The sequence below is a fragment of the Mucilaginibacter sp. P2_D11 genome (genome assembly GCF_056404435.1).
In genome coordinates this window covers 1-57,671 of the sequence record NZ_JBFUEA010000002.1, presented here as the reverse complement: position 1 = coordinate 57,671, position 57,671 = coordinate 1, and the positions used below count along the sequence as shown (strand labels likewise).

General features: G+C 48.1%; 53 protein-coding genes (1 of these 53 running past the window's edge). 13 read left to right on the top strand and 40 right to left on the bottom strand.

The window, feature by feature from the left end:
- The 9 genes from AC1DXC_RS03145 to gcvH all read right to left on the bottom strand — a co-directional run.
- Positions 1–404: the 5' portion of a TlpA family protein disulfide reductase gene (locus AC1DXC_RS03145; RefSeq protein ID WP_477457679.1), read on the bottom strand. The gene continues 742 nt to the left of window position 1, outside the view; only the first 404 of its 1,146 coding nucleotides appear in the window; it begins with the start codon at positions 402–404; its stop codon lies beyond the left edge, outside the window.
- Between the two features lie 328 nt (positions 405–732).
- A complete protein-coding gene (locus tag AC1DXC_RS03140; protein ID WP_477457678.1) occupies positions 733–4,647 on the bottom strand; it encodes a carboxypeptidase-like regulatory domain-containing protein in 3,915 nt (1,304 codons plus the stop codon).
- 196 nt (positions 4,648–4,843) lie between these two features.
- A complete protein-coding gene (locus AC1DXC_RS03135) occupies positions 4,844–5,467 on the bottom strand; it encodes a SprT-like domain-containing protein (RefSeq protein WP_477457677.1) in 624 nt (207 codons plus the stop codon).
- A 46-nt stretch (positions 5,468–5,513) separates the two neighbouring features.
- Positions 5,514–5,960, bottom strand: coding sequence for a hypothetical protein (locus AC1DXC_RS03130; RefSeq protein WP_477457676.1), 447 nt, complete (start codon positions 5,958–5,960; stop codon positions 5,514–5,516).
- 130 nt (positions 5,961–6,090) lie between these two features.
- Complete coding sequence (feoB, locus tag AC1DXC_RS03125) at positions 6,091–8,202, bottom strand: ferrous iron transport protein B (RefSeq protein WP_477457675.1); 2,112 nt, start codon at positions 8,200–8,202, stop codon at positions 6,091–6,093.
- Between the two features lie 13 nt (positions 8,203–8,215).
- Entirely contained in the window at positions 8,216–8,431 is a 216-nt protein-coding gene (locus AC1DXC_RS03120) for a FeoA family protein (protein ID WP_133226705.1), read from the bottom strand.
- A gap of 79 nt (positions 8,432–8,510) precedes the next feature.
- Positions 8,511–8,645, bottom strand: coding sequence for a hypothetical protein (locus tag AC1DXC_RS03115; RefSeq protein WP_477457674.1), 135 nt, complete (start codon positions 8,643–8,645; stop codon positions 8,511–8,513).
- A complete protein-coding gene (locus AC1DXC_RS03110; protein WP_477457673.1) occupies positions 8,632–9,027 on the bottom strand; it encodes a VanZ family protein in 396 nt (131 codons plus the stop codon). Before AC1DXC_RS03110 ends, AC1DXC_RS03115 begins: the two co-directional genes overlap by 14 nt.
- A complete protein-coding gene (gene gcvH / locus AC1DXC_RS03105; RefSeq protein ID WP_477457672.1) occupies positions 9,027–9,407 on the bottom strand; it encodes a glycine cleavage system protein GcvH in 381 nt (126 codons plus the stop codon). Before gcvH ends, AC1DXC_RS03110 begins: the two co-directional genes overlap by 1 nt.
- 145 nt (positions 9,408–9,552) lie before the next feature.
- On the opposite strand from gcvH, the gene AC1DXC_RS03100 reads away from it, so the two are divergent.
- The 4 genes from AC1DXC_RS03100 to AC1DXC_RS03085 all read left to right on the top strand — a co-directional run bounded on the left by AC1DXC_RS03100 (position 9,553) and on the right by AC1DXC_RS03085 (position 14,261).
- Positions 9,553–10,134 carry a DUF4142 domain-containing protein gene (locus AC1DXC_RS03100; protein WP_477457671.1) on the top strand — a complete coding sequence of 194 codons (582 nt, stop codon included), beginning with the start codon at positions 9,553–9,555 and terminating at the stop codon, positions 10,132–10,134.
- Positions 10,135–10,251: 117 nt separating this feature from the next.
- Positions 10,252–12,684, top strand: coding sequence for a zinc-dependent metalloprotease (locus AC1DXC_RS03095; protein WP_477457670.1), 2,433 nt, complete (start codon positions 10,252–10,254; stop codon positions 12,682–12,684).
- Positions 12,685–12,729: 45 nt separating this feature from the next.
- Positions 12,730–13,746 carry a Gfo/Idh/MocA family oxidoreductase gene (locus AC1DXC_RS03090; RefSeq protein WP_477457669.1) on the top strand — a complete coding sequence of 339 codons (1,017 nt, stop codon included), beginning with the start codon at positions 12,730–12,732 and terminating at the stop codon, positions 13,744–13,746.
- Positions 13,747–13,787: 41 nt separating this feature from the next.
- Positions 13,788–14,261 carry a TlpA family protein disulfide reductase gene (locus tag AC1DXC_RS03085; protein ID WP_477457668.1) on the top strand — a complete coding sequence of 158 codons (474 nt, stop codon included), beginning with the start codon at positions 13,788–13,790 and terminating at the stop codon, positions 14,259–14,261.
- Positions 14,262–14,495: 234 nt separating this feature from the next.
- Here the strand turns inward: AC1DXC_RS03085 and AC1DXC_RS03080 are convergent, their stop codons facing one another.
- The 7 genes from AC1DXC_RS03080 to AC1DXC_RS03050 form a co-directional block, all read right to left on the bottom strand.
- Complete coding sequence (locus tag AC1DXC_RS03080) at positions 14,496–15,284, bottom strand: succinate dehydrogenase/fumarate reductase iron-sulfur subunit (protein WP_477457667.1); 789 nt, start codon at positions 15,282–15,284, stop codon at positions 14,496–14,498.
- Positions 15,285–15,365: 81 nt separating this feature from the next.
- Positions 15,366–17,300, bottom strand: a complete 1,935-nt coding sequence (locus tag AC1DXC_RS03075) for a fumarate reductase/succinate dehydrogenase flavoprotein subunit (RefSeq protein ID WP_477457666.1) — start codon at positions 17,298–17,300, stop codon at positions 15,366–15,368.
- Between the two features lie 123 nt (positions 17,301–17,423).
- Positions 17,424–18,206: a succinate dehydrogenase cytochrome b subunit gene (locus AC1DXC_RS03070; protein ID WP_477457665.1), complete on the bottom strand. Its 783-nt coding sequence runs from the start codon at positions 18,204–18,206 to the stop codon at positions 17,424–17,426.
- 532 nt (positions 18,207–18,738) lie between these two features.
- A complete protein-coding gene (locus tag AC1DXC_RS03065; protein WP_477457664.1) occupies positions 18,739–18,954 on the bottom strand; it encodes a hypothetical protein in 216 nt (71 codons plus the stop codon).
- Positions 18,954–19,208, bottom strand: a complete 255-nt coding sequence (locus AC1DXC_RS03060) for a hypothetical protein (RefSeq protein WP_477457663.1) — start codon at positions 19,206–19,208, stop codon at positions 18,954–18,956. Before AC1DXC_RS03060 ends, AC1DXC_RS03065 begins: the two co-directional genes overlap by 1 nt.
- Positions 19,209–19,242: 34 nt before the next feature.
- Positions 19,243–19,551, bottom strand: a complete 309-nt coding sequence (locus AC1DXC_RS03055; protein WP_477458013.1) for a lysozyme inhibitor LprI family protein — start codon at positions 19,549–19,551, stop codon at positions 19,243–19,245.
- A gap of 83 nt (positions 19,552–19,634) precedes the next feature.
- Positions 19,635–21,611: an alpha-ketoacid dehydrogenase subunit alpha/beta gene (locus tag AC1DXC_RS03050; RefSeq protein ID WP_477457662.1), complete on the bottom strand. Its 1,977-nt coding sequence runs from the start codon at positions 21,609–21,611 to the stop codon at positions 19,635–19,637.
- 59 nt (positions 21,612–21,670) lie between these two features.
- Between AC1DXC_RS03050 and AC1DXC_RS03045 the strand changes: the two genes are divergently transcribed.
- The gene (locus tag AC1DXC_RS03045; RefSeq protein ID WP_477457661.1) at positions 21,671–22,525 is read left to right on the top strand and encodes a DUF4198 domain-containing protein; all 855 of its coding nucleotides are present in this window, start codon (positions 21,671–21,673) and stop codon (positions 22,523–22,525) included.
- Between the two features lie 226 nt (positions 22,526–22,751).
- Here the strand turns inward: AC1DXC_RS03045 and AC1DXC_RS03040 are convergent, their stop codons facing one another.
- Positions 22,752–23,297 (bottom strand): dihydrofolate reductase family protein, encoded by a 546-nt coding sequence (locus tag AC1DXC_RS03040; RefSeq protein WP_477457660.1) that lies wholly within the window; start codon positions 23,295–23,297, stop codon positions 22,752–22,754.
- Positions 23,297–24,694 (bottom strand): LutB/LldF family L-lactate oxidation iron-sulfur protein, encoded by a 1,398-nt coding sequence (locus AC1DXC_RS03035; RefSeq protein WP_477457659.1) that lies wholly within the window; start codon positions 24,692–24,694, stop codon positions 23,297–23,299. Before AC1DXC_RS03035 ends, AC1DXC_RS03040 begins: the two co-directional genes overlap by 1 nt.
- Positions 24,695–24,835: 141 nt before the next feature.
- On the opposite strand from AC1DXC_RS03035, the gene AC1DXC_RS03030 reads away from it, so the two are divergent.
- Complete coding sequence (locus AC1DXC_RS03030; protein WP_477457658.1) at positions 24,836–25,513, top strand: hypothetical protein; 678 nt, start codon at positions 24,836–24,838, stop codon at positions 25,511–25,513.
- Here the strand turns inward: AC1DXC_RS03030 and rimM are convergent, their stop codons facing one another.
- Together rimM and AC1DXC_RS03020 are read right to left on the bottom strand one after the other, a co-directional pair.
- On the bottom strand, positions 25,514–26,038 hold the full coding sequence (rimM, locus tag AC1DXC_RS03025; protein ID WP_477457657.1) for a ribosome maturation factor RimM: 525 nt from the start codon (positions 26,036–26,038) through the stop codon (positions 25,514–25,516).
- A 141-nt stretch (positions 26,039–26,179) separates the two neighbouring features.
- Entirely contained in the window at positions 26,180–26,701 is a 522-nt protein-coding gene (locus tag AC1DXC_RS03020) for a 30S ribosomal protein S16 (RefSeq protein WP_133226743.1), read from the bottom strand.
- Positions 26,702–26,892: 191 nt separating this feature from the next.
- Between AC1DXC_RS03020 and AC1DXC_RS03015 the strand changes: the two genes are divergently transcribed.
- Positions 26,893–28,641, top strand: a complete 1,749-nt coding sequence (locus AC1DXC_RS03015) for a PAS domain S-box protein (protein ID WP_477457656.1) — start codon at positions 26,893–26,895, stop codon at positions 28,639–28,641.
- A 32-nt stretch (positions 28,642–28,673) separates the two neighbouring features.
- Here AC1DXC_RS03015 and AC1DXC_RS03010 read toward each other — a convergent pair whose 3' ends face one another.
- Both AC1DXC_RS03010 and AC1DXC_RS03005 read right to left on the bottom strand, forming a co-directional pair.
- Positions 28,674–29,387: a LytR/AlgR family response regulator transcription factor gene (locus AC1DXC_RS03010; protein WP_477457655.1), complete on the bottom strand. Its 714-nt coding sequence runs from the start codon at positions 29,385–29,387 to the stop codon at positions 28,674–28,676.
- Between the two features lies 1 nt (position 29,388).
- On the bottom strand, positions 29,389–30,519 hold the full coding sequence (locus AC1DXC_RS03005) for a sensor histidine kinase (RefSeq protein WP_477457654.1): 1,131 nt from the start codon (positions 30,517–30,519) through the stop codon (positions 29,389–29,391).
- 219 nt (positions 30,520–30,738) lie between these two features.
- Here AC1DXC_RS03005 and AC1DXC_RS03000 point away from each other — a divergent pair, with 219 nt between their 5' ends.
- Positions 30,739–33,159, top strand: a complete 2,421-nt coding sequence (locus AC1DXC_RS03000) for a TonB-dependent receptor domain-containing protein (protein WP_477457653.1) — start codon at positions 30,739–30,741, stop codon at positions 33,157–33,159.
- Between the two features lie 207 nt (positions 33,160–33,366).
- On the opposite strand, the gene AC1DXC_RS02995 is transcribed toward AC1DXC_RS03000, so the two are convergent.
- The 6 genes from AC1DXC_RS02995 to AC1DXC_RS02970 form a co-directional block, all read right to left on the bottom strand.
- Positions 33,367–34,017, bottom strand: a complete 651-nt coding sequence (locus AC1DXC_RS02995; protein ID WP_477457652.1) for an MIP/aquaporin family protein — start codon at positions 34,015–34,017, stop codon at positions 33,367–33,369.
- A complete protein-coding gene (locus AC1DXC_RS02990; protein ID WP_477457651.1) occupies positions 34,014–34,430 on the bottom strand; it encodes an arsenate reductase ArsC in 417 nt (138 codons plus the stop codon). Before AC1DXC_RS02990 ends, AC1DXC_RS02995 begins: the two co-directional genes overlap by 4 nt.
- A 78-nt stretch (positions 34,431–34,508) precedes the next feature.
- On the bottom strand, positions 34,509–35,201 hold the full coding sequence (locus AC1DXC_RS02985; protein WP_477457650.1) for a metallophosphoesterase family protein: 693 nt from the start codon (positions 35,199–35,201) through the stop codon (positions 34,509–34,511).
- Between the two features lie 69 nt (positions 35,202–35,270).
- The gene (gene arsN2, locus AC1DXC_RS02980; RefSeq protein ID WP_477457649.1) at positions 35,271–35,696 is read right to left on the bottom strand and encodes an arsenic resistance N-acetyltransferase ArsN2; all 426 of its coding nucleotides are present in this window, start codon (positions 35,694–35,696) and stop codon (positions 35,271–35,273) included.
- Between the two features lie 10 nt (positions 35,697–35,706).
- Complete coding sequence (locus AC1DXC_RS02975; protein WP_477457648.1) at positions 35,707–36,273, bottom strand: DUF6428 family protein; 567 nt, start codon at positions 36,271–36,273, stop codon at positions 35,707–35,709.
- A 32-nt stretch (positions 36,274–36,305) separates the two neighbouring features.
- Entirely contained in the window at positions 36,306–36,635 is a 330-nt protein-coding gene (locus tag AC1DXC_RS02970; protein ID WP_477457647.1) for an ArsR/SmtB family transcription factor, read from the bottom strand.
- 183 nt (positions 36,636–36,818) lie between these two features.
- Between AC1DXC_RS02970 and AC1DXC_RS02965 the strand changes: the two genes are divergently transcribed.
- On the top strand, positions 36,819–38,711 hold the full coding sequence (locus AC1DXC_RS02965) for an SPFH domain-containing protein (protein ID WP_477457646.1): 1,893 nt from the start codon (positions 36,819–36,821) through the stop codon (positions 38,709–38,711).
- A gap of 385 nt (positions 38,712–39,096) precedes the next feature.
- On the opposite strand, the gene radA is transcribed toward AC1DXC_RS02965, so the two are convergent.
- The 6 genes from radA to AC1DXC_RS02935 all read right to left on the bottom strand — a co-directional run bounded on the left by radA (position 39,097) and on the right by AC1DXC_RS02935 (position 44,967).
- The gene (gene radA, locus AC1DXC_RS02960) at positions 39,097–40,539 is read right to left on the bottom strand and encodes a DNA repair protein RadA (protein WP_477457645.1); all 1,443 of its coding nucleotides are present in this window, start codon (positions 40,537–40,539) and stop codon (positions 39,097–39,099) included.
- Between the two features lie 108 nt (positions 40,540–40,647).
- Entirely contained in the window at positions 40,648–41,463 is an 816-nt protein-coding gene (locus AC1DXC_RS02955; protein ID WP_477457644.1) for a hypothetical protein, read from the bottom strand.
- Between the two features lie 120 nt (positions 41,464–41,583).
- On the bottom strand, positions 41,584–41,928 hold the full coding sequence (locus AC1DXC_RS02950) for a hypothetical protein (protein WP_477457643.1): 345 nt from the start codon (positions 41,926–41,928) through the stop codon (positions 41,584–41,586).
- 108 nt (positions 41,929–42,036) lie between these two features.
- Entirely contained in the window at positions 42,037–43,587 is a 1,551-nt protein-coding gene (locus AC1DXC_RS02945; protein WP_477457642.1) for an Rne/Rng family ribonuclease, read from the bottom strand.
- Between the two features lie 222 nt (positions 43,588–43,809).
- Complete coding sequence (locus AC1DXC_RS02940) at positions 43,810–44,655, bottom strand: tetratricopeptide repeat protein (protein ID WP_477457641.1); 846 nt, start codon at positions 44,653–44,655, stop codon at positions 43,810–43,812.
- A gap of 6 nt (positions 44,656–44,661) precedes the next feature.
- Positions 44,662–44,967 carry an HU family DNA-binding protein gene (locus AC1DXC_RS02935; protein ID WP_133226759.1) on the bottom strand — a complete coding sequence of 102 codons (306 nt, stop codon included), beginning with the start codon at positions 44,965–44,967 and terminating at the stop codon, positions 44,662–44,664.
- Positions 44,968–45,116: 149 nt separating this feature from the next.
- On the opposite strand from AC1DXC_RS02935, the gene mutY reads away from it, so the two are divergent.
- Both mutY and AC1DXC_RS02925 read left to right on the top strand, forming a co-directional pair.
- Positions 45,117–46,187 (top strand): A/G-specific adenine glycosylase, encoded by a 1,071-nt coding sequence (mutY, locus tag AC1DXC_RS02930; protein WP_477457640.1) that lies wholly within the window; start codon positions 45,117–45,119, stop codon positions 46,185–46,187.
- A gap of 23 nt (positions 46,188–46,210) precedes the next feature.
- Positions 46,211–46,642, top strand: coding sequence for a single-stranded DNA-binding protein (locus tag AC1DXC_RS02925; protein ID WP_477457639.1), 432 nt, complete (start codon positions 46,211–46,213; stop codon positions 46,640–46,642).
- Positions 46,643–46,798: 156 nt separating this feature from the next.
- On the opposite strand, the gene AC1DXC_RS02920 is transcribed toward AC1DXC_RS02925, so the two are convergent.
- Positions 46,799–49,015: a S9 family peptidase gene (locus tag AC1DXC_RS02920; protein WP_477457638.1), complete on the bottom strand. Its 2,217-nt coding sequence runs from the start codon at positions 49,013–49,015 to the stop codon at positions 46,799–46,801.
- Positions 49,016–49,294: 279 nt separating this feature from the next.
- Here AC1DXC_RS02920 and AC1DXC_RS02915 point away from each other — a divergent pair, with 279 nt between their 5' ends.
- On the top strand, positions 49,295–50,824 hold the full coding sequence (locus AC1DXC_RS02915) for a serine hydrolase (RefSeq protein ID WP_477457637.1): 1,530 nt from the start codon (positions 49,295–49,297) through the stop codon (positions 50,822–50,824).
- Positions 50,825–51,170: 346 nt separating this feature from the next.
- Here AC1DXC_RS02915 and AC1DXC_RS02910 read toward each other — a convergent pair whose 3' ends face one another.
- Positions 51,171–51,485 (bottom strand): low molecular weight protein tyrosine phosphatase family protein, encoded by a 315-nt coding sequence (locus tag AC1DXC_RS02910; RefSeq protein ID WP_477457636.1) that lies wholly within the window; start codon positions 51,483–51,485, stop codon positions 51,171–51,173.
- A gap of 6 nt (positions 51,486–51,491) precedes the next feature.
- The gene (locus AC1DXC_RS02905; RefSeq protein ID WP_477457635.1) at positions 51,492–52,364 is read right to left on the bottom strand and encodes a hypothetical protein; all 873 of its coding nucleotides are present in this window, start codon (positions 52,362–52,364) and stop codon (positions 51,492–51,494) included.
- Between the two features lie 173 nt (positions 52,365–52,537).
- Here AC1DXC_RS02905 and AC1DXC_RS02900 point away from each other — a divergent pair, with 173 nt between their 5' ends.
- Positions 52,538–53,077 (top strand): hypothetical protein, encoded by a 540-nt coding sequence (locus AC1DXC_RS02900; RefSeq protein ID WP_477457634.1) that lies wholly within the window; start codon positions 52,538–52,540, stop codon positions 53,075–53,077.
- 21 nt (positions 53,078–53,098) lie between these two features.
- Here the strand turns inward: AC1DXC_RS02900 and AC1DXC_RS02895 are convergent, their stop codons facing one another.
- The 3 genes from AC1DXC_RS02895 to AC1DXC_RS02885 all read right to left on the bottom strand — a co-directional run bounded on the left by AC1DXC_RS02895 (position 53,099) and on the right by AC1DXC_RS02885 (position 57,316).
- Complete coding sequence (locus AC1DXC_RS02895) at positions 53,099–53,740, bottom strand: hypothetical protein (RefSeq protein WP_477457633.1); 642 nt, start codon at positions 53,738–53,740, stop codon at positions 53,099–53,101.
- A gap of 169 nt (positions 53,741–53,909) precedes the next feature.
- The gene (locus AC1DXC_RS02890; protein ID WP_477457632.1) at positions 53,910–55,946 is read right to left on the bottom strand and encodes a Kelch repeat-containing protein; all 2,037 of its coding nucleotides are present in this window, start codon (positions 55,944–55,946) and stop codon (positions 53,910–53,912) included.
- A gap of 65 nt (positions 55,947–56,011) precedes the next feature.
- Positions 56,012–57,316 (bottom strand): amidohydrolase, encoded by a 1,305-nt coding sequence (locus AC1DXC_RS02885; protein ID WP_477457631.1) that lies wholly within the window; start codon positions 57,314–57,316, stop codon positions 56,012–56,014.
- Positions 57,317–57,671 lie beyond the last annotated feature (355 nt).

Sequence of the window (57,671 nt, the reverse complement as noted above, 5' to 3'; positions counted from 1 at the left end):
TCCAAGTCCCCGGCGTAGGTATAGGCGATTTTATAATAATCGGATAATTCTTTTTGTGTGGTCGATGTGGTGGTTACCGCCGGATATTCTGCCGGGTTGGCGGTATTGGCATTTACCACGTAATCACCGTTTTCCAGGTATATATCGTAAGCTATCTTAGAGGTAATGGGCTTGTCGCTATCTATAACCGTTAGGGTATAATAGCCCGGCGCCTGCAGGCCTTTGTTAATAATCAACTCGCCGTTTTTGAGCTGTTCGTTGAATGTTATTTCGTTAGCCTGTTTTAATATCACCACGCCGTTGTTTATGCCGTTGGCTTTTATGGTGAGGTTTAGTTTAGGGGTATCTTTGCAGGCAGAGAGTAAGAATATAAATGATGCAGTTGCTATGTATAATATTTTCATGTGTATGGTTTAGCGCTGCTAAATAAGCGAAAAAAATAAACGCCGCCAAAAAATGTTCACTTTACAGGTAAAACACCGCCCAAATATGAGATTCGTTCCAGATTTTCTGCGGAAGCAATTCAGAGGCGGTATCAAATCAAAACGCCTGTTGAACAACAAATTGAAATTTTGTCAGGAATACATCTTTGCGAACTTTGTGACCTTTGTGGTAAAATTTAACACAAAGGTCACAAAGAAAGAAACGCAAAGGACACAGAGGCAAATTTTATTCTGGGCCGTTTTTGTTTTTTGACCGGGTGATGTTGCCCCTCAACAGGCACGATTACACCTATTTAAAATCCAGGTCGCCGATGTAAACGCCGCCGTTATCGCCTTTTTTCATTTGCAATACAATGAGCTCTTTTTTCTCCTGCGGCGTACCGTAATGGGTATATAGTTCGGCCATTACCGTGGTTGGGCCGGCAATGGTGGCTTGCCTGTCGCCATAGTAATTGATTTCTATCTTATAGGTACCCTTTATAGCTTTTTTAAGCAGGAATTGCTCCGGGCCGAAGCCCTGCGTCATGTCATCGGATATGCGGCCTCCCAGTGCGGTGCGGTTATGGCTGTAGTAGCATTTCTCGCCGTTAGGGTCGGTTACCCAAAGGTCAATATCGGTATTGTTCATGTTCCAGTCCATCACGATGCGTATATCGGCGGGCAGGTTTTTGATCACGGTTTTGGGTATGCTTTTGAGGTTAAGCTTGTTTTTGTTCAGTGCGATGATGCGGTTTATCTCGGGCAGCATTATCTCTTCTATGCCGTCGTACAGGTCTTCGGCATCATCGGTGTACCTGCTTACCATGGCTTTATAAAGCACATCTAAAGCTTGTTGATGATAGCCGGCATCTTCCAGAGCCAGCCCGTAGTCGCGGAAGCTTTGCGGATCCAGCGGGCGCAGTTCCATCACTTTCTTAAAGGCAAATACTTCGCCCTCATAATCGCCCAGCTGCTTTAATTTATAGCCCAGCATTTTGTATAGCTCGTAATTGTCGAGGCCCATTTCGGCCAGGTTGCTCAGGATGCGGCTGCCTTGCTCTGTATTACCGGTTTTCAGGAAGTAATCGGCCACATCAAAGTAGTAGACCGGGTTGCCCACATTGGCCGCGCGCAGTTCCAGGTATTTTTGGTATTGGCCCGTTTTGCCCGCGTTGCGTATGGCTTTAAGGTAATCGGCATCCGGTGCTTTGTAGGTGATATTGATATCTTGCGCGAGTACCGGATCGCTGGCAACACTATCTGCCCTTTGCGCCAATGGCTTTGCGGCTGCGCCGGCTTTGGTTGTTACCACAACAACACCGTTACTGCCTGCTGAGCCATAAATTGCGGTTGCGCCCGCATCTTTCAGTACATTTATCGATTCGATTTCGGATGGGTTTAAGTTGGCTATGCTGCTTGTCTGCACGCCATCGACTATATATAGGGGCTGGCCGCCACTAATAGTAGATGCGCCCCTTACCACCACGCTGGTGCTGCCCGGCGCGCCTTCCACTGATACGGTAACACCGTTGGCCTGGCCCTGTAGCAAGCCATCTGTTTGCACAGCTAAGCCCGCAACTTTGGCGCTTAAGCCATTGGAAAACCCTGAAGTCGGGCTTTGGATTGGCGTACCTGCAACACGCCCCTGCAGATGTCCATCTGGTGCCTGAGCGTTACCTATTACGGCCGGTGCATCCATCCTTTCATAAGTCATAGGGCTTACTGTTGTCACCGAACCCGTAACATCTTTTCTCCGCTGTGCACCATAACCCACAACCACCACCTCGTTCAATGCGTTGTTGGATGCCTCTAATCGCAAATCAAAAACATGCCTGCTGCCAACGATTATTTCCTGTTTGTTATACCCGATATAAGATACTTGCAACACGCTGCCTGCGGGGGCGTTCAAACTAAAATTGCCCGCTACATCGCTTTGGGTGCCTGTGTTTGTTCCTTTTACCCTAACGGTTACACCCGGTAATACCTGCCCATCGGCTTTATCGGTTATACGGCCCTGTATGCGCGGGCCTGGTCCCGTAGCCCGTAATGGGGGCGACGTGCTGGTTTGGGCCCTTGCCGTGTCGGTCCGCGTGGTTTGCGCAGTATTGTTGCTTGCTTTAATGAGGCTAAAATTCAACACTTCATTATCGCCGATGTTCATTTCCTCGGCATTGTATCCTGCGCGGGATACTTTGATGATGTCGCCCGGCCTTACATCCATAATATAATTACCCGATTGCTGGGTGGTTGCTGTTGCGCCATTGCGACGCACAGTTACGGTTGCGCCAACCAGGGGCAGGCCCGTGCCCGAATCTGTAATCCGTCCCCTCACCGTGCCCCTTACTACGCGGGTGCTCCCGCTTGTGCTGTTGCCGGGACTAACAGGTTGCACAGCCACGGCTTGCTTGAGTTTTACCGGTTTAACGGGTTTTGGCTCTGGTTTCGGGGTAAAATCGGTATTCCACCATTGGGTAAGGGTTTTCAGCATCTCTTCTGCTGCGGGCAGTTTGGCGGTAGCCGGGTTCGCCCGGTCGTTATCGATGTCTTTGTTCCTGCGCTGTTTCATCACGGCGTCGTATTCGGCACGCAGTTCGGCAGGCGGCTCTATGCCGTAATGTATATAATCGGCAACGGTTTCCAGCACGATGAGTGATGTATTGCGCGTTACGATGCCGAAACGTTTGCCCAGGGATTCTATCTCCTGGCGGTTGTCGTCGTAATTGATGTCGAGCTCGCTTATTTTCTTTTGCGCCCAAAGTTTGGCTACATCCACATTATCTACCAGGTTCGCCTGCAAATCGAGCGTAACCTGTTTTTCGATGCTTACTTTATTGCCATAGCCATATTGCAGGGTAATGGTTTGGTTGGGGTTTTTGGTGATGCCTGCTATAGAGAAAGCACCATTTACGCTAACGGGCAGCGATGGGTAACTATCATCAACCGTGCTGCCTGCCTTTATGCCTAAAAAGCGCAGCGGCTGCACGATGAGGGCATTCATGGCTTTGGCATCATCGTCGCGGGTGAGGTCTATCAATCCCCCGCCGGTTTTAAGGGCTAGCTGTTTAAGGTTGCTGTAATCTGCAGCGGCAGAGGAGTTGATACAATACACCGGCTTGTGCACCAGGTTTATCTGCCCCTCGCCAAAGGTTTGGTGTCCGTCGCTTATCAGCAGGTATTCATCTGCGGGGATTTTAGCCAGGTCCAGCTTGCCAAAGTTGGTTGCACCATCGTAAACGGTTTGTTCCAGGTCGGCTTTCAGCGCGGCCCAATTGCCATTGGCGATAGTATAACTTTTGTTCTTGATGATGGCGTTACTGAAAGCGACGAGGCTCACCTGCACATTGCCGATTTTTTTGAAGTAAGCATCCAGCAGCGCAATTTCTTTTTTGATATCCCTGCCTGCGCCGCTGAGCGAGGCATCCCATAACAGGCCGATGCTATGCGGCAAGGGCTTGCTGATGGTATTGGCCGGGATGGCCGTATTAACAAACCAGTAATACTTATTGCCCTGCGCCTGTATCATCACTTCGGCAACATCTTTTGGTTTGGGGATGTAGAACGATAGCGTATGGCCCGGGGTGTAGTTGCTTTTTTCGATGGACGAGGTATAGGTGTTCTGATGCTTATCGAATTTGAGCGCATAACTGCTGGTATCATCGGTTATCGGCGCGGTTGCGCTTTGCACAACCGATGCCGTAAGCGCGAAGGTTTTAACGGTATCCTGCAAATTCAGCGGCAGGGTAAATTGAAGGCTGCCGTTGGCCGCCATGGGTATCTCTTCTTCGTACCCGATGATGATGGTGCGGGTGCTGTTGGGGTTGATGGGGTATATACGCGTGCGGAAGGTGTTACCGGCTACTTTTTCCAGCAATCCGGGGTCAACCCTGCGGCGTTCAATCGATTCGAACACTACCGTGCCCTTGCCGCGGTCTACCGGTACGGCTTCGCGCATCTTGCCGTTCATATCCAGCGCATAGCGGCTCACGCTTACACCATCTTTAAGCGGGAAGGTAAGCGTGCCCTCCAGCACCTGAGCCGTGGAGTTAAAAAAAGTCATTTGCCAGGTGGTGCGGCTGATGTTGCCGTAAATGGCCACATCTATCTTAAGGTTTTGCAGCTTAACGCCATTGTTGCTTTTGCCATCAACAGTAAGTTGCGGCGATTGCGCACGGGCGGCGGTAAAGAACAGTATCAGCAGGAGTGTGTGTAAGGAAAATCGTTTCATAATTGGCTGGTTTTGCAGGTAAGATGCAAGGCCGACCAGGATTCCATAAAAGGAATCAGAAAAAACAATGGAAACGCTATTTCACCTACTGAAAATATCGATACAGGTGTTGATTAGAACAAATTCCATTAGCCAATCAGCGAAATCATTTAATCATTAAAACGGCGAAGCCCTCTTGAGCGCCTCTTAAAGACAATCACCGCGAAAAATCAGCGGTCAGCAATTCCACCTCCGCCACCGGGCTGAATAAATAAACCCGGCGACTGCTTACTTCCACGCATTTATAGCGTTTGCGCAGTTTTTCTTCCTTGCGGAAGATGCGGCCATCTTTTAGCTTGAACAACGATTTAATGGGCAGTTTCTCTACCGTATGTACCGACTCTTTGGGTGCATCGTATTGACGTAAGGAGCGGTACAGGGTTAAATCCGAACAGCTGGATGCGGCGGGGTTATTCAGATAGCCGGTAATGGCTTTTTTGATATCCGGCGGGAAAACCTCTTTTTCGAAGAAAGGCTGCATCATTTTTTTGAAGTTCGCCTTCCATTCGGCACCATGGGGTTTTACTTTGTGTTTATGTTCGTTCCAGGTATGTAGGTGCGCAAACTCGTGTACCGTAGTCACCAGGAACGCGTAGGGATTCAAATCGAAATTTACGGAGATACGATGGCCCTTACCATCGAACGGGGCGCGGTAATCGCCAAACTTGGTGCCGCGGTTGCGCGATATCTTGAACTCGCATTTAAAGTAATCTATCCAGCGCCCAATTAATGGTGCCGCATCCGGCGGAAGATACTTTTCTAATATTTTTACTTTATCCAATGGTTACCTCTGTATCAAAGATAAGGGTTTGCAAGAACTTTTAAAGCTATTTATCTTTGTAGGCAACATCATTAAACTGGTATCCCCGGGAAATGATGTACTTCCCAACGAAGAGTTCATTTCCCAGGAAAGGGACTTTTTTTTCTATCAGTGCAGGTTCAATTTCAGAATAATTCAGATAGCAATATCGAGGCATATTTATATGTCGTTTACCCTCCAAATAAATTATCAAACATTTTATATCATTTTGATAGCCATAGTAGGATGAACTATACCCTTTCACCAGCCTCGTGATATTGCGCTCGCGCCAAAATAAATAGTCCTTAAGAATTATATCTGTTTCGGTTATAATAATACCGTAACGAAGTGTTATAACGATTTGATCAAACTGGGCCGCAACATAACCGAACATAAACATACCAAGTACACCGTACCAAAAATCTTCGGCGGAGAAGCCTTGATTTAATGCTGCATCGCGTATAATGATGTACAAGTAAATTACGAAAAATATAGAAGACAGCAAAGCTATTACCAACAATAGGAAATAGAGGGGGTAAATGAACCGGGTCTTAAAAACAACCATCACCCTAAAGATACAAAATACGTTGCTATGTAAGCCGCTGCTATTTCAGTAAATGATACACCAAAAACGCTGCCCCATAAGCCAGCGCGGTCATATAAGCAAACTGCGCTGCGGGCCAGCGCCAGTCTTTGGTTTCGCGGTACACTACGGCTATGGTGCTGGCGCACTGCATAGCAAAAGCGTAAAACATCATTAAGGAGAATGCTACACCCAGAGTAAACACCGGGCTGCCATCGGGCCTTTTCGCGTTCCGCATTTTTTGCTGTACCGAATCAATCCTGTCGGCATCGCCGTCTACGCTGTAAATGGTGGCCATGGTGCCCACAAATACCTCGCGTGCAGCAAAGGAGGTGATGAGGGCGATGCCTATCTTCCAGTCGAAGCCCAGGGGCCTTATCACGGGCTCTATGGTGTGGCCCAATACGCCGGCATAAGAGTTCTCCAGTTTTTCGGTAGAGATAACACGGGCAAGGCTATCGGGCTGCATGCTTTTGGTGTATTGCGGCTGGCTGTATTTCGTTTCGATATCCTTGAACTTATCACCCGGTCCATAGGATGATAGCACCCACAGGATAACCGATACGGCGATGATCACTTTGCCGGCTTCCAGCACGAAGGTTTTGGCCCGCTCATACATCGAGAATGCTACGTTGTTCCAACGGGGCATGCGGTACACGGGCAGCTCCATAATGAAGTAACCGCGTTCGCGCGATTTTAAAATAAACTTCATTACCCAGGCTACTATTACGGCCGATACCAGGCTCAGCACATACATACCTGTAAGCGCGAGGCCCTGCAGGTTAAAAATCCACCAAACGTTGCGGCTGGGTACTACCAGAGAAATTAGCAGCGTATAAACCGGCAACCGGGCCGAGCAGGCAACCAGGGGTGTTACCATGATGGTGATCATGCGGTCTTTCCAGCTTTCTATCGTACGTGTGCTCATAATAGATGGCACCGCGCAGGCAAAACCGCCGATGAGCGGCACTACCGATTTGCCGTTCAACCCTACCTTACGCATGATCTTATCCATCATGAAAGTAACGCGGGCCATGTAGCCGGTATCTTCCAAAACGGATATGAACGCGAAGAGTATGGCAATCTGCGGGATAAATACCAGTACGCCGCTTAAGCCGGCTACTACGCCATCTATCAGCAGGCTGGTTAAAGGGCCCGCAGGTAGTACGCCGCGTAAGGCTCCCTGCACCCAAACAAAGGCATCCTCTATAAGCCCCTGCGGATATTGCGACCACGCAAATATCGACTGGAACATAAAAAGCAGTATCCCCATAAAAATAACGAAGCCGAATATTTTATGGGTGAGTATCTTATCTATTTTGTTACTGTGGCTCTCGTCCTGCGCGGTTACGGGTGTTTTAACGGTGTCGTATAAAACATCGTTGATGTAATTGTAGCGGGCAATAGTTTCGGCCGCCTGCGCTTTCTGCGAATGGAAGCCATGCTCCTTTTCCAGCTCCTCTATTCGCTCGCTTTCGGCAGGACTCAGGAATTTCAGGGTTTCGTGCTGGTGGGCCAGCTGCAGGGCGAAGTAAGGGTTCTCGGTTTTTATTTCCCTGCTAATGGCGCTTATTAATTCGGGTGCAAGGGCGTTTATGTCTATGCTATCCTGCTGTAGTGCAAATTTATTGGCAAAGGATATGGCATCCTTCAATTCTTTTATCCCCTCCAGCTTACGTGCCGATACCTGCACCACGGGCACACCCAGTTTTTGGGCTAAAAGGTCGGTATTGATAATGATGCCGCCTTTGTTAGCAAGGTCAATCATGTTGAGTGCCACAATAACGGGTATCTTCAGGTCGGCAACCTGCGTATATAGCAGCAGATTCCTTTTGAGATTAGTAGCATCAAGGATAACTACAACCAGATCGGGCGTAAGTTCAGTATCTTTCTCGGCCAATACCGAGAACACGATAGATTCGTCTCTGCTTTTAGGATAAAGACTATAAGTTCCGGGAAGGTCTATGATTTCGGCACTGCGCCCATCTGGCAGTTGGGAATAGCCGACTTTTTTATCAACTGTAACACCCGGAAAATTTCCTATTTTTTGGTTGAGCCCGGTTAGGGCATTAAAAAGCGTGGATTTACCGGTGTTGGGGTTGCCTACAAGCGCTACTCTGATATCAGCTTTCAATGGCTACAACGTACTACTGCAAAATAATGGTGGATGCTTCAAACCTGCGAAGGCTCAATTGGTAGCCGGATACATGAATTGCGATTGGATCGCCAAGAGGAGCTATACGCGATATGCGCACTTCTTCGCCGGGGAGGCAACCCATTTCCATCAACTTAACAGACATCTCGAGATCAGTAAATTCTTTTACTATCCCGGTTTCTCCAATTTCAAGCTGTGAAAGTGTCATTTTGCATTTGTTTGAATGCAAATGTAGGGCTATTTATACTAAATCCAAATAAGATTAGCGGTTTTTTTTGAGAAAGCGTCTACGCCCTGTCAACTTTTGCCGGCAGCCCCTTCATCCCAAAATGCGGGCAACCGCAATCTTTTTTGAATAAGCCGCATGACGAAAGTACGGCTGCTGCAATAATGGCTATCAAACCAACTTTAAATGCTTTCATGTTCAATTGCGTAAGAAGTTACCAAAACACCAAATATCCCCATGCAGGCGCCTACTGTATCGCAAAACAAGTCGGCTGCTTCGCCGCTGCGCCAGGTAAAAACATACATTTGCAATACCTCTATAAGCGCACCATAGCTTATCAACACAATAGTGTTCTTCATGGCTATCTCTATGCGCAAGCCGCGGGTTTTATATTTGCGTATGCTACCGTAGCAATAAAGCACAGCCAGCACAAAAAACAGGCCGCAGTGGGTAAGCTTATCAAAGCCTACAAAAAACATGGGCGCTTTGCTAACACCGCCCATATCTACACTGCAAAGTACAAAAATAAATAAGGCCCACAAAATTGCAGGCCAGTATGGTTTTATGCGTGCGTTCATTAAGCGCCTATAAGGCTTGCATATTCCTCGGCAGATAATAAACCATCTACTTCGGTAGCATCGGCCAGGGTAACTTTTACCATCCAGCCATCGCCGTACGGGTCAGAGTTTACCAGCTCTGGCTGGCTATCCAGTAATGGGTTTATTTCGGTAACGGTACCCGCAACCGGCATAAATAAATCTGATACGGTTTTTACGGCCTCTACAGTGCCAAAAATAGCTTCTTTGGCAACTTCCTGCCCAACGGTGTTTATATCTATGTAAACAATGTCGCCCAGTTCGCCTTGTGCAAATTCGGTAATTCCGATGGTTGCGGTATCGCCCTCAACGCGTACCCATTCGTGGTCTTTGGTGTATTTCAGTTCGGCCGGAAAATTCATGATGCTTAAATTATTTACCCCAAAAATAACAAAACTTTAAGGTATAACAACACGCCATATTATTTTACAGAAACAATAAACCTCGTCTCCTAAAACTAAACCCGGTGCGTTTTGTTAACTATAAAAACAAAATATAACCTACAAGATGAAAAAGATTAGTTTAGTGACAATGATAGTGCTTGCAGCATTATCATTCCAGGCCTGTAATAACGCAGCCAAAGACAGTAAAGACACCGCCGACAGCCTGAACGCCGTTAAAGACAGTACCACCGATGGGAGCACCGGCATTGCAGTTGATAAGATGGATGCCGAGTTTGCAACCAAGCTGGCCAATGGCGGCCTGGCCGAAGTAGCCTTAGGCAAACTGGCCGAAAGCAAAACCACCAACCCGCAAATAAAAGAGTTTGCCGGCATGATGGTGATGGATCATGGCAAAGCCAACGAGGAACTGATTGCGATAGCAAAAACGAAAAACATTACCCTGCCCGTAGCACCGGATGAGGAGCACCAGAAAAAGCTGAACGACCTATCCACAAAAACCGGCAAGGATTTCGACACTGCTTATGTTGATGCCATGGTAGACGGGCACAAGAAAACCGTAGACCTGCTGGAAGATGCATCTAAAAACTGCAAGGATTCTGATTTGATGGCTTTGGCAACCAAATTATTGCCTACTGTAAAGGGCCACTTAGCTAAAATAGAAGCCATAAAGGCGAGCTTGAAATAATTATAGCGATAAATATTGCTGAAAAGGGAATGGCATACGCCGTTCCCTTTTTTTGTACGCGGAGGTTGCATACGCGTACTTTATTGAATAATTTAGGCAGATAAACTATGCTGCCCCATGAAAAAATACCTGCTGATATGTTTGTCCCTTTTATTTGCCGCCCCTGTCCTGAAAGCCCAGGAAATCCAGACCAAGACAAAAGGATTTACTAAATACACCGGCTACTTCAATTTTTATTGGGACGAGAAAGCCGGTAAGGTTTACTTAGAGATAGATAAGCTTAACCAGGAGTTTTTGTATGTGAATTCGCTCCCGGCCGGGGTTGGCTCTAACGATCTGGGACTGGATCGCGGGCAGATCGGCGATAGCCGTATCGTAAAATTCATTAAGATTGGCCCTAAAGTAATGCTGATACAGCCCAACTACAACTTTAGGGCGGTAAGCAACAACGCCGATGAGCGTAAATCGGTTGAAGAGGCCTTTGCCCAATCGGCCATATGGGGCACCACGGTTGTTGCCGAGGAAGGCGGTAAAGTACTCATAGACCTCACCCCATTTTTGCTTCGCGATAGCCACCGCCTGGCCGATCGCCTCAATGGCAGCAATCAGGGAAGCTACAGCGCGGATGATAGTCGCTCCGCAGTGTACCTGCCCAATACCAAAAGCTTCCCGGATAATACAGAGTTCGAGGCCATGATTACCCTCGCAGGTAAGGGCACCGGGGCAGAGATAAGCTCTGTTACGCCCGATGCCAATGCAGTCACCGTACGCATGCACCAATCCTTCATCAAACTACCTGATGCCGGTTACAAAACCCGCAAGTTCGACCCGCGCTCGGGGTATTTCGACGTGGAATACATGGATTTTGCCACGCCCATAGGCGACCCTATAGTACAACGCTTGCTAAGCAGGCACCGTTTGCAAAAGAAAGACCCAACGGCCGCCATGAGTGAGCCGGTAAAACCAATAGTTTACTACGTAGACAGAGGCGCACCCGAGCCTGTACGAAGCGCATTAATAGAGGGCGCCAGCTGGTGGAACCAGGCCTTTGAGGCGGCGGGCTACAAAAACGCCTTCATTGTAAAACTACTGCCCGAGGATGCCGACCCGATGGACATCCGCTACAACATCATCCAATGGGTGCACCGCTCAACAAGGGGCTGGTCTTACGGGGCATCCATTAACGACCCGCGCACGGGCGAAATAATCAAAGGACAAGTTTCCTTAGGCTCCCTGCGCGACAGGCAGGATTTCCTGATTGCCGAGGGATTGCTGCAACCCTATGAAGACGGCAAGCCCGTAAGCGATAAAATGCTGCAACTGGCTTTGGCAAGGCTGCGCCAGTTAGCCGCGCACGAAGTTGGGCATACGCTTGGCCTGCAGCATAATTTCACGGCCAGCGTAAACGACAGGGCATCGGTAATGGATTATCCGCCGCCGGTGGTGAGCCTCTTGAAGGCGGATGGCACCATAGATGTAAGCAAGGCATATAAAACAAGCATCGGCGATTATGATAAACGCGCCATACTGTATGGTTACCAGGATTTTACCCCGGGTACAAACGAAGACGAGGCACTGAAGGGGATTATAGGCGAAACCATCAAACAAGGTTTCCTCTTTATTACCGACGAAGATGCGCGGCCCGCTGGCAGTGCGCACCCGCAGGCGCACCTTTGGGATAGCGGCAACGATGCCGCCGATGAGCTTAACCGCCTGATGTTGCTCCGCAGGCAGGTGCTGGATAACTTTTCGGTTAAAGCGATAAGGCAAGGTGCCCCGCTGGCAACGCTGGAAGAGGTTTTGGTGCCCATGTACCTGATACACCGTTACCAAACCGAAGCCGCCGCCAAAATGCTGGGAGGTTTATATTATACCTATGCACTAAAAAATGATGGGCAAACCATTACCAGATTTATACCACCAGCCGGGCAATGGAAAGCATTCGAGGCGTTGATGGCTACCCTTAAGCCTGATGCCCTCGCCATGCCCGAAAAACTGATAGCCATGATACCGCCACGCCCGCCCGGCTACCCACGCACCAGGGAAACCTTCAAAGCCCGTACAGGCCTTACTTTCGACCCATTGGCAGCTGCAGAATCTGCCGCGGGTACCACCCTGGCTTTTATGCTGCAGCCCGACCGCGCCGCCCGGCTGGTAGAATATCAGTCGCGCGATGCCGCGCAGCCCGGCCTGTTGCCTGTTTTGAATAAACTAATCGCCCAAACCTGGAAAGCCCCCGAAGCCGCGGGCTACAAAGGCGAGCTGCAAAGGTTGGTAAATAACCTAACGCTTAAACAGCTGTTGCAACTGGCCGCCAATACCAATGCCGCCGAAAGCGTGCGTGGCATAGCCCTGCTGCAGGTAGACGATTTGAAGAAATGGATGCAAAGCGCTTTGCCAACGGCAATAGGCAACCGCAAAGCTAACCTGCTTTTTGGTCTGTCGCAGATAAGCCAGTTTGAGAAAACACCGGATAAATTCCAGCCGGCAAAACCGTTGAGTATGCCCGATGGCTCGCCGATTGGGGCAGACGAAGACCTTATTTATTAATAATTACGCAAAAGCCCTTATCTTGCATCGCTAAAACCAACAAACATGGCAGCACCAATCGTAACCGGCTTAATGGCCTACGGCATGTCGGGCCGTATATTCCACGCGCCGTTCATCCATAGCAACCCGGGCTTTACCCTAAAAGGCATAGTAGAGCGCAGCCAGAAAAAGGCCGAAGCTGTATATCCGGATATCATCAGCTACGATAGCGTGGACGAACTGCTTGCCGATGCGGAAGTGGAGCTTATCATCGTAAACACCCCCAACAACTTCCATCTGGAGCATGCCATTGCAGCCATGCGCGCAGGCAAACACGTGCTGGTAGAAAAACCTGCCGCCGCTACTGAAGCCCAGGTAAAAGAGCTTTTTGATGTTGGCCGCGAAACCGGCAAGCATGTAATGGTGTATCAAAACCGCAGGTACGACAGCGGTTTTATATCTACTAAAAAGATAATTGAAAGCGGCCGCCTGGGCACATTGCAGGAGGTTGTTTTTCGGTTGGATCGCTACAAAATGCAGATAAATGCAAAAGCATTTAAAGAAACGAAAGAAACCCCGGCCAATGGGCTGGTGTATGATTTGGGTGCGCATTTGGTTGATAATGCCATCGCGCTGTTCGGCAAACCATTATCTTTCAACAAAACCATCGGCATCTACCGAGAAGGTTCTGAAGTGCCCGATTATTTCCATTTCCACCTGCTGTATCCAAACCAGTTGAACGTATATTTAACCTCTGGCCTGCTGATAGCCGATGAGCAGCCGGGCTTTATCGTCAATGGTACTTTGGGCAGCTTCGTTAAAGCGCGTACCGATGTGCAGGAAGCGCAATTAGACAAAGGGATGATGCCTACCGACGACGGTTACGGACTGGAACCTGCCGGCTGCGAGGGTAAATTGGTGACGGTTGATGCCGATAACAAGAAAATTGTAGAGAAGGTAGCATCAGATAAAGGCGATTATATGCAAATATTTGACGCCGTTTATCATACAATACGCAATAACGCGTTATTCCCTGTAACAGAAGAACACATTGCCTGGCAGTTGGAACTACTGGAAGCTTAGATTAGAAATTAAAATTGTTGATTGCCCTCCAACATATAAAAATGAAGAAATTATTATTCGCCATAACCCTGCTGATAGCGGCAGGATGCTCAAAAGCCCAGCCACCGGTAATTGCACCTTACAAAATGCTGAAACTGGATAACACCTGGACCACCCCCGCCGACCTGAAAAAGGACAAGCCGGTGATGCTGATCTACTTCGCGCCGGATTGTAGCCATTGCCAAAAACTTATTTACGATATGAAGCCGGTGATGAAAAGTTTTAAGGATGTCCAGGTAGTGATGATAACATTTACCGATATTAAGATGGTGAAAGTTTTTAACGAAGATTTTGGTCTATCGGCCTACAAAAACTTTACCCTGGGCACCGAGGGCTATACATACGCGGTGCAGAAATACTACCAGTTGAAAACCACGCCCTATATAGCCATTTACGCCAAAGACGGCCATCTGGTGCAGGCCTTCGAAAAAGTGCCGCCTATACCAGAGTTGGTTGCCGCGGTGAAGAAAACGTAAGAAAGTTGGAGGCCCGCAGTCGGAAAGGCTGGAAGACGAACTTTGAATCAACCGCTGCCGCAAGCGTCCTCGCTTGTGGCCCGTTTGCAAAGTCCGCTATGCAAGGGCCGAAAACATGATGGCTACCTGTCCTGCCGGCCACAAGCGGGGACGCTTGCGGCAGCGAAAAAATCATAAAAAGAAAATCCCCGGGTGCATTGCAACCGGGGATTTTTGTTAAAGGTCTTTTCGAAATTATTCCCCGCCTACATGATCATGCACACCTTCTTCGCGGAATAGTTTCGCGCTGAAGTAGTCGTTGTTCATGCGGGCAATGTTGGTTAGCTTAATTTCTTTAGGGCATTCTGCTTCGCAGGCGCCGGTGTTGGTACAGTTACCAAAACCTTCTTCATCCATTTGGGCAACCATGGCTTGTACGCGGCTGTAACGCTCGGGCTGGCCTTGTGGAAGTAAGCCTAACTGGGTGATTTTTGCCGATACGAACAGCATGGCCGATGCATTTTTACAAGCTGCAACGCAAGCGCCGCAACCAATACAGGTAGCCGAGTTGAAAGCTTCGTCGGCAACAACCTTAGGAATCAGGATAGCGTTAGCATCCTGGGCACCGCCGGTATTTACCGAGATGAAGCCGCCGGCCTGTTGTATCCTGTCGAACGCGGAACGGTCTGTACCCAAGTCTTTAATAACCGGGAAAGCAGCCGAGCGCCATGGCTCTATGGTAATGGTTTCGCCATCATGGAAGGTACGCATATGCAGCTGGCAGGTAGTAATAGCCTGCTTTGGCCCGTGTGGGTGGCCGTTGATATACAGCGAGCACGACCCGCAGATACCTTCGCGGCAATCGTGGTCGAAATAAATTGGCTCTTCTTTCTTTTTGGTAAGGCTTTCGTTCACCACATCCAGCATCTCCAGGAACGACATATCCTCAGAAATGCTTTCTGCTTTGTAGGTTACGAATTTACCTGCTGTGTCTGAATTTTTTTGGCGCCATACTTTCAGCGTCAGATTCATGTTTCCGCTCATTGTTGTTAGATTATAGAATCAAGAGCCAAGAATCAAGACGAAAAATCTCTTGTGTCTTGATTCTTGCTTCCTGCTTCTTCTTTACTTATAACTACGTTGTGATAACTTAACATTTTCGAAGATCAGTTCTTCTTTGTGAAGCACCTCTTCCTCGTTTTCGCCTTTGAACTCCCATGCCGATACGAACGCGAAATTATCGTCATCCCTCAGCGCTTCGCCTTCCGGCGTTTGCGACTCTAAACGGAAGTGGCCACCGCATGATTCGCGACGCGCTAAAGCATCGGTAACCATCAGTTCGCCCAGCTCGATGAAATCAGCTACGCGGCCGGCTCTTTCAAGGGCAGCGTTTACTTCGTCATTCTCGCCGGTTACTATCGCATTCTTCCAGAAATCGGCTTTCAACGCTTTTATCAGGCCTTTGGCGTGGGTCAGTCCTTCTTCGGTACGTGCCATGCCGCAGTATTCCCACATAATGTGACCAAGCTCGCGGTGGTATTCAACAACTGTTTTGGTGCCTTTAAGGGCAAGCAGTTTGTTGTTATAGGCAATAACGTCCTGTTTGGTTTTTTCGAAAGCGGGGTGGCTGGTATCAACCTTTTTCGGGCCGATAGTGGCTAAGTAATCCCCTAAAGTGTACGGGATAACAAAGTAGCCGTCAGATAAACCCTGCATCAGTGCCGAAGCACCCAGGCGGTTTGCACCATGGTCGCTAAAGTTACATTCGCCCATGGCGTAAAGGCCAGGTACGTTTGTGCTTAAGTTATAATCAACCCAAAGGCCGCCCATGGTATAGTGTACCGCCGGGTAAATGCGCATCGGTTGTTTGTACGGGTTCTCGTCGGTAATTTGATAGTACATATCAAACAGGTTACCGTATTTGGCACGCACGGTATCTTCGCCAAGGCGTTGGATAGCTTCGGCAAAATCAAGGTAAACAGCTAAGCCTGTTGTACCCACACCGCGGCCCTCGTCGCTCATTTCTTTTGCATTACGTGAAGCCACATCGCGTGGAACAAGGTTACCGAATGATGGGTATTTACGTTCGAGGAAGTAATCTCTTTCCTCCTCTTTTACCTGCGAAGCTGTAATTTCTTTTGTTTGTAGTTTCTTAGCAACCTCAACCGTTTTAGGTGCCCAAACACGACCGTCGTTACGTAAGGACTCCGACATCAGCGTAAGCTTGCTCTGGTGGTCGCCGGTTACGGGGATACAGGTTGGGTGGATTTGCGTATAGCAAGGGTTGGCAAAGAAAGCGCCGCGTTTATGCGCGCGCCACGCTGCGGTTACGTTTGAGCCGATTGCGTTTGTAGACAGGTAGAATACGTTGCCGTAACCACCTGTGGCCAATAATACCGCATGGCCCGCATGTGTTTCAATCTCGCCGGTCTTTAGGTTACGGGTAACAATACCTTTAGCCTGGCCGTCAACCAAAACCACATCCAACATTTCGGTACGGGTGTACATTTTCACCTTGCCTAAATGAATCTGGCGGTTTAGGGCCGAATAAGCACCTAACAACAACTGCTGTCCTGTCTGGCCGCGTGCGTAAAAAGTACGTGATACCTGCGAACCACCGAACGAACGGTTATCCAGCAAGCCGCCGTATTCGCGGGCAAAGGGTACGCCCTGTGCCACGCACTGGTCGATAATATTTACCGATACCTCTGCCAGGCGGTACACGTTGCCTTCGCGGGCACGGTAGTCACCACCTTTAATGGTATCGTAAAACAAACGGTAAACGCTGTCGCCGTCGTTTTGGTAGTTTTTTGCTGCATTGATACCACCCTGGGCCGCAATAGAATGAGCACGGCGCGGGCTATCCTGGAAACAAAACGACTTAACGTTGTAACCAAGCTCGGCCAACGATGCCGCAGCCGACGCGCCTGCCAAACCTGTACCTACGATAATGATATCGTATTTACGCTTGTTGGCGGGATTAACCAGCTTTAAGTTAAATTTATGCTTGCTCCATTTTTCGGCCAGCGGCCCCTGCGGAATTTTAGCATCTAAACCCATATTCTTATTTGAGATTAAAGAGGCAAGAATCAAGAGCCAGGATAAATGGCTGCGATTCTTTTCTCTGTCTTGTGCGTTTATTGACGTTTTGAATCTTGATTCTTAACTCTTGATTCTGTTTTACTACTTTGACAAACTCTGGAAATAATACACCACCGGCATCAGCGCAAACCCTAAAGGGATAATAACACCAAAAAACCAGGTGCCGAAGAAATAAACTATCGGCTGGTACTTTTTATGCACCCATCCCAAGGTTTGGAAAGCACTTTGGAAACCATGTAACAGGTGGAACGCTACCGCGCCCATGGCTATTACGTAAAATGCTACGTACCATAGCTTGCTGAAGCTTTCCTGCACACGTGCGTGGATATCTTTCACCCTCACGATTTCTACATTGCCTTCGGTAGAGATAGACCTTTCGAAGCCCGGCTGGGCATCATATGGCGTAACGGTTGTAACGTTTGTAGCCAGGTCGGTTTTGTACTCTTTAAATTTAAGCACGTCCTGGTATTTGTAGCTGTACCAAAAATCGCTCATGTGTATTACGATGAACAGCAATAGGATGGAGCCCAGCAGCCCCATGTTTTTTGACGACCAGGAAGCTTTGCCCTTAGGCTGCACCGCATAACCCACCGGGCGTGCCTTACGGTTTTTTAGGGTGAGCACTAGTGCATATACGGCATGCACTACGATGCTGATGTACAAGATGTAGGCGATAACCTCTATCGGTGGAAAATGTGTTAAGAAATTTGCGTAGCTGTTAAATGCAAAGCCCTGGTCGTTTTTAAATAACAATAAGTTACCGCCAAGGTGAACAATTAAAAAAGTACACAAAAACAAGCCAGTTAAAGCCATAATCAGCTTCTTTCCCAGTGATGAGTTAAAGGTTTGTTTGAATTCGCTCATTATTGATTCAGATTTATTTAGGCAAAAGTATTTATTAAAAGCCAAAACATATAAATGGTTTCGGCTTTATAAAGCATAATCCATTATTTAGAAACAATCTAAAAGATTTCTGACGGAAGAGATTTTATAAAGTACTAGATAGCGCGGTAATTATTAGTGTCGGGCTTCGCTTTTGGCATTGCTGTCACTGAATAAATCTTTATAAAAGGGATGCTGTTTATGTTTCGGGTTGAGCCACAATAAGTTCGCGGATTCGAATATCGCTACACGTGAGCGTTCCGTTTCCGAATTGTCGAAAAGATAAACGCGGTCAAACAAGGAGATGTGTTTCAGGAGATTCAACTTGCTTTTGTCATATCGCCTTACTATGTCCTGAATGTCAACGGGATGCCCTAAATCAAATTCGCGTTCTTCAACTCTGTTTATATTATCCATCACGCTATTGAGCGTAACATAGTACAATATTGTTCGAAAGCCGGATGCCTTGGCAGCTATGCAGTGAATGATTTCCGATTTTCCTGAAAATGTAGTCTCAAGCAAAATCGAGTCGGGTGTTTAATGCCTGCTCGCGCCTTTCGAGCGCAACTTTTGCAGCTTTGATATGAAAATTATAGCTTCCAAACTCAAGTTTGGCAATATTGTCTGGATTGATAACGTGAGTTGTGATTCGCCCTCTTGAGATCAGATGGTTAGTCAAAGTTGTTTTTCCGGAACCGTTTGGGCCGCCAACAATAACTAAAGTAGGCATTACAATGAGTTTAAGGATTTAATTTTCTCTTCCAGTACACGAAAATCGCTTGTTAAATACCTGCGAACGATGAATTTTGCGCCGCTTGTGTATTCTTTAACAAACAACTCACCTTCTAAAGTTTCAGGGTATTGCTCGTCGCGATAGAAAATAGGGATACCAGCTTTAAGCATTTCTTGTGCACCCAGGCCCGCATCGTCATCAATGCCCTTTTCAATAGGGTCTGCCTGGTATATTTCTTCTAAAGTCAGCATAATGCTAATATAGTTAAAAAACGATAACGAATCTTTATAATCCCAGTTGGTTGTACAGCTCTTTTAACTCGGTTATCCTGGCTCGGGTTGTTGCTGTTTTACAATTAGATATCATCCCCGAAGCCATGGAACCGCCCTGGTACAGAGAAGCGTAAATTTTACAATAACCGTCGCGGTAATTTACCCAGCTACGTTGCGAAAGGATTAAAATTGTTTTTTGCGTCGGCGTTAATTTTGCAATAATGCTTTTATACAAGGTGTTCAGCTCCTTATCTGCGGCTTCATAACCTTTTAGTGCGCAAATATTCATTTCGGTTTGTGTGCTTGCGTTTGCGCAATCTATGGTTTGCGAGTAGCTTTTAATTGCAAAAGCGAAAAGAAAACAACTAATAACGCTTTAAATTTCATTTGAATATCTGTTTGGTGCTAAAATTTCAACAATGTATCCATGCATTCTTCCAGCCTTGCTTTGGCCATGAATTGATCTTCCAGGGCCTTGTTCATGGGTATGGCGGTATCCAGGCTGGCGCAGCGCATTACCGGCGCATCAAGGTATTTGAAGCAATGCTCGCCAATATAGGCTGCTACCTCCCCGCCGAAGCCGCTGGTGAGGGTGTCTTCGTGCAAGATCAGCACTTTGGAGGTTTTCTTTACGGTTTTTACTACAGCTTCCTTATCCCAGGGTTGCAGGCTGCGCAGGTCCAGTATCTCAATGGAGTGTTCGGGGTGGTTCTCGGCATATTCTATGGCCCAGTGTACGCCCATGCCGTAAGTGATGATGCTGGCCCGGGTACCCGGCCGCACAATGTTGGCCTTGCCTAGCTCTACGTAATAATCATCATCGGGTACGTTGCCGTTTATGCTGCGGTACAGGGCCTTATGCTCAAAGTACATCACCGGGTTAGGGTCGGCAATGGCGGCCATCAGCAGGCCCTTGGCATCGTCGGGGAAGGCGGGATAAACAACTTTTAGTCCGGGCGTTTTGGTGAACCAGGCCTCGTTGCTTTGCGAATGGAACGGCCCAGCGCCCGTGCCGCCGCCCGTAGGCATGCGTATCACAACATCTATGGGCTGCCCCCAGCGGTAATAGGTTTTGGCCAGGTTGTTTATCACCTGGTTAAATCCGCAGCTCACGAAATCGGCAAACTGCATCTCTACTATAGCCTTATAGCCATTGAGCGAAAGGCCCATGGCCGTACCTACAATGCCCGATTCGCATATAGGCGTGTTGCGCACGCGTTCCTTGCCAAATTCATCTACAAAACCTTGCGTAATCTTGAATGCGCCTCCATATTCGGCAATATCCTGCCCCATCAAAATAAGGTTGCTGTGGCGGCGCATGGCCTGTCGCATCCCATCGCTTATGGCATCTATGTAACGTTTGTTCGATAGCACCTCGTAGGGCGGGTGTTTGGGCATGCTGTACAGCCGGTACATACTATCCACCTCTGTTTGTACGTGGGGGATGATATCCGGCTCGTTGAATACTTTCTCTATCTCGGCATCAATCAGTTTGGTAAACTCATTGCGCAGGTAGGGCACCCAATCGGGCCGCAGCACCTGCTCCTGCAATAAGTATTTCTCGAAGGTTTCCAGCGGGTCCTTCTTTTGCCACTGTTCAAAAAGCTCTGGCGGTACGTATTTGGTACCCGATGCTTCCTCGTGGCCGCGCATACGGAAGGTAATGCATTCCAACAATACAGGGCGGGGCCTTTCGCGCATGCTTTTTGCAAGCTCGTTTACGGTATGGTAAACCTCCAGCACGTTATTGCCATCAATCTTGCGGCCCTCTATGCCGTAGCCAATGGCCCTGTCTGCAAGCGATTCACATTTGTATTGCTCGTTTACGGGGGTTGATAGGCCGTAGCCGTTGTTCTCTATCAAAAATATAACGGGCAGATCCCAAACGGCGGCTATGTTGAGCGCCTCGTGGAAATCGCCTTCGCTGGTGGCGCCTTCGCCGGTATAAACCAGGGTTACTTTTTTACGCGCGCTCAGCTTATCGGCCAAAGCAATGCCATCTGCCAGGGCCAGCTGCGGGCCAAGGTGCGATATCATGCCGATAATCTTATATTCCTGTGTGCCGAAGTGGAAAGAGCGGTCGCGACCGCGGGTAAAGCCGGATAGCTTGCCTTGCCATTGGGCCATCAGCCGCGAAACGGGGATGTTGCGTGCCGTAAATACGCCCAGGTTGCGGTGCATGGGCAAAATATACTCGTCGGCATCCATAGCCAGGGTACTGCCTACGGCAATAGCTTCCTGGCCAATGCCGGAGAACCATTTACCTATACGGCCCTGCCGCAGCAACACCAGCATTTTTTCCTCGACCAACCGCGGCAATAATAATTTCTTGTAGAACGTTATTAAACCGTCATTATCGATATTTTTACGATCGAAAATCATCCCCGTAAAGCTAAGAAGTTTTTAAAACTTTGTATGTTTACATCATCCATCTTTTTGCTATGAAGCACTTGTACGTTATTTTATTTGTTCTGTTTGTTGTTTTAGGGCTAAGTGCCTTTGCACCAGATGGCTTTTTATTGCCCGAAAGCTTTTACCTGCACAAAGGCGACAAGCTAAACGTGCACCTGCTCACCGGCGATAACCTGATGCAAGAGGGAGAAGAGCGGTTCAACGCGAAAAGGACAAGCAAATTCAGCATTTACGAAGGCTCTAAATTAACCGACCTGCTTAAGGTTGCTAAGGATAGTGCCGCCCCCGTGTTAAGTTACCCAATCAACAACGCCGGGCTGGTAATGGTGGAGCTGAATACCAAAGACGATATCATCGAATTACCGCACGAAGATTTTGTGGCCTACCTAACCAAGCAGGGCTACGATAACCTGGCTGATAAAATAAAAGACGATACCCGCCTTAACCTGGTAGAAAAATACAGGTACTATTTAAAAACCCTTGTAAGCGTAGATGGCGGCGGTGGCAGTGCCTACAGTAAGGTGCTGGGCAACGACCTCGAGATTGTGCTTAAACAGAACCCCTACAAAAAAAGTTATGGCGACGATATTACCGCCGTGGTTTATTTTATGGGTAAACCGCTTAAAAACAGCAATGTGCTGTTGTACATAAAAACAGCATCGGGCAATGTACACCCACAATTGCTAGCCTCGGATGCTAACGGACAAGTGTTTTTTAGCCCCAGCCGAGATGGCATTTACATGCTGCGCTGCGTACACATAGAACCATCTAAAAATAACGACGCCGATTTCGAAACCTGGTTTGCCACCTACTCTTTCGCCTTCAGCAACCAGGACGAACTGCCGAACACGTATAGAGAGTTCGGATTTGGGAATAAACACTAATCAGTTTGCAGTGGGTGGTTTGCGGCGCTATTAACCGCAAAGAACACAGAGAAAAAACGCAAAGAGCGCAAAGTGAAAACTTGCGCCCTTTGTTATATAAGGTGATATTATCCGATTCTTGAAGTTTCAGCCTTAGCTTCTTAATTGTCAAACAAAAGCTTTGTGCCTCTTTGCGAAAACTTTGCGCCCTTTGCGGTTAAAGAGATAACGCAAATCACAGCCAATGCTAAAGTATCTTCAGCATTTCCATATCAAATTTTGGGCTTAAAGCATAATGCAGTTGTATAAGGCCGCTGCTATAAACCTGTTGCCCAATAAACTGCAGATTTAACCTTTCGCTCAAATTTTGGAACAATGGCTTGCCTGCCCCTAAAACAATAGGATGTACGGATAGCTGCAGTTCGGTTACCCAGCGTTTGGCGATGAATGCCGAAAGAAGGCTTGCGCCCCCGAACAGCCAGATGCTTTTGCCGGTCTCGTTCAAAACACTTTCAACCCCATGTTCGAAGTTTGCCGTGTTGATAACGGTTATGTCTTCATCTTCCTCGGGCACCAGCGTATCCGAGAAAACATACAGCTTTTTTCCGGGGAACATGCCGGGGTTGGCACGTATCAATTCGTAGCTTTTGCGGCCGATAAATATGGCATCAATGCTCTCGAAGAACGCAGTAAGGCCGTAATCCTGGTCGTCCAGGCACCAATCGTATTCGCCGTTTGGGCCCTCTATAAGCCCATCGAGGCTTACCGCAACATTCAGTATAACTTTACGCATCAATCTTCTTCGTGTTGTTCGGGCTTTCCGCGTTCCGCCCATTGTTTGCTAAAGGATTTTTCTGCCACCTCGGGCATCTCCTTATACTTCCCCCACGATTTTTTGAAGAACAGCCTCAGCAGGTAATTCTTCATCTTGCCGCCAAAAAAGTCCATCGATTTGCGTTTAAGCATCCCTTTTTTCCAGGCGGCCCAGCCCCATTTTTCTTTTTTGGGTACCAGATTCTCGTTTACAGCATCGCGGCGGTTAAGCAGCAGCATCTTATGGATATCTATTTTTACAGGGCAAACGCTGGTGCATGCTCCGCAAAGACTGCTGGCGTAACTGAGGTGCTTGAAATCTTCCATGCCGCGCATGTGCGGGGTTATCACCGAGCCTATTGGGCCGGTGTAGGCAGTTTCGTAAGTGTGGCCGCCTATGTTTTTGTATATAGGGCAAACATTGAGGCAGGCTCCACAGCGTATGCAGTACAGGCCTTGCCGCTGTTCCTTTTGGGCGAGCAGGTTGGTTCGGCCGTTATCGAGTAGTATTACATACATCTCGTTCGGGCCATCGGTTTCGCCGGGTTGGCGCGGGCCGCTGAGCAATGTGTTGTAAACGGTCAGGTTTTGCCCCGTGCCGTGGGTGGCTAGCATGGGCAAGAACAGGTCGAGGTCGGCAATGGAGGGGATTATCTTCTCTATACCTACTATGCTGATATGTATTTTGGGGAAGGTAGTGGTTAAGCGTGCGTTCCCCTCGTTCTCGCTGATGGAGATGCTGCCGGTATCAGCAATCAGGAAATTAGCGCCGGTGATGCCCACATCTGCCCGCAGGTATTTTTCGCGAAGCAGCTCGCGCGCTTTTTGGGTAAGCTGCTCTGGCGTAGCATCTATGGGCGTGCCGAAACGATTATGGAACAGCCGGGCGATATCCTCCTTGGAAAGGTGCATGGCCGGAGTAACTATATGGTATGGCCGCTGGCCAAGCAGTTGTACGATGTATTCGCCCAGGTCGCTCTCTACCGATTCGATGTCGTTACTCTCCAGGAACTCGTTGAGGTGTATCTCTTCGGTGGCCATCGATTTTGATTTGATGACCGTTTTGGCGTTTGCCTTGGTAAGGATGTTGAGTATCTCGCGCTGGGCCTCTTCGGCATCGTTGGCCCAGATTACTTTGCCGCCGCGTTTCTGGAAATTGGCTTCGAACTCCGGCAGGAATTTGTCCAGGTTCTCCATCACTTTCCATTTGATGGCGTGGCCCTTCTTTTTAGAATTATCGAGGTTGATCATCCGCGAGAGGCCACGGGCAACAGATGCATCGTACTTGCCTATGTTATGGTTGATGATGCGCCGATGGTCCGTGTCGAACACTTTCTGTTCGGCCGCCTCTATAAATTCCGCTGCGATGTTTCCCATTTATGCGAAATTAAACAAACGCGGGCAAGAATGTTTTAAACCGGTTAAATTATTTGCTTGTGAGAGGGGTTGAAAGGCTCACCACCCTCTTTTATTCTTATAACGGATAATATTATGCGCTATATATCGTCTTTGCTTTAAATGAAAACAAGGCTACCTATCCTTATTATTTCGGCTATGCTGGCATCCTGCACCAGCGGCATCTACGTTAACAATGCATATTTATCGCAACACAATATCGACAGCATGACACTGGCTGTTTTGCCGGCAGATGTTTATTACAGCGGCAAACAGCCCCGGCAGGACGATTGGTACGCCCAGGAACAAACCGCAAGCCATGAATTGCAGGCAGAAGTGCAGCAGGCTTTGCTTGATTGTAAATACACCCATGGCCGCCGCAACCAGCAATACACGGTTGTGCTGATAGACGCGGATACGGTTAATAAACGCTTACTGACTAAAATGGCTGATTTGCGCACCGCATGGACGATGCCTGCCGATAGCGTTGGCCGTATGATTGGTGCAGATATGGTGATAAAAGTGCGAATGGATAGGGAGCGCTACATGTCTGACAAGGCGGCGAATTGGGGTAATGCCGGCCTTTTTGTGCTGAATGTGCTAACATCGCCCAGAAATGGGCCGTACGTGCCGCTGTTTGGTTATGTAAAGGCTGCCGATTTCGATTACGAAATCAATCTTATTGCCACGGCCACGGGCGATACCATATCAAGTTATAGGCTCAACCCGCCAAACCGGGGCGAAATAACACGGGCTAATAAATGGATGGCGGCAAAATCGGTAGTGTTTGCGGGCAATTGATTACTCCATATAAACATCCAGCAGGCCATCGGGCAGGTCAACCGTCACGATGTTCTTCACCCGGTCAATCCCCAGGATGATGCTCTCGTTCAGCGGAAAAAGCACTTCGTTGTTTTTATAGGTAACGGCAGCTATCAGTTGCTGCGGGAATTCGTGGATATCGGTAATCTCGCCCAGTTCGCCCTCGTTAATGTCTACGGCTATGAAGCCTTTCAGGTCCTTTAAGCCGAAATCTTCTTTCCGCTTTTTGGGCTTGGCTTTGTTGGGCAGGTAAATATCTTTACGGACCAGGGCACTGGCTTTCTCTATGGTGTCGATATCTTCCAGGTACAGGTAAGCGCTGTTCTTTTGGTTGTGCTTTATCGATTCTACGAAGAAAGGTACCAGCTTGCCGGCGATATCCAAAAACATCGAGGTGATGTTGATGTTCTCCACGCCGTCGTAATCCATATACAACTGCATTTCGCCTTTAAGCCCTTTGGTTTTAAGCACCGTGCCTATCCGGAAATAACCTTCTCTATCCATCTGATGAATTTGTTGTTAAATAACAATGGCGAAGAACCGTTGGGTTGCTTCGCCATTGTGTCAGAACCAAGAAGTAAAGAATCAGGAATCAAGATGGTTTTCTTGTTTCTTGCTTCTCGTCGTCTTGTTTCTAATAAGTAATTATTCAGCGCTTTCTGCTTCAGCGTCAGCAGCCGGAGCTTCTTCAGCTACTTCTTCGGCAACTGGTGCGTTTTTGGCAGCAATAGCAGCGGCTTTATCTTCCTTCTTCTTAGCTTCAGCAATTAAAGCAAGTTTACGTGCTTCGTCTTTTGCAGAAACCAGGCCGGTTTTTTTGCCGGTGATTTTACCGTCTTTTTGTTCTTGCCACTCAGCAAATTTAGCATCTGCCTGTTCTTCGGTCAATGCGCCTTTTTTAACGCCGCCTTGTAAGTGTTTTTTGTATAATACGCCTTTGTAAGACAGTATTGCACGGCAGGTGTCTGTTGGCTGCGCGCCATTGTTTACCCACTCAAGGGTTTTGTCGAAATTGATGTCGATAGTAGCGGGGTTGGTGTTAGGGTTGTATGAACCTACACGCTCAATAAAACGGCCGTCGCGTGGTGCGCGGGCGTCTGCTACTACGATGTAGTAAAAAGGTTTGCCTTTTTTACCGTGTCTTTGCAGTCTGATCTTAGTTGCCATCTTTTAATTTTATGTATTCAACATTGTCCCCGGAGTTCTTTCTGCGGGGATGCAAAGGTATGTATTTATTTTATAAATTAAAAGGCTTATTATTAATTGGATATAATTGCAGGGTGTGATTTTATTTGGGTAGTAAACACCTATTGACGCATAATTTGTTATAACTTTATCAAACAACCTGATGATGCCTTATGCAAGCAAGCATTTTGCCGCTAATAAGAGAGTGCATTATAGCATTTAACCTGGGGCTGCAACAGTATATCACTATTGGGCCATGCATAGGTATGCTTGCAGGCCAGCCGCAGGGAGCCGCCCCAACCAAGGTGGATTTCTGGATCCCGATCATCCATCCCGACGATACAGAGCGGGTAAGCAACGAATACAGCAGCCTTACCATTGGCAACACCCTCGAAACCAGTTACCGCATATTACCTGCCGATGGCAGCGAACTAAGGTACATTACCGAGCGGCGCAGTATTTATACCGATGCGCTCACCGGGCACCCGATGCTGTTTTGTACGTTGAACGAGGTGGCTAAACCGACACCCCCAGCCGGTGACGATAAAGCCGATGCGCTTAAACGCGAACAATTTTTGTTGTCGCTGATTAATTCGCAAACTAATTTTTTGGTGCGTTTAGATAAAACTGGCCGCTTCACGTTTGTTAACAAACGGTACTGCGAGGTTTTTGGCTACGCTGCAGAAGAGTTGGTAGGGCAACATTTTGCCATAAACACCCTGCCCGAAGATCTGGAACGCTGCCAGGCCGCCTTTATAGAGTGCCTGGGCAACCCTGGCAAAATAATACCCCTGATGCGCGAGAAGCTGGATAAAGCCGGCAAACGCCACCCATCCGAATGGGAATTCATATCCATAGTGAATGAAAACGGCGAGGTTAGCGAGATACAGGGCGTGGGGCAGGATATCAGCTTACGCCGCGAAATCGAGAGCCGCGTAAAGTATGCCAACGAAAAGCTGGATAATTTTATCGAAAGCATTACCGATTCGTTTGTGATACTGGATAACGACTGGCGTTTCATCAAAGTAAACGGAGCTTTCCTGAAAACATTCAAGCGCACGGAATGCGATGTGATAGGCAAAACCGTATGGGACGTTTTCCCTACCATCCTAAACATGGAAATTGCCAAAAAACTGCGCAACGCTGCAGAAACCAAACAAAGCATACAGTTTACCGAGTTTTTGCCTATAACCAGGCTTTGGTTCCGTAACACCTTATACCCATCGGCAGAGGGTATAACCATTTTCATGAAAGATATTACCGGGCAAAAAATGGCCGAGGAGGAGCTTAATCGTACGCGCATCAATCTGGAATCGCTTATCAACAACACCGAGGATATGGTATGGTCTATAGATGTTGCCGGGCGGTATATCTACACCAATACGCCATATAAAAATGCGGTTCTTAAAGAAGCGGGCGTAATGCCTGCCGATGGCCAGGAGGCTATAGTTTTCGGCCCGGATGCCACCCGCCAGCTCTGGACGGAGTACTACCGCCGCTCGCTCGCCGGCGAAAGCTTTTCCATCGTATATGAGAACACACACTCCGTGCCGGGGGAACTACAGTATCACGAGGTAAGCTTCAACTGCTTGATTAACCAGGCAGGCGAAATAATAGGCACGGGCTGCTTTGCCAGGGATATTACCGCGCGCCTGCAAACCGAAAACGAAATCATCGCCCAGAACGAGTGCCTGCGCAATATCGCATCCTTAAGCTCGCACGAGTTGCGCCGCCCGGTGGCCAGCATGCTGGGCCTGATCAACGTGATTGATTTCGAAGATTTTGCCAACCCCGAAAATAAGGAAGTTATAGATTTGCTACTGGTGGTAGGCAACGAGATAGATGAGGTGATACGCGCCATAGTTGATAGCACCTTTACAGGCTTGCTGCCTGCCGTGCCTAAAGAAGAGGACGGGGCCTAATCAATACTAATTCACCGCCCTGCGGGGTCGTTTTATTTCTTATCCCACAGCCTTTTAGATACCACCTGTTTTATCACCTGCTCGCGGTAGCTGCGGCTAATGGGGATGCGGCTGCTGCCGATGAATATCTCGCCCGCTTCTATACCATCTATCTTGCCGATGGCTGCGATAAAAGATTTGTGTACCCTGATGAAGGCGTTGTCGGCCAGCTTTTCTTCCAGGCTTTTAAGCGAGAGCATGGTAACGTACTTGCCCCGGGTGCTATAAATGGTTACGTAATTCTGCATGCCCTCTACGTACAGTATCTCATCAAAAAGTACCTTCTCGTATTTGCTGCCGCATTTGATGAAGAAGTAATCTTCGGCGGGTTTGGCCGGGTCGCGGGTGAGCAGTTTCTGGTAATCGCGGGCTTTGGCGGCGGCTTTAAAAAAACGTTCGAAGGTGACGGGCTTCAGCAGGTAATCAAGCACGTTCAATTGGAAACCCTCCAGTGCGTAGGAAGGATAAGCCGTAGTAATGACCACCATCGGCGGCTTTTGCAATATCTTCAAAAACTCAATGCCGTTCATCTTGGGCATCTGTATATCCAGGAACACCAGGTCGGCCGCGCCGCGGTCTATCAGCGGCAGCAGTTCCAGCGGGTTTTCGCACACGCCGGCAAGCGTAAGGAAATCTACCTCCCTAACATAGTTTGCCAGGCCTTCGCGGGCCAGGGGCTCATCATCTATAATTACGCAATTGATCATATCAGCCGGCTATTAATTGTGCGGAGGGAACGGCATCCACCTGCCTTAGTCCTAATTCAAGTTTTATGCTGAAGGCTTCTGGCCCTTGGTCTATGTCCAAATGGTAAGCATCGGGGTAAATCAAATCCAACCGGCGTTTTACGTTTTGCAGGCCTATGCCGCCGTAATTAATTACCTCGGCCGATGCATTCGCCGAAATACTGTTGACAACGCTGAACCGGAGCTGCGAGCCCTTTACCGCCAGATTTATGCTGATGTGGTTCGGGCCGCCTTTATCTTTAGATACATGCTTGAATGCATTCTCCACGAAAGTCATCAGTATAAAAGGGGCGATCCCCGCATCAGGCGGATAATCATCTTCGAGGCTTAGTTCTACCACAAGACTTTGGTTTTGGCGGAGCTTTTCCAGCTCGATAAAGTTTTGGAGATAGGCGAGCTCTTTGCTTAGATGGATGAGGTTGTCGTTGCACTCGTAAAGCTGGTGCCGCAGCAACTCGGAGAATTTGGCCAGTGATGCCGAGGCCATATCCGGGTTTTTATGGATGAGGAAAAAAATGGAGTTGATGCTATTGAACAAAAAATGCGGGTTGAACTGGTATTTCAGGAATTTCAGTTCCGTTTCCAGCTTTTCTTTTTCCAGCGCCTGGTGCCGCCGCTGCGTTTCTATCCAGTTTTTGGTGAGCTTGATGCTCATGGCCAGCGTAATGGCGGCGATGGTAGATTTCAATGGGTCCGACTTCGCCTGGTGATAGAAACCGTTCCAATCGCCGGTGATGCCAAACATTTTTTCGGCATTGCTGCCGGCCAGCCGGGCACTTATAAAATACCCCGGCACTATCAGGAACGAAGAGGCAATAATAGCCAATGCCAGGAAAAGCATGTACCAGCCATACCGCCCTTTTTGCAGGTAACGGGGGATGAGGAAATAGAGGTTGAAATAGACGGCGAACGCCGGAAAGATCATGTAAAAGAAAGACTTGACAACAAACACGGAAAAAAACATATCCTGTGCCGCCCGGTAAGGGCTGTCGACCGCCAATGCCCATAGCACATAGTTGTACGCCATCCAAAAAGGGATGTGGTAAAGCTTGTATTTGATAAACCAGTTTTGCTGCGTGGTAATGGATGCCATGATGGTTAAAGTTACAGCAATTGTGTTAATAAACACAGCGTGGTAGTTTAACCGCCGGTTTTAATTGACGAGATGCATGCGGCAATGGATAAGCGGTTGGTTGGGCACTATGGCGCATCCAAACCGGCGCTTTAGGCTTATAAATGCCGGTGGTCAATTTGCGGTAGCCGTTCATCAACCCGGTTCGTTTGGGGAGGCTGCAAAAATTTCTTTTGCAGCATGAAAACATTAATCGTGGTGCTTTTAGTAATGATGTCCAGCTTCACTGCTTACAGCCAGGTGGGCGGCAAGCTGGTTTCTGCGGATGGGAGTGCGGTGGGTTTCGCCACCGTGTCGGTTCTAAGGAGCCCGGATAGCGTGGCGGTCCGGTCGGTATTGTCTGATGAGAAGGGGGCGTTTAGCCTTACGGCGATACCCAACGGCAGCTATATGCTAAAAGTGAGTAGCCTGGGTCATATTACCTGGTCGTCGAAGCCATTTGTGCTTAGTGCTGCGCAACAGGGGTATAATGCCGGCACTATCGTGCTCACCGCTGCCAGCAAGCAACTGGGCGAAGTAGTCATCCGCTCCAACAAGCCGCTGGTGCAGCAACAGCCCGGCGGGTTGGTGGTCAACGTGCAAAACAGCCTGATGGCAAAAGGCAGCACCGTTTTGCAGGTGCTGCAACGCTCGCCCGGCGTGGTATTAGATCCGCAGCATGGCGGCATCAGCCTGAACGGGAAAAGCGGAGTGATGGTAATGCTGGATGGCAAGCTGTTGCGCCTTACTACTGAGCAGGTAACGGCACTGCTTAACGGGATGACCGCCGACGACGTAGATAAGATAGAGCTGCTAAGCACGCCGCCCGCCAGGTACGATGCCGATGGAAACGCCGGGCTCATCAACATCGTAACCAAAAAGAATAAAAAGCAGGGAACAAGCGGCTCGGTAACGGCATCTGCAGGCTACGGCAAAGGCCTGAAAGCTTCTGCCGACCTTAACCTGAACCATAACAGCGAAAAATTGAGTTTGCGCGGCTCCTATGATTACGCCCGCGACCGCAGCTACTCCCTGCTGCTGGCCGATGGCACCGAGATAGTGGGTATCCTTGGCGGGCCGGTAGCTTTCCAATACAACGGTGAGGGCAAGCCCTTTGCTACTTACAACGGCATGGGCGCCGGGCTCGACTACCGGGCCACCCCTACGCTTACCATGGGAGGTGCATTGTATTACGCTATCAGCGCCAATGATAATAACAACCACAACTTTGGTAAATACACGCTACCCGATACCGTCCTGGCGTTCGACTCGCAACTGGCAGGCAACGGCCGCACGCACTACCTGCACCCCAGCGCTTACCTGGAGCAAACGATGGGCAAGGACCAGAAACTGAATATTGACCTGGACTATTTCGGCCATTATTACCGGGGACTGACGCAGGTACAAAGCAATTTCAGCAACAGCGTGTTTGGGCAAAGGCAACGTAATTTTGCCAATGCCGATATTAAAGTGGGCGTTGCTAAAATAGATTATACCAACCCGTTCAGCAAGCGGCTGCGGCTGGAGAGCGGCCTGAAAAGCACCTACACCCGAAGCCAAAGTACTGCCGGTATTGAAAAGCTGGTAGATGGCAACTGGGTGAACATCGGCGCCGGCACCTCAAACGATTTGGGAACCAAAGAGTTCATCGGCGGGGCCTACGCCATCCTCAACTGGCAGCCCGATAGCCTCATCACTATCTCGGCCGGGGCGCGGTACGAGTATTCGCGCAACAGTACCGACCATTCGCTCAATACGCAATACCTGATAGACCGCCGGCTGGGCAAACTGTTCCCCAGCATCTTCCTTACCCGTAAGCTTAACGCAACCGACGAACTGCAGCTATCCTACACCGAGCGTATCACCCGCCCCACCTTTGCCGATTTGGCCTCCTATGTTTCTTATAACGACCCGGTTTCGGTTTTTACGGGCAACCCGGCTTTAAAGCCCACCATAACGCATAATCTGAAGCTGGCTTATAACCGAAATGATTTATTGCTCTCTCTTTTATACAGCAAGGATATAAACCCCATTTTGGGTACGCAAATTATGACCGGCCCCACCCCCGGCCTGGTGTACCTGAGGCCCGAAAATGCCGATTGGCAAAACAACTTCCTTTTACAGGCTACCGTCCCAATAAAGCCCGCGGCCTGGTGGGAGATGAGCTATGGCTTCGTAGGCGGGTTGCATCAATATAAAATCAGTTATTTCCGCCAGCCGCTGCAGAAAACGTATTTTAGCTATAACATCAATTTTACCGAAAGCTTTAAGCTGCCCCGTAATTACGCCATCGAACTATCGGGCTATTACAACTCATCGGCTTATGACAGCAACTCCAATTCGAGCTCTAATGCCGCTATCAATCTGGGCTTCAAAAAAGAATTGCCCAACCAAAAGGGCAGCTTTCAGCTCAGCGTTTCGGATGTATTCAGTTCGGTTATTTATCGCGCCAAAATCGGGCAGCTTACCACCGATGCTTTTAATACCGATGTGAGAGTAAGCTACCAGCCCGAATCGCGGTTTTTCCCAATCATCAAGCTTTCTTATTCGCGCTCATTAGGCACCGGCAGCAAAACATCCCGTAAAAATAAGGGAACAGACGATGAGCAGAAACGGCTTTAAAAAGCGGTCTAAAAATGGTTTATTTTTTCGTAGAGACGCAATATTTTGCGTCTCCCGCCATACAAAACGGATTGGCAGGATTGGATTTGCATAACGGAGACGCAAAATATTGCGTCTCTACGGTCGATTCCACCCTTGGGAATCAGCCTTGGTTAAAACGAATTATATCTTTAGACCGCTTCTAAGTAAAATTGGATTGGTGGGGGATTACAACACTTTCTCCACCGACAAATATTTCCAAAGGGGAATAGCCAAGGTCGCCCCGACTATGGGCGCGACAAGATATATCCAAAGATGTTCTAAATGCCCCGATACGATTGCCGGTGCAATGGATCGTATCGGATTCATGGATGCCCCGCAGATGGGCCCGGCAAACATAGCCTCCAGCCCAACTACCGCGCCAATGGCAATCCCCGCAAATTGCCCCTGCTCTTTACTGCCGTGCGCCACATTCATAATTACCAACATCAAAAAGAAGGTAAGCAGCAACTCCATGATGAATGATTGCATCTCGGAGCCGGCGGGCAGTGTTGCGCCTAATAAAGGAGAGGATGGAAAAAGCAGTTTGAGCGTGAGGCTGGCCAGCAGGGCGCCAATTAGCTGGCTGATAATGTAACCCGGTAGTAACCGTGCTTTAAACCGGCCCGCTATAGCAAAAGCGATACTTACCGCAGGATTGATATGGCAGCCGGATATGTTGCCAATGCTATAGATCAGGCTCATCACCGTTAATCCCCAGGTGATGGCTACGCCCACGTGGCCAACGGCACCGCCCGTTTGCTGGTCTATCACCATGGCACCCGTACCGCAAAAAATAAGTATGAATGTGCCAATCAGTTCGGCTACATATTTCTTCATGCCAGATGGGTTTGAACAAAGTTTGCTGCATACACCTTAACCATATCCCGCACCCGCCTAAACTCGTCCATCACTTCTTCGGGCGTGCCGCTTGCTTTGGCGGGGTCGGGAAAATTTTGGTGGAAGCGCTCCACTTTGCCCGGGAAGTATGGGCAGGCTTCGTTGGCATTATCGCATACGGTAATCACATAATCGAAAGGAATGTCCAGATACTCATCTACATTATTGGAGGTGTGTTTAGAGATATCGATATGGTCCTCGGCCATTACCTGTATGGCTTTAGGATTCACACCATGGGTTTCTATGCCCGCGCTATAAATATTTGCTTTACCATCGGCGTAAAAACGCAGGTAACCGTGGGCAATCTGGCTGCGGCAGCTGTTGCCGGTACACAATACTAAAATATTCTTCATGTTATAAAATTGATTTCATCATTACTATTGCCGATGCTGGGCATGCAAGTTTTCCCGGAACCCCATATAATGTTAAATTTAAAAAGCTTTTCTCAACCTGTCTGCCAATTCATCCGGCAAAGGGCTGTCAATAATTGCCTTAGCTGCTTTTTCAACATCGTAATCAAAACGGATAAATTCTACGTGAACGTTACCTTCCGTTGTAGCAGTACTGTTTTCGTTAATGGTTAGCAAGACGTAGCAGCCCTTTGGGTTGCCATCTTTTGGCTTGCCTATAGAACCAACATTTATTGTGCGATAAATTCTACCGCCCGACTGAATAACCCGGCTATATGGCTTATGTGAATGACCAACGCAAAGTATATCAGCATTTGCCCCCTTCATCATATCCCGTATATAAGTTTCATCAAGATTTTCTAAAACGTATTCATCAATGCTTCGTGGGCTGCCATGTGCCATCACAACATTCAGCTGGTTGTTGTTCAACTGAAACTCCAGCTTTATATGTGCCGGAAGCGTATTTAGGTATTGGCGGTTTTCTGTTGTAACCAATTCGTACGCATAGCCGTTGAATTTGTGGTCGTGATTGCCCGCTAATGTGGCTATACCACGTTTGCGGATTTCATTGATGACTTCGTTGGGCCAAATGTTATAACCAATCAAATCGCCTAAACAATAAACAGCATCGGGTTTACGGTTATCAACGTCTACCAGAAATGCTTCGAATGCAGGTAGGTTGGCGTGTATATCCGAAAAAAGTGCAATCTTCATTTATGCAGCTGTTAAAGTTCTAAATGTATAGTATTTCTTACGGGAGTGGAGAGTTGTTTTTTTTGAACCTTATAAAGCTTTTTCCATTACTATCGCCGATACAGGGCACATATGGCTAAACTCCGAAGAGGTTTTTATCTCTGCCGGGGCCTGGTCGCGGCTAATTTGTATAAAACCGTTATTTTTAAAATAATCAGCGGCGGTTTCCGTAAGCAGGTACAAGGCAGATAAGCCTTTGGATTTGCCCGCAGATTCAATTTGGCTGACGAGCTTCAGCGCTATTCCGCGGCCCCGGTAACCGGGGCTCACGGCCACAGAACGGAGCAAGCCGTAATTGCCGTAAACCTCCATGCCCGCCACGCCAATTATGTCTCCGCCTTCTGCTGCCACAAAAAAATCGTTAAGGCTCTCGGGCAAATCCTCCACCGGCAGGTTTTCAGCCCTTAATAGGGCTATCGCTTCTTCCCTGTAAGAAGCAGCATTTTCAACATCCATTTTATTTCGTTTAGCAGCAACCACCACCGGGGGTACAGCAAGCTGCCTCCGGCGTAGCCAGGTTTATTAATTTAATTTTTGGTTTTTCGGCAACAGGGGCGCAGCATTCTTCGCCTTTATCGTTGGTGCCGCAGCTTCCGCCACGTTCCTGGGCCTTGCATTGTACCGCATCGGGCCGTAAATCGATAAGCAGATCGTCGCCATCTACGATGAGGTCGTTAGGGAACATTTGCCTGGTATCGAATTCCGAATTGCCGAATTCGATCTTCACCGTCCCATCCGCATCCAAAGGCAGCATCTTCTCAACTAGGCTTACGATAGATAGTGCCTTGGCTACTTTCATAGGGTGGGCCTGTACCTCGTTATCCGGCACCCATAATTGGACGATGATTTCTGTCCATTTATTCATCACGCCGCCGCAATCTACCGATGTTATGGGCGCTTGTTTTATCTCGGTGATGTGGTATGCCGCATCCACCAGTTTATCTTCGGCATAGCGAAACTGCAAATACGAATCGGGGTGCTGTACTAACACATCCTTGAAGGTTTTCCAGGTGATAGTTTTTGTCTTATCCATTGTAATATTGCGATTAATCTGTTCAAATTTTTTTAGCAGCAGTTATTCTTTTCCCCGTACGAGGCAAACAGCCCGTTCAGCTCCGTTTGCAGCAGCTTCCAGGCTTTTGGTTCAATGCAATAGCAAACGCTTACACCCTCTATGGTGCCTTGTATCAGGCCGGCATTCTTCAACTCTTTTAAATGCTGCGATATGGTTGCCTGTGCCAAACCCAGTTCCGTTACCAAATCGCCGCAGATACAGGCATTGGCCCTGATCAGTTCCTGCAAAATAGCAATGCGCGCCGGGTGCGCAATGGCTTTCAGCTGCAAGGCAAGGCTGTTTTGCTCTTCGGTATATATCTCTGATTTGGTAGCGCCCATTATTAATCGCAATATTACGATTAATAATAATGAAATAAAAAAATAATTATTCAATTTTTTGTAACAAGCCGCAACGCCGGTAATCATATGTAACGCTATACAGCCAAGGTCTCATAAAGCTGTAAGTTATTGTGAGGGCCCGCACCTTAAGGGTTCCGTTAATAAAAAAATCACTTAAATAAAATGTCTGACTCAATTCTCCAATTCTGGTGGGTGCTGCCGCTATGTGCCGCCCTTTTTGCGTACAAATTTGTACTGCAGGTGTTTTTTGGTATGATCATCGTTCCTGATGACCGCATTGGTTTAGTTGTTAAAAAATTTACCCTGTATGGCAGCGGGCGGCTGCCGGACGGCCGTATCATTGCCGTAAATGGCGAAGCGGGTATGCAGGGCAAGCCACTAGCCCCGGGTTTGTACTGGCGCATGTGGCCCTGGCAGTACGCCATTACCATGGAGCAGTTTACCGTTATCCCGCAGGATAAGCTGGGCCTGGTAAAAGCCAAGGATGGTGCGCCGATGGATACCGGCCGTGTACTGGGTAAACCGGTACCTTGCGATAAGTTCCAGGATTCGCAGGCTTTCCTTGAGAATAACGGGCAAAAAGGCCCGCAAGCCGCGTTTCTGACGCCGGGTAGTTACCGTATCAACACCTTCCTGTTCGAGATTGTGATGGTGCCTATCACCCGGATACAGGAAAACAAGGTGGGTATCGTTACCACGCTGGATGGCGAGCCGTTGGAAAAAGGCGACATAGCCGGTGGCTCGGTTGCGGGGCACCGTAATTACCAGGACCCGATGGCCTTTATACAGGCCGGTGGCCGTAAAGGCTTGCAGGAAGATGTTATCCTGGCTGGTACCTACTACCTTAACCCATGGTTTGCCGTGGTTGAGCAGGTGGAGATGATACATATCCACATCGGTTATGTGGGCGTGGTGAACTCTTTCGTAGGCCCCGAAGGTAAGGATACCAGCGGCGTGGGCTTCACCCATGGTAACATTGTAAAGAAATACGATAAAGGTGTGTGGGACGAGCCTTTAGACCCAGGTAAGCACCCGGTGAATATTTACACCCACTCGGTAGAAATTGTACCTACTACCAACATCGTACTCAACTGGGCAAACAGCCGTACCGAATCGCACGAGCTGGATAAGCATCTGTGTACCATCAGCGTAAGGTCGCACGATGGTTTTACGTTCAATTTGGACGTATCGCAGATTATCCACATCCCGCGTAACGATGCACCGAAGGTGATCGCCCGTTTCGGTAACATGAAAAACTTGGTATCGCAGGTGCTGGAACCTACCATTGCCAACTACTTCCGTAACTCGGCACAAAAGAGTGGTGTGATAGAGTTCTTAACCAACCGGTCTGACAGGCAGGAAGATGCCCGTGCGCAGATAGGCAAAGTGCTGGGCGAGTACAACGTAGAGGGCGTAGATACACTGATAGGTGACATTGTGCCACCGGAAGCTTTGATGCGTACCCTTACCGACCGTAAAATAGCCGAGCAGGAACGCGTTACTTACGAAATTCAAAAGAGCGCCCAAATAGAGCGTAAGGAGTTCGAAAGCGCCAAAGCCGGTGCCGATATGCAGCCTGAGGTTGTAAAATCGACCCGACAGGTAGAAATAAACACCCAGATGGCGGCTTCTAAAGTGGCTGCTGCAAGGGGTGATGCCGAATCGAGGGTGATTAACGCTAAAGCGGATGCGGAAAATAAAACCATTATTGCCCGTGCCGATGCCGAAGCCAAAACCATCAACGCCAAAGCCGATGCGGCCGCTACCGAAGTGAACGGTAATGCCGATGCCGGTAAAATTAAAGCGATAGGTTTAGCCGAAGCCGAGGTAACCAAACAAAAAACCCAGGCCATGGGTGCCGAACAATACGCCATAGTGCGCGTAGCCGAAACGTTGGCCATGAACGGTATAAAACTGGTGCCTGAGATATTGATTAACGGCCAGAACGGCGGCGGAAACGGTATGATAGATGCCTTGATAGGCAGCGAAATGCTGAAAAAGCTACAACGCGAAGCAGGCGTGGTGGATATTAAACCCACAAACGATGCGGTGTAAAAGGTTAGCTTAGGTTAATGACTATTACAAAAGGGGGCGGGCAGGAAACTGCGCGCCCCCTTTTGCTTCTTCCACGTCGTCATTGCGAGAAGCAGCGCGTGGGGCAGAGAAGTGGGGCGACGAAGCAATCCTCGGAAAGTAGGTCGGATAAGCAAAGCCGTTTACTAATCCGCTCTGCAAGGCTGCTCTGCGTGCCGATGATTGCCACGCTATCGCTCGCAAGGACGTGATGGGGTTTTACCCAAACAGCAAACCAAAACCGTCCGCTACCGCGAGATTAGCGTAGCGTATCTCGTGGCGGGCATTGGGCAAGCTTCCAGCTTGCGTCAGCTGAAAGCTGACCATGTGCGCACCACGGGCTGGAAGCCCGAGGCAGCCAGAAGTTTTACCCAAACAGCAAACCAAATACCTCCTCTATCCTGCCCACTACCTTCACATCGATGGTGTAGCGCGATAGATCCAACCGGTTTTTGTCTTTTGCGCCGGAGGGCATATTGTATTTAGAGATGAATATCTGCTCGAAGCCCAACTTTTGCGCTTCGGCGATGCGTTGCTCTACCCGGTTAACGGCGCGTATCTCGCCCGAGAGGCCAATCTCGCCCGCGAAGCAGGTTTTTGCGGGGATGGGGATATCCTCGTGCGAGGAGATAATGGCGGCGGCAAGCCCAAGGTCGATAGCCGGGTCTTCCACACGTATGCCGCCGGTTATGTTGAGGAACACATCCTTTGCGCCCAGGCGGAAACCGCAGCGTTTCTCCAGCACGGCCAGCAGCATACTCATGCGTTTGGTATCGAAACCGGTTGCCGTGCGTTGTGGCGTACCATATGCCGAGGTACTCACCAGTGCCTGGGTTTCTATCAGCATAGGGCGCATGCCTTCTAAGGTGGCTGATATGGTGATGCCGCTCAGTGGCTCATCGCGTTGGGACAATAATATTTCAGACGGATTGGAAACCTCACGCAGGCCTTCGCCCAGCATCTCGTAAATACCCAGCTCGGATGCTGAGCCGAAACGGTTTTTGATGGTGCGCAATATGCGGTACACATGGTGACGGTCGCCCTCAAATTGCAGCACGGTATCCACCATGTGTTCCAGTATCTTTGGTCCGGCTATCATACCATCTTTGGTGATGTGGCCAATCAAAAACACCGGCGTAGAAGTTTCCTTTGCAAAGCGCAGCAGCTCGGCTGTGCACTCCCGCACCTGCGATACGCTCCCCGGCGTAGATTCCACATGCGCCGAATGCAGCGTTTGGATAGAATCTATCACCACCAGGTCTGGTTGTAATTCCTCTATCTGCTTAAATATATTTTGGGTGGAGGTTTCGGTGAGGACGTAGCAAGTCTTTCCTGTCTCGAATTGATTGTCACTGCCGACTGCTAACTGCCCACTGCCCACTGTGCTCAACCTTTCCGCCCGCATTTTTATTTGGTGGTCGCTTTCCTCGCCCGATACGTAGAGTACTTTGATACCCGGCATATTCAGGGCCAACTGCAGCATCAGGGTAGATTTACCGATGCCCGGTTCGCCGCCTATCAGCACCAATGAGCCCGCTACGATGCCGCCGCCCAGTACCCGGTTAAATTCTTTATCGGGCGTAAGCAGGCGGTGTTCTTCCTTAAAGGTAATATCGGCTACCTGCACCGGCTTATTGGCCCGTACCGATGAGGCCGGACTAGCCTTCCAGGCGGGTACAGATGCGTTGGCCTTTTCCAGAACCTCCTCAACCATCGTATTCCACGATTGGCAGGCAGGGCATTTACCCAGCCATTTAGGCGATTCGTAGCCACAGCTCTGGCAGAAATATGCGATTTTAGTTTTAGCCATTGTTCAGATGTGCAGATTGCAAATATGCAGATGAAACAAATTTAGGGATTAATCGGATAGTTTTGCTAAAAATATTAGGATTTTGAGATTGGGCCGCTATTTTATTCCTTATGCATTAACAACAGCGATGATGGCGCTATTAATGGACGAATACAATCGCCCGGATAGCTCTTCGTAGGTATCTTCTTCTCCTTGTACTTCGAATCCGATGTCGTTCCATGAACCCATCCCTCCGAATACAAAAGATATACTGGCTGACGTTAACAGTTGCCGGGCATCTAACGAATACTCCCCGCCCTCGATGAAGTCCTTGTAATACTCCGGCACGGGTGCCTTATCGCTTAATGCGGCAAAAGCTTTTTGGAAAAAACCAGACCAGGGCTTTAAATTTAATTTTGCCGAGAAATCGATCAGTTCCGCTAAAACCCGGTGTTGCGTTTGTTTGGCAGCAAGCAAATCAACTTGAATATTACCTGTAGGCTTTTGCGGTGCAACACAGCAATAAGTTACGCTCCAGATATTCCTGTTTGGGTTTTTTTCATCAGTTACTTCCCATCTATTGGCCCAATAATCAGAATGATTTTGGTACACTGCTTCTATCAACCATGTTCCGCCGCCTCCAACAAACCCCGCCAGTTTAAAGTCTTTGGCAAACGTTTGGTCTTTAGATTCTTGATAATATAATGATAATCGCCGACAGCCGCCCAGCTTCAGAAAAGCGAACCATGCCACAGGATTTTCTGCTATAATTCCTTCTTTCAGTTTTGAAGAAAGAAAAGCCTTTTTTAACGCCGCGAATTTAACACTATTGCAATACAGGAACGCAGAATTAGATGGATAAAAGTCCGCAGCGATATCGTCGCCTTTTAAAAATTGATTGCCATAGGTGGCCAATGAAATGAGTTGAGCTAAAGTCCCGTTCATTCAAAATGATTTACGCTGTGTTTTTAATTTGTGTCCCTTACCCGAGTTAGAGCAAAATACCCTCCCGCACATCCTCCTTTTTCATCTGCACACCCGCACATTTAAAATCTGCACATCCATTTACCGCTGCAACCCCGCGTTCGCCAAATCATCAACGCTGCCAAATAGGATTACATTCCCGAACACCCCCATACCCACTACTTTGGAACGCTCCTGGTAGCTCATTTTGGTGAGGGAGAAGAACAGGTAATTGTCGCTGCTTACCAGGCTATCTACGGCGCGGCTTATCAAGGCGGTGCCAAACAGTGCGCCAAGGCCGCTGCTATCATCTTTCACTTTTTCGTCCACGTATGCGGTGAGCTTTTCTTTTACGGCCTCTTTGTGCCGCTGTGTATTGGGGTTTGTAAGGGCAGCGATAATCAATATCACGGCGACGATAGCAAGGATAATATGCGACTTCTTCATATAGCTTAGGTGGGTTTTGTGATGTAAGCTACAATAAATATCCCTTAACGCAAAAAGAGCAGATGCTAATTAAAACATCTGCTCTTTTTCATCTGCATATCTGCACATCTACAACTTAATCTCTTCGTCTTTGCCCGAGAAGAAGTGGAACTCGGTTATCTGGTAAGCCGGGTTGCTTTTTACCTTTATCCACTGGTTGTACTTAAAGTACCATTTCATCTGGCGGTTAAAGAGGCCTTTTTTGATGAATGCTTCAATGTACGGGTGTACGCAAAGGGTAATGTTTTTCTCGTTCTGCTCCTCCAGGATGAAGTTGAAATTGTTTTCGATATCATCCAGCAGCAATACCGTTGGGCGTATAGTCCCCGTTCCGTTACAGGCAGGGCAAACCTCGCTGGTAACGATGTTCATCTCTGGCCTAACGCGCTGGCGGGTAATCTGTATCAACCCGAATTTGCTTGGCGGCAAAATGGTGTGCTTGGCGCGATCGTCGGCCATTTGGGCCTTCAGGTAATCGAACAGTTCCTTGCGGTTGTTCGGCTTGTGCATGTCTATAAAATCGACTACCACGATGCCGCCCATATCGCGCAGGCGCAACTGGCGGGCAATTTCTTTGGCCGCTTCCTTGTTTACCTGGTAAGCGTTATCCTCCTGATTTTCTTTATTAGCCGTGCGGTTGCCGCTGTTTACGTCGATAACGTGCAGGGCCTCGGTATGCTCAATAACCAGGTAAGCGCCGCCGGCCAGGTTAACCGTTTTGCCAAACGCGCCTTTTATCTGCTTATCAACGCCGTGATGCTCGAATATTGGTTCTTTGTGCTTATGCAAACGCACGATGCCCTCCATCTCCGGTGAGATTTCGTGGATATACGATTTTACATCATCGTACATGCTCTGCTCGTTCACATAAATGTGCTGAAAATCCGGGTTAAGGATATCTCTCAGGATAGTTGATGTACGGCCAATTTCGCCCAAAACCTTTTTAGAAGGCTCGGTGCCTTGCAGCTTGGTTACAAAGACTTCCCATTTGGAAATCAGATCCAGCAGGTCCTTCTGCAACTCGTCAACACCTTTACTTTCGGATACGGTGCGTATAATTACGCCGAAATGCTTTGGTTTGATGCTCTCTACCACCTTGCGCAGGCGTGTGCGCTCGGTATTGCTCTTAATCTTTTTAGAGATGGATATCACCTCAGAAAAAGGCACCAAAACAACATAGCGGCCCGCAATAGACAGGTCGCTGCTAAGCCTGGGGCCCTTTGTTGAGATAGGCTCCTTGGCAATTTGTACTGGTACAAGCACTCCCTTCGATAAAACATCAGAGATTTTGCCTCCTTTGTTTATATCCGCCTCGAGCTTAAAGTTATCTAAAAGCTTCGATTGGTATCCCCCGCTACGTACTTGTTTGGTTAGCTTAAGCAGGCTTTGTACCTGCGGCCCCAAATCAAGATAATGCAAAAAGGCATCCTTCTCGTAACCTACATCCACAAAAGCAGCATTCAGGCTCGGCATAATTTTTTTAATGCGGCCTAAATACAAATCTCCAACAGTATAATTATTGGTGATGTGCTCTTTATGGAGTTCTACAAGTTGTTTGTCCTGTATTAATGCAATAGTAGCCCCGTTGGGGGATGAATCGATAATTAATTCTTTTATCAATTGCTACTCCATTTCTTAAAACGGCGCCATAAGACACCGCGGGTTGGGAAAAAAATAAAACATAAATAGTCCCGCAGGTTGTGCGGGACTTCATAAGCTATCGCGATAGCTTATTTTTTCTTATGCCTGTTTTTTCTTAAACGCTTTTTGCGTTTGTGGGTAGCCATTTTATGTCTCTTACGTTTTTTACCGCTTGGCATGATAATAATTTTTAAGTGTGATTTATTTTTTTAATTCCTTTATAAATTCGTCGATACGCTGTGCCTCTACAGGGTCGCCTATCAATTCCTTGCATTTTTCATAAGCCGCAATAGCTTCTTTCTTTTGGCCCAGCTGTTTATAACTTTCTGCCAGGTAAAAGTAGGGCTCAAGCTCTTCTTTTATGGCAATCATGGTTTTAAACCTGGCTACGGCCTTATCGTACTGCCCGCTCTTCATGGCAAACATGCCTAAGTTGAGCAATGCCGAGTGGTTTTTAGGGTCCTGCTTTACTACATCCAGCAGTAAAGTAATACCCTGCATTGGCATGCCGCCACCGTTCACATAGGCAACGCCCAGGCCGGTTTTGGCTTCCAAATCGTTTGGCTTCAGCTTGGTGGCATTGGTGAATGCCGTAGCCGCCTTTGCGCTCAAAGCCACCTGTGCCTGTGCATCCTGCGATGCACGGGTAGCTTCGTTAAAGCGGTTGCCGGCGTTTACCCAATCATCAAACGCGTTTGTGCGCTGGGCAATGTCCTGGTAATAAAACGCCGCTGGTGCAGGTTGCCTTGCGGCATCCCAAAGGGCAGCAATTTCCAGCTGTAAGTTTGCTTTGTCGGCATCAGATGCTGTTTTCAGCTTTTCTTCCAGCGTGCTTACCTGCTGCGCCTGTTGTGCGCTTAAGGCAGGCCGGGCAATCTCCTCAACCGAAGCTAGTGTTACTTCGGTAGGGGGCTCCGCGGCACCGGCTGCAGCAGCCGGTTTACTGCCCGCATCCTGGGTTTTTACCAAACCTTTAACGGGTTGCAGATACAAATAGCCCATAGTAAATACTACTATTGCGCATACGGCTATCTGCTTTTTATTCATTGCTTATTATTTGCTTGCTTTAGCGGTGGTTTTGTTGCCGGTGCGTACTTTCTCAACGAAAGTTTTTGCTGGCTTAAAGCTTGGCACGAAGTGCTCGGGGATAATAATGGCAGTATTCTTTGAGATGTTACGGGCGGTTTTCTTAGCCCTCTTTTTTACTACGAAACTTCCGAAGCCTCTAACGTAAACATTTTCGCCGCCTACCATCGAGCTTTTTACTACTTTGAAAAATGCTTCAACGGTTTCCTGCACATCAACCTTCTCGATACCTGTTTTAGAAGAGATTTCAGCTATAATTTCTGCCTTGGTCATATCCTGTTTTCTTTATTTAAAATGTATAAATACTTAACTGTTTTGGGGTTGCAAAAGTATTGCTTTAAATTTAAAGATTAAAATAATTGGAGTATTTTTTTTACAAGTGCCCAAAATGGGCGTTTGCGGGCTTAGATTATGATACTGAGATGGATAAAGTATCTTTGCAAAAGATGGATTTATCTACCCAATTGATTAGCTGGTACCAGCAAAACAAGCGCGATTTGCCATGGCGCAACACCACCGATGCCTACCTCATATGGCTATCTGAAATTATACTGCAGCAAACCCGCGTAGAGCAGGGAATGCCTTATTACTACCGCTTTGCAGAAAAATATCCAACGGTTGCGCACTTTGCAGCGGCACCTGAAGACGATATTTTGAAGCTTTGGCAGGGCCTGGGTTACTACTCGCGTGGCCGCAATATGCTTAAGACCGCGCAATTGGTGCAACAGCAATATAATGGTGTGTTCCCTACCGCTTATAACGAGCTGATTAAACTAAAGGGTATAGGCGAATATACCGCCGCGGCCATCTCGTCCTTTTCGGCAAACGAGGCGCGGGCAGTGGTAGACGGCAATGTTTACCGCGTGCTGGCGCGTTTTTTTGGTATTGATGAACCCATTAATTCGCCTAAAGGGAAGAAGCTTTTCCAGGCCCTGGCCGATGAGGCCCTGGACAGGCGGCGCCCCGCCCTGCACAACCAGGCTATGATGGAGTTTGGGGCCATGCAGTGCAAGCCGCGCAATCCGGCCTGTGGTATTTGCCCGGTTCGGTTGGGATGCGTAGCCTTTAAAAACAATGCAACCACTTATTTGCCGGTTAAATTGAAGACGGTTAAAGTGCGTAAACGCTTTTTTAACTATCTGTTAATTACCGATGGCCAAAACCTGCTGATGAATAAGCGCGGGGAAGGCGATATATGGGCCAATATGTACGACCTGCCACTTATAGAAACCGAAGCTGTAATGGAGCCTGAGACCCTGTTGCAACTGCCCGAAGTAGTTGATTTTTTTGGCAGGGATGTGGCTGTCCGCCAAGGTACTGCGGTGATTAAGCATGTGCTTACGCACCAGCAATTGTTTATCCGTTTTATCGTTTTAGATGGTGTACCCCTTAAGTTGAAAGAAACCTGGTTTTATACAACTGTTCTTAATATGGAAAATTTAGCTATGCCGAAGACTATTTTTATATTTATAAAAGATTTTTTTAATTTCTAAATAATTTTCCGTTATTTTATGGCATGTCTGGAATTAATAAAGTAATACTTGTAGGTCATTTAGGAAAGGACCCGGAAGTAAGGCATTTGGAGGGCGGCGTGGCCGTAGCGAGCTTCCCCTTAGCTACTTCTGAAACGTTTAACAAGGATGGCCGCAAAGTAGAGCAAACAGAGTGGCATAATATAGTAATGTGGCGGGGGCTGGCCGATGTAGCCGCCAAGTTCTTACAAAAAGGCAAGTTGGTTTACATAGAAGGCAAATTGCGCACCCGTTCTTTCGAAGATAAGGAAGGCATCAAAAAATACACCACCGAAGTGGTTGCCGAAAACTTTACCATGCTCGGCCGCAAAACAGATTTTGAGCAAAATGACAATGCTCCCCGCAACGGCGTAAAGCATAACGGTGATGCCAACGAAAGCGTCGACATAACCGATACAGACGGGCTCTCTTTTTAACCCTATAAAATTTAAACAACGAAGCCCTGCCGAGATAATCAGCAGGGCTTTTTGTTTGAAGTTTGAATATCGAACACCGAATTATGAATATCGAATGATGAAGTAAACCCCTTCGACATTCGGAGTTCGACATTCATCATTCGATATTCAAATCTTCTATCTCGCTCCCGGCGGGCAGTACTGGCGCAAATAATTGGTGTACATGGTGCGCAGGTGCGTGGTGGTGCCTGCCCCCTCTGATATACCATGGGTACGGTTAGGGTACAGCATCAGTTGGAACTGCTTGTTGTACTTCACCAGTTCGTTTATCAGTTGCTCGGCATTGGTGTAATGCACGTTATCGTCGCCGGTGCCGTGTACATAAAGCAGGTTGCCTTTAAGGTTTTTGGCGTATGTAATGGGCGAGCCTTTGGTGAATGCTTCGCGGCCTGCCGCATCTACCGGTACGCCCGTATAGCGTTCCTGGTAAATATTATCGTAGGTAAGCTGGTTGCCAACGGCTGCCACCGCGATGCCGGTTTTGAATATATCGCCGTATTGAAACATCAGGTTAAGGGTTGATGATCCGCCGCCGCTCCAGCCCCATACCGCTACGCGGCTGCTATCCAGGTAACGGCGGTCTTTAAGCAATTGCTTGGTTCCCATAGCCAGATCGCGGATGTTTATGGTGCCGATACCTTTGTAAATAGATTTGCGCCAGTCGCGGCCCTTTGGTACCGGGGTACCGCGGTTATCTATCGACATATAGATGTAGCCATCCTTAGCCATATCGCCCGTGTACATAAAGTTGTAGCTGGTGCCAAATTCATCTTTCACGTTTTGGCCCCATGGCTCGCCGTAAACGTATAGCACTACGGGGTATTTCTTTGTTGGGTCGAAATTGTCGGGTTTTTGCATCCAACCGTCCATCGTAACGCCATCTTCGGTTTTTACCTGGAAGAACTCCACATTCGATTTTGTTTTTGCATCGGCAGATGCGGTAAGCGCTTTCAGCACTTTTTCATCGCCGCTGAAGGTTTTGTGGGTAGGTAGGGCCACCACTTCGTTTACGCCTTCGGTATAGTAGTTGGAGAAGGCATGGGTTGCCGCTTTCCCGTTTGGCGATACGTCGTACTCGTGCCAGCCGGCTTCGGTAAGCGGGCTAAGGCGTTCTGCCTTACCGCTGCCATCGAGCTTGGTACGGTAAAGATATTTCTGCGTGGCATTATCCGGCGAAGCCGAAAAATAAACATAGCCCGATAGCTCGTCTATGGCGTTTATCTGCATTACATCATAACTGCCTTTGGTGATGAGTTTCTCTTTTTTGCCATCGCGGCTTATGCGGTACAGGTGGCGCCAGCCGTCTTTTTCGCTGGCCCATAAAAACTCTTTGCCTTTGTTGAACCAGTCCCAGCCGCCGTAATAGTAATGCTCTTCCCACTCGGGCAAAATATCTATCCATGCGGTATCGGTTTCCTGGTAAATGGTGCTGCCTTTGCCGGTGGCAACGTTCAGCATCATTACTTCGGTATGGTTTTGGGCGCGGTTCATGTGTTCGACAATCAACTCGCTGCTGTTGGCGGCCCACTCCATGCGCGGAACGTACGATTGCAGCACCGCGTCGGTTGGGATGTCCATCCATTTGGTACTGCCGCCTGCCGCGCTGATAACGCCTATTTTAAACGGCGATGGCGGTTCGCCGGCAATTGGGTACTCTACCGGTTTTACGAAGGGGTATATCGAATCGGTAGTGTTCAGCATCAAATAGTTCTTGGTTTTGCTGGCATCTATCTGCCAGTAGGCTATCTGCTTGCTATCGGGGCTCCAGCGGAAGCCGTCGCGGCAAAAGAACTCTTCCTCATACACCCAATCGAACGTGCCGTTAATGAGTTTATCGGTGCCATCGGTAGTGAGTTGTTTGATGCTGTTATCGGCCAAAGTCTCTACATAAATATTATGCCCGCTCACGTAGCCAACCTTGCTGCCATCGGGCGAGAGTTTGCCGAACATGAGCGATGACACCGGCAATTTGCCGCCGAGCTGGGTCAGTTTTTTGGCAGTAAGGTCATACACCCAATAATCGCCACGGGTGGGGTAGCGCCACACTTTTTTGGCGTTGGTGTATATCAGCACCTTTTGGCCATCGGCCGATAGGTAGAAATTGCGGGGAGCAATGGGCTTTCCTCCGGCCGGCGTAAGCATCTCCTTGCTCAGCAGCACGGTTTTTTTGGCGGCATCGCGGGCATCAAGCACAACGATTTCGCCGCTTTGTACTTTGTAGTACTGGTAGCCATCGTTTGCCCAATGGGTTGATGGTATTTGCGCAAATGCTGCTCTCTGGGCCAGCATCAATAAAAACATGACAAGGGCCAGGCCCCGGCGGTAAATTTTCATATTGAAATGAGATTAAACGTTTGCAGATTTTTGGGAATAGCAGTTAAAAATAAGAGCCGTGGCCAGTGCGAATCCCCTCTCGAGAGGGGTGGAGGGGTGTGTTAGCCGTTATGCATACCGCCTAACACACCCCCGCCATCGCCCGGGCCGGCCCGCCCCCTCTCTAGAGGGGAGTGAAAACTTAAAAGCGATTTCCGCTGTTATTTGTTAACAAACCATTGCCCCGGTAAATTTTGCGTTAAATTAGCATTTTAAAGCCTTGAATTAAATATCCGCCCGATGAAAAAAATATACCTGCTTGTTTTTGCGCTTTTTGCATTGTCTACGGCCCGTGCACAGAACATCGACCGTAGCAAATTCATCAAAGACAGCCTCGTTAGCTACATTAACCGCGCTATTACCAATTGGCGCATACCCGGTGCAGCAGTGTGCATTGTTAAGGACGGCAAGATAGTGCTGATGAAAGGCTTCGGCGTAAAAGAGCTGGGCCTGATGAACAAGGTAGACGAGAACACCCTGTTTATGATAGGCAGCAACACCAAGGCCTTTACTGCTACCGCGCTGGCCATGCTGCAGGCCGATAAAAAACTATCGCTGGATGATAAGGTGACCAAATACATCCCCGAGTTTAAGCTGGCAGACAAAGCCGCCGGCGAACTGGCCATAGTAAAAGACCTGCTTTGCCACCGCCTGGGTTTCCGCACCTTTCAGGGCGATTTTACTTTTTACAATACCAACCTGGCCCGGCACGACGTGATAGACAAGCTGGGGGTAATGAAAGCCACCTACCCTTTCCGCACCACCTGGGGCTATACCAACGCTGCGTTTTTAACCGCCGGTGAAATTATCCCGAGGGTGATAGGCAGGCCATGGGAAGCATACGTGAAGGACAATATTTTTGCGCCGCTGGGTATGGGTAATACTTTGGCCCTCAGCGTCGATATGCCCAAAGCTATCAACCGCACCGTGCCGCATACGTTTGTAGATAACCGCCTTACGGCTATACCTTACGCAAGTATTGACGGCCTCGCCCCTGCGGGCTCCATCAGTTCCTCGGTAAACGATATGAGCAAGTGGGTGCTGGCCCTGCTAAACGATGGCAAGGTTGGCGCGCGCCAGGTAATACCCGCCGCCGCCATACAGGCAACCCGCCAGCCGCAGGATATAGTAGGCAGCGTAAAACACCTTAACGGCGAAACCAATTTTGAGCTGTACGGCCTGGGTTGGGAGATACAGGATTACAGCGGCCACCGTATTTATATGCATACCGGCGGGGTTAACGGCTACCTTACCTCGGTAACGCTGGTACCGCAGGATAAGCTGGGCATCATCGTACTTACCAATACCGATCAGAACGAGTTTTACGAAGCGCTGAAGTGGGAGGTGATGGACGCTTATTTTAAGCAGCGTTTCCGCAATTACAGCGAGGTGTACCTGGCCCAGTTTAAAGCCAACGCCACCCGCCAGCTACAGGCCGACCGCAAGCTGCGCGATAGCGTGGCCCTGATGCCGAAACCCAAACTATCCCTAAGCGAGTACATTGGCAAGTACACCAACGAGTTTTACGGCAATATGGAAATTACCACCGGAGAGAACGGTATATTGGAAATGCGCTTTGAGCATCACCAAAAAATGTACGCCAAGCTGCAGGCCCTGGGCGACAACCGTTTCTACGTAACCTTTAGCGACCCCACCCTGGGCAAAGCCGTGTTCCCGTTTTTTACCTTTAATAATAAGGTAACCGGTGTACGCGTAAAAGTGGCCGATTTTATTGAGTACAACCCTTATGATTTTAAGAAGGTGGATTAGAGAGATTTCGGAATTGGGACTTTCGATTTCGGATTTATGGACAACATCGTCATGCCGAACTTGTTTCGGTACCCCACACGACAGGTAACCGGTACGCAAAGCGGATAAGCATATTGGCTGCTATGATGGGGTGTTGAAACAGTAATCAATATGACGATATCTTCATTCGAGACAGGAAAGAGAATCAAGAAATAGCTTAATCCTATGAATCAAGGTTCAGACAAATCAACGAAATCAATTAATCATTGAAATCAGCGGTTTAGACACACGCGGCATGCAAGGCGGCTAGCACCGTGGCTACTTTTATGATGGGGTGTTGAAAAAATTTCAACATGACGGGTTTAAATCACAAATACTCCACCAAGCTCACCTTCAATATCTCTACCAGTTCCGGGTCGTTGAATTGGTAGGCATCTTCAATGCCCAGCACAATAAGGGTTTTGCCGTTCAACTGTAGGTTGTTTTTGATGATCTCGCGGTGCTTGTATTCCATCACGAAAACCTCATCAGCCCAGTCCAGCAGTTTTTGGCTCAGCCGCACTCTCGCCTTTGCACTGGTACCTGCCGACCGTGCCTGGTGCAAAGGATGATTTTTAAACAATAGCTCGGCCGTTGGGCTGCGCCATTGGTTTTTGCTGCAGATGAAAAGGAGATTGGCCAAGAGGGATTATTGTTTAGGGTGCCGGGTTTTCTGGTCGGCGTTTATCTTGTCCCAGGCTTCCATAGTAAGTATTACCAGCCTTCTTTTCTCGCAATCCCAACTCGACATATAGTCTTTAGAAATTACTGCCATGGTAACCCAGGCAGTGTAATGCTGGTACAACATCATGGTACATATATCCGTGGCCGTCATAAACGGGTCGTTCCCTGCTACGTGCGAATGGAAGCTGCTTGTTGTTCTTGAACTGTCTTGAGCGTTGCCCGTTTTCATAACCAACAAGGTATTGTGCAGTTTTTTTACTGATGCCACTTCATTTTGGTTGTTGAAACGCAATAAGTAATCGTTTCCAAAAAGCACTACGCCGCTTTGGCTTGTGCCGGTAAGCACATAAACTTTTTTATTCCCCTCGTGTATAATTGGTACCGGATTAAGGCTGGTATTTTGGTAAAATTTAAAAATGGTATCGGTTTCCATTCTTTTTATCGCTGCAATGCGGATATCGAAGTACTCTTTTTCGACGGCCGTAAAAAGCCGCGGGACGGTATCGAGTGTGTATTTTTGCTGATTGAAATCATTCCCAAAAAATATAGTGCAAAGTACTTTAGGTTGCTCGCCTTTGCTATAAAAGATATTATACATCCCTTCGGCTGTTTCGTAAGATATATAGCCGGCTGAGAGCGGCCTTTTATCTGCACATTTTTCCCTGAAAATATCCGTACCGTACCATGATGCCCATTCTGAGCGGTATAATCTCTTGCCTTCTGTTTCGATGCTGTCTGTGATGTGGTCGATGGTCTTACGGTCGAGATACTTTGTTTGCCCGAAAACTGCGGCAAAGCAGGTGAGCAATAACGTGGTGGTAAAGGCAGTTTTTAGCATGGCTTAGGTTTTATTATGGTTATTGGCGTTTGGGCGTGGGCAGATTCAAATCGATATCAACTCAAAGATATATGCTTTTAAGCCGGTTGCTGCTAAAAAAGTGCCCATTCTGGCAAAATTATCTTTGGAAAGTGCTGCCTCAACAAGTAAATTAGCCAAAACTATACCTGCATATGAGCGATACCAGTACATCCATCGTACCTAACATTGCCGACTATCACGATAGGTTATCGAAAGCTACCGAGATAGTGGACTGGCTGGTTTCGATAAGAGCCATCAAGCCCAATAAATCCGATTGCGTGCTGTCATCTGCACAGGGCTACGCAATAGACACAGGTGCTAAAGCATTAACCGATGAACCAGAGTACCTACCTTTTGGCCTGATAACTAACGGCCTTGAAGTTGTCACCGAGCGAACAGTTTTTCATACGGGAGAGAACGGGTTGGATAGCTTCGTTTGCCCCCAATGCTATGAGGATATCGCATCGGAAGAATGGAATTTTTCGGGTTTTTCGGAAAATGGGAACTCGCTGCTGGAATGCCCGCTATGCCATAATGCAAGCGATATAAATGACTATGAAATAGAACCCCAATGGGGATTCAGCAATCTTGGCTTTACCTTTTGGAATTGGGCGGACCTTAACGACGATTTCGTAGAAGAATTTGAAAAAAGGCTCGGGTGCGAAGTGAAAATCGTAGAAAGCCATATTTAGGTTTAGCCGCAGGCAGCTATGTTATTGGCGTTTCGGCGTAGGCGGATTCATATCATTATCAACCCAAAAATAAATTTTTTTCAATCTGTTGTTGCGCCTGTCGAAATATAATATCCACTCGTCCTGCTGCATGGTACCCATGGCCGATATGCTCACCGCCATGGTTTTATCCATATCGGTACCACTCAATTCATTGGCAAAAGCTTTTGGGAATACCTTTTGCAAAGTTTGAATAGTTGTAGTGCCGTTTAATGTAAGCCTGGCCGACGATAAAGACAAGGCCGGGTTCTTTTCGAAATCGATATTCCTCAGGATAAGCGTATCTCCATACTTTTCAAACTCCAGGCCTTTAAACGTGCAATAGGTGAAAAGGTCTTCGTAATACGAATTATCCTTTTGGTACTGGGTAGCTTTGGCTAATTTATATTGATTACCCAGCAGCTGTGTTGCCTCGGGCATTTCGCTTTCCATGGGCAACTTGCCGTTAAGCATTACACTATCGAAAGCCAAATATTCGCTATCGGGTGCTATTGGCATTGGTGGTGGCGGAGGCGCATCTATTGGTGGCGGCGGTAATTGTACGCTCACCTTAACGCCGCCGCAGGGGCCGCAGCCGATGGCCATGGCCAATGTTAAAAGGCAGGGCAGTGTAAAGCGTTTCAAGGGGTTAATTGGCATAAAAGGGTTGCTTATTTTTACTAAAAAAACTTTAAAACTCAAAGTTCGGAACAAGGTAACTTGATTCCTGATTCGATAGCTCATGTACTTTTTCTTCGAATATCCTTTTTATGTTTTGGTCTTCCTGCCCTTGAGAATTCTTCAAAATACTTGTTTACAAGGTACTGCCATAGGCTTGCAACAACTGGTAATTTGCAGCAGCACTATCGCCACCGCCGGCGTAAGCTTTGCCGTTATTAGAAAAAGCGAACCCGCGTTCAAACCCGCTTGCGCCTAATAACCATAAACCAACGTCTTCTTTTAACGCAGTCCACGTATCGGCCACAGGGTCATATTTAAAACAGGTACGGGTAGATGAACCCCCAACCCTGGTACCCCCCACAACATAGCCATAACCATTTAATGTAAACGATGATGTATAATGCCTTGCGTCGGGAAAATCGTGAAGCCTCACCCAGGTATTATTAGCCGGATTATATTTATAAAAATCACTCATTCCGGTATTGGTTGCTCCGCAGCCAACATAAGCTACGTTATTAATTACAAAAGCCGCTGCCTCGGAACGGAAATTGCCGAAAGTGTCGGGGAAATTTGCAATTTGCTTCCAGGTATTCGCGGCTATATCAAACTCATAAAAAGTATTATCGGGCTGTAGGTCGAACTCCCGGTACCCGCCCCCTACATACACCTTGCCATTGGTGGCAAACATAATTGTACCATTACGCCGGCCATAGAGATAGCTTGTTTTTTTGGTCCAGGTATTGGTGGCCGGGTTAAATTCCCAAAAGTTGTCAATGTCGTCATATATGTACAAATAAGCCTTGATACCATTTGAGGTAACTATCCCGCGCGAAAAATTTACCGGGATGGTTATTTTTTGCCAGCTAAAGTCTTCTGGGTTGAATTTCCACAAATAGTTTCTCGGGTCGCCAAATTCTTTTGAAGATGCCACGGCGTACGATACATTATTTATCGTAAACGTACCGGCAGGCATCGTAACGTTAAAAGGAACGGCATCATTAACAACAACCCATTTATCACTAATGGACATATCAATGGTGTAAGTTATTACATAATCCAGCATGGTCAGTTTTATGGTTGCGGTCCTGTGCGGGTAAGCGCCGTTTGGCACGTTCATGGTTAACTCCGAACTGCTGGCCGAGTTTATTTGCGCCGTTGTATGCTCAAATACAACGGTGTTTTTAATTGCCAGCGGATGAAAATATTTGCCTTTTATGATTATGGCATCATTTATATATGCACTCCCAGGTGCAAATGTTATTTCGGGTTTTCGTATTTGGAAAGAGGAGCCAGCCACTACTGATTGCGCTTGCGCCTTAACTGTTATTTTGCTGATACTGGTTTCAACGCCATCGGGCACCAGAACTCGTATTTGCTTGCGAGTGGAGCTAATTATATTGGCCTTCACTGTACCAAACAAGACTTCATTGGTTGTTGGGCCTATGCCAAAATGGTCTCCGGTGATAGTTACCGTATCTCTAAAAGTGCCAAGTTGCGTGGAGCTGCTGATAGTTGGCGCGTAGAGCGAAAATAAGGTTGAAATGGTGTCCGTCCTATCCACATTGACCAAGGTGATTACCGGGTTTATTGAGGTAAGAAGATTTGGGACGACCACCTTAAATACACTATCGTTGCCCGGTATAGTTACTGCAGAAAGTTCCCCGAATTTTAAATAGAGTGATTGATTGCTGAAATATTTCCCTTTTACCGTTAGGGTATCGCCAAGGTGAGCCTTTAGGGGGGCGATGGAATCTATTTTCATTCGTTTTGTGCCTGTCGATATAAACGACATCTCGTTGTAAAAAACAAAAGGGTTATCGGTACTTGAATAATAAACAGTATAGAAGTATTTCGTATTCTTGTTTAGCCCATTGTTAATATCAACCTTAAATTCACCAATTGCCGCCGTAGTTTTAGCCGGGTAAACCTGCACGTTACTTTTAAAAAGACTGTCGGGAGATACGATAAAACCAAACGCAGTAAGATTTGCCGGTATTTTATTCATTTGCCCTTTTAGCGTAACACCGCCATCGATGTACACCGTTGCCGATACTGCTTGCAGGTTTGGTTTATTATCGGGTGTATCCGGCTCTACGCCAGGGTCTTTTTTGCATGAGGCCAGGAATAATACACAAAACAAAAAGTAAAGAGTAATGGATGTTGATTTCATTGCGACAGGTTAGGTTTGCCAGCATCTAAAATAGGCATTCTGTTTTATGAAATTCCCTTAATTGCTTATTTTTTTATCGCCATATATTCCAGTGTTAAGTTGCACAGGGCTTTTACGCCCAAGGCGAAGCCGCTTTCGTCCAGGTAAAAATCGGGTGTATGGTGCGATGGGGCAGCGAGTGCGTTGCTTCCTTTGGGCATGCCGCCTAAAAAGAAGAAAATGCCCGGTACCTTCTGCTGAAAAAAGCTAAAATCTTCGGCACCGGTTACGGGTGGGCGCAGGCTCACATTGTCCTTGCCGGCGGTGCCTTCCAGGGTGGGCAGCATCAGGGCGGTTAGGGCTGGGTCGTTAAAGGTAACGGGGTAATGGTTGCTGTAGGGCAGCAACACCTCGGCCGTTGCGCCGTAAGCCTCGGCGGTTTTGGTGGCAATGCGCCTTACGTTATCGGTTATCAGCTTCTCGTCGCTTTGGGTAAAGTAGCGCACTGTCCCCTGCATCTTCACGCTCTCGGCTATGATGTTGAACCGCGTGCCCCCGGTAATGGCCCCTATGGTAACCACGGCGGGATTCTCGGTGATGTTTACATTACGGCTTACAATAGTTTGCAGGCCGGTGATGATTTGTGCCGATACCACCATCGGGTCAACGCTGCTCCAGGGGTATGCGCCATGTGCCGAGCGGCCTTTGACGATAATCTGCAGGTCGCTTACGCCGGCCATAATGCCGCCCGGGCGGTACACTATTTTGCCCACCTCGGTTTGCGAGTTGATATGCAAGCCGAAGATGACGTCCACATGCGGGTTATCCATCACGCCTTCTTTTACCATCTGCTCGGCACCGCCCTTCTCGCCAAAGGGCGCACCCTCCTCTGCCGGTTGGAAGATGAATTTCACCGTACCGTGCAAATCATTTTTCATGCCCGATAGTATCTCTGCAACGGCCATCAGTATGGCCATATGCGAATCGTGCCCGCAGGCATGCATTACGCCCACCTCGTTGCCGTTATATTGCGTTTTTACTTTGGATGCAAAGGGAAGGTCCCCCCGTTCGGTAACCGGCAGGGCATCCATATCGGCACGCAGGGCCACCACCGGGCCGGGCTTGCCGCCCTTCAATATACCAACTACGCCGGTTGTGGCTACGCCCGTTTGCACCTCTATCCCCAGCGACTTTAAATGGGCGGCGATAATGCCTGCGGTGCGCACCTCGCGGTTGCCTAGCTCGGGATGCTCGTGGAAATCGCGCCGCCAGGCCACTATCTTAGCCTGCAATGCATCGGCTTTGGCGCTGATGAGTTTACGGGTTGCGGCGTTTTGGGCCGATGCCGATAAGGATATGACGGTTAAGGCAATCAGTAGTAGTTTTTTCATGTGGGGAGGCGTTGGTAATTTTTTTAAATATAGGTATTTGTGGGGAAAAAAAGAGGGGGGGGTAGCGGGTTGGGGTGATGGGTGTTCGAAACCATCAAAAAATGGCCGTCATGTTGATTACTATGACATATGCAAATGTTTTTGCCATGATAGTTTATTTTTCATGAAGATTTCTTGATTAAACAGTGTGTCCGAATGAATGAGTTTGAATACAAGCTTTAGCAAAACGTTTTTTATCCGATTCAATATGGATAGGTGTTCGATATTATTCTTGATCATTCCTTGATAGTAACTATAGAATAGTTGCCCGGGCCTGGTGCAAACACTGACTATGCCTTGATTGAGGTCTACTTTT

Excerpts from the sequence above, each read along its gene's own strand:
- AC1DXC_RS03140 (WP_477457678.1), bottom strand. The coding sequence starts at position 4,647 with ATGAAACGATTTTCCTTACACACACTCCTGCTGATACTGTTCTTTACC.
- AC1DXC_RS03120 (WP_133226705.1), bottom strand. The coding sequence starts at position 8,431 with ATGACACTTTCACAGCTTGAAATTGGAGAAACCGGGATAGTAAAAGAA.
- AC1DXC_RS03115 (WP_477457674.1), bottom strand. The coding sequence starts at position 8,645 with ATGAAAGCATTTAAAGTTGGTTTGATAGCCATTATTGCAGCAGCCGTA.
- AC1DXC_RS03110 (WP_477457673.1), bottom strand. The coding sequence starts at position 9,027 with ATGAACGCACGCATAAAACCATACTGGCCTGCAATTTTGTGGGCCTTA.
- gcvH (WP_477457672.1), bottom strand. The coding sequence starts at position 9,407 with ATGAATTTTCCGGCCGAACTGAAATACACCAAAGACCACGAATGGGTA.
- AC1DXC_RS03100 (WP_477457671.1), top strand. The coding sequence starts at position 9,553 with ATGAAAAAGATTAGTTTAGTGACAATGATAGTGCTTGCAGCATTATCA.
- AC1DXC_RS03095 (WP_477457670.1), top strand. The coding sequence starts at position 10,252 with ATGAAAAAATACCTGCTGATATGTTTGTCCCTTTTATTTGCCGCCCCT.
- AC1DXC_RS03090 (WP_477457669.1), top strand. The coding sequence starts at position 12,730 with ATGGCAGCACCAATCGTAACCGGCTTAATGGCCTACGGCATGTCGGGC.
- AC1DXC_RS03085 (WP_477457668.1), top strand. The coding sequence starts at position 13,788 with ATGAAGAAATTATTATTCGCCATAACCCTGCTGATAGCGGCAGGATGC.
- AC1DXC_RS03080 (WP_477457667.1), bottom strand. The coding sequence starts at position 15,284 with ATGAGCGGAAACATGAATCTGACGCTGAAAGTATGGCGCCAAAAAAAT.
- AC1DXC_RS03075 (WP_477457666.1), bottom strand. The coding sequence starts at position 17,300 with ATGGGTTTAGATGCTAAAATTCCGCAGGGGCCGCTGGCCGAAAAATGG.
- AC1DXC_RS03070 (WP_477457665.1), bottom strand. The coding sequence starts at position 18,206 with ATGAGCGAATTCAAACAAACCTTTAACTCATCACTGGGAAAGAAGCTG.
- AC1DXC_RS03065 (WP_477457664.1), bottom strand. The coding sequence starts at position 18,954 with ATGCCTACTTTAGTTATTGTTGGCGGCCCAAACGGTTCCGGAAAAACA.
- AC1DXC_RS03060 (WP_477457663.1), bottom strand. The coding sequence starts at position 19,208 with ATGCTGACTTTAGAAGAAATATACCAGGCAGACCCTATTGAAAAGGGC.
- AC1DXC_RS03050 (WP_477457662.1), bottom strand. The coding sequence starts at position 21,611 with ATGATTTTCGATCGTAAAAATATCGATAATGACGGTTTAATAACGTTC.
- AC1DXC_RS03045 (WP_477457661.1), top strand. The coding sequence starts at position 21,671 with ATGAAGCACTTGTACGTTATTTTATTTGTTCTGTTTGTTGTTTTAGGG.
- AC1DXC_RS03040 (WP_477457660.1), bottom strand. The coding sequence starts at position 23,297 with ATGCGTAAAGTTATACTGAATGTTGCGGTAAGCCTCGATGGGCTTATA.
- AC1DXC_RS03035 (WP_477457659.1), bottom strand. The coding sequence starts at position 24,694 with ATGGGAAACATCGCAGCGGAATTTATAGAGGCGGCCGAACAGAAAGTG.
- AC1DXC_RS03030 (WP_477457658.1), top strand. The coding sequence starts at position 24,836 with ATGAAAACAAGGCTACCTATCCTTATTATTTCGGCTATGCTGGCATCC.
- rimM (WP_477457657.1), bottom strand. The coding sequence starts at position 26,038 with ATGGATAGAGAAGGTTATTTCCGGATAGGCACGGTGCTTAAAACCAAA.
- AC1DXC_RS03020 (WP_133226743.1), bottom strand. The coding sequence starts at position 26,701 with ATGGCAACTAAGATCAGACTGCAAAGACACGGTAAAAAAGGCAAACCT.
- AC1DXC_RS03015 (WP_477457656.1), top strand. The coding sequence starts at position 26,893 with ATGCAAGCAAGCATTTTGCCGCTAATAAGAGAGTGCATTATAGCATTT.
- AC1DXC_RS03010 (WP_477457655.1), bottom strand. The coding sequence starts at position 29,387 with ATGATCAATTGCGTAATTATAGATGATGAGCCCCTGGCCCGCGAAGGC.
- AC1DXC_RS03005 (WP_477457654.1), bottom strand. The coding sequence starts at position 30,519 with ATGGCATCCATTACCACGCAGCAAAACTGGTTTATCAAATACAAGCTT.
- AC1DXC_RS03000 (WP_477457653.1), top strand. The coding sequence starts at position 30,739 with ATGAAAACATTAATCGTGGTGCTTTTAGTAATGATGTCCAGCTTCACT.
- AC1DXC_RS02995 (WP_477457652.1), bottom strand. The coding sequence starts at position 34,017 with ATGAAGAAATATGTAGCCGAACTGATTGGCACATTCATACTTATTTTT.
- AC1DXC_RS02990 (WP_477457651.1), bottom strand. The coding sequence starts at position 34,430 with ATGAAGAATATTTTAGTATTGTGTACCGGCAACAGCTGCCGCAGCCAG.
- AC1DXC_RS02985 (WP_477457650.1), bottom strand. The coding sequence starts at position 35,201 with ATGAAGATTGCACTTTTTTCGGATATACACGCCAACCTACCTGCATTC.
- arsN2 (WP_477457649.1), bottom strand. The coding sequence starts at position 35,696 with ATGGATGTTGAAAATGCTGCTTCTTACAGGGAAGAAGCGATAGCCCTA.
- AC1DXC_RS02975 (WP_477457648.1), bottom strand. The coding sequence starts at position 36,273 with ATGGATAAGACAAAAACTATCACCTGGAAAACCTTCAAGGATGTGTTA.
- AC1DXC_RS02970 (WP_477457647.1), bottom strand. The coding sequence starts at position 36,635 with ATGGGCGCTACCAAATCAGAGATATATACCGAAGAGCAAAACAGCCTT.
- AC1DXC_RS02965 (WP_477457646.1), top strand. The coding sequence starts at position 36,819 with ATGTCTGACTCAATTCTCCAATTCTGGTGGGTGCTGCCGCTATGTGCC.
- radA (WP_477457645.1), bottom strand. The coding sequence starts at position 40,539 with ATGGCTAAAACTAAAATCGCATATTTCTGCCAGAGCTGTGGCTACGAA.
- AC1DXC_RS02955 (WP_477457644.1), bottom strand. The coding sequence starts at position 41,463 with ATGAACGGGACTTTAGCTCAACTCATTTCATTGGCCACCTATGGCAAT.
- AC1DXC_RS02950 (WP_477457643.1), bottom strand. The coding sequence starts at position 41,928 with ATGAAGAAGTCGCATATTATCCTTGCTATCGTCGCCGTGATATTGATT.
- AC1DXC_RS02940 (WP_477457641.1), bottom strand. The coding sequence starts at position 44,655 with ATGAATAAAAAGCAGATAGCCGTATGCGCAATAGTAGTATTTACTATG.
- AC1DXC_RS02935 (WP_133226759.1), bottom strand. The coding sequence starts at position 44,967 with ATGACCAAGGCAGAAATTATAGCTGAAATCTCTTCTAAAACAGGTATC.
- mutY (WP_477457640.1), top strand. The coding sequence starts at position 45,117 with ATGGATAAAGTATCTTTGCAAAAGATGGATTTATCTACCCAATTGATT.
- AC1DXC_RS02925 (WP_477457639.1), top strand. The coding sequence starts at position 46,211 with ATGTCTGGAATTAATAAAGTAATACTTGTAGGTCATTTAGGAAAGGAC.
- AC1DXC_RS02920 (WP_477457638.1), bottom strand. The coding sequence starts at position 49,015 with ATGAAAATTTACCGCCGGGGCCTGGCCCTTGTCATGTTTTTATTGATG.
- AC1DXC_RS02915 (WP_477457637.1), top strand. The coding sequence starts at position 49,295 with ATGAAAAAAATATACCTGCTTGTTTTTGCGCTTTTTGCATTGTCTACG.
- AC1DXC_RS02905 (WP_477457635.1), bottom strand. The coding sequence starts at position 52,364 with ATGCTAAAAACTGCCTTTACCACCACGTTATTGCTCACCTGCTTTGCC.
- AC1DXC_RS02900 (WP_477457634.1), top strand. The coding sequence starts at position 52,538 with ATGAGCGATACCAGTACATCCATCGTACCTAACATTGCCGACTATCAC.
- AC1DXC_RS02890 (WP_477457632.1), bottom strand. The coding sequence starts at position 55,946 with ATGAAATCAACATCCATTACTCTTTACTTTTTGTTTTGTGTATTATTC.
- AC1DXC_RS02885 (WP_477457631.1), bottom strand. The coding sequence starts at position 57,316 with ATGAAAAAACTACTACTGATTGCCTTAACCGTCATATCCTTATCGGCA.